48 protein-coding genes (1 of these 48 only partly in view) are annotated in these 56,223 nt (G+C 74.1%); 23 read left to right on the top strand and 25 right to left on the bottom strand.

The genetic code is table 11. The features are described from left to right. The 6 genes from ABEB00_RS06080 to ABEB00_RS06055 all read left to right on the top strand — a co-directional run. Positions 1-188: the 3' portion of a ricin-type beta-trefoil lectin domain protein gene (locus tag ABEB00_RS06080; protein ID WP_345617867.1), read on the top strand. It extends 1,054 nt beyond the left edge of the window; 188 of the gene's 1,242 nt are visible here — the last part of the coding sequence; the start codon falls outside the window, past its left edge; it ends in the stop codon at positions 186-188. 182 nt (positions 189-370) lie between these two features. Further along, the gene (locus ABEB00_RS06075; protein WP_425586443.1) at positions 371-1,432 is read left to right on the top strand and encodes a PHP domain-containing protein; all 1,062 of its coding nucleotides are present in this window, start codon (positions 371-373) and stop codon (positions 1,430-1,432) included. 99 nt (positions 1,433-1,531) lie between these two features. Further along, the gene (locus ABEB00_RS06070; protein WP_345617865.1) at positions 1,532-2,188 is read left to right on the top strand and encodes an HAD family hydrolase; all 657 of its coding nucleotides are present in this window, start codon (positions 1,532-1,534) and stop codon (positions 2,186-2,188) included. Continuing rightward, the gene (locus tag ABEB00_RS06065) at positions 2,185-3,405 is read left to right on the top strand and encodes an FUSC family protein (RefSeq protein WP_425586442.1); all 1,221 of its coding nucleotides are present in this window, start codon (positions 2,185-2,187) and stop codon (positions 3,403-3,405) included. The genes ABEB00_RS06070 and ABEB00_RS06065 overlap by 4 nt, the downstream gene beginning before the upstream one ends. Before the next feature lie 339 nt (positions 3,406-3,744). After that, the gene (locus ABEB00_RS06060) at positions 3,745-4,779 is read left to right on the top strand and encodes an SDR family NAD(P)-dependent oxidoreductase (RefSeq protein WP_345617864.1); all 1,035 of its coding nucleotides are present in this window, start codon (positions 3,745-3,747) and stop codon (positions 4,777-4,779) included. Positions 4,780-4,915: 136 nt separating this feature from the next. Further along, positions 4,916-5,950 (top strand): SDR family oxidoreductase, encoded by a 1,035-nt coding sequence (locus ABEB00_RS06055; RefSeq protein WP_345617863.1) that lies wholly within the window; start codon positions 4,916-4,918, stop codon positions 5,948-5,950. Positions 5,951-6,024: 74 nt separating this feature from the next. Here the strand turns inward: ABEB00_RS06055 and ABEB00_RS06050 are convergent, their stop codons facing one another. Continuing rightward, positions 6,025-6,339 carry a hypothetical protein gene (locus ABEB00_RS06050; RefSeq protein ID WP_345617862.1) on the bottom strand — a complete coding sequence of 105 codons (315 nt, stop codon included), beginning with the start codon at positions 6,337-6,339 and terminating at the stop codon, positions 6,025-6,027. An 89-nt stretch (positions 6,340-6,428) separates the two neighbouring features. Next, positions 6,429-7,718 (bottom strand): ROK family transcriptional regulator, encoded by a 1,290-nt coding sequence (locus ABEB00_RS06045; protein WP_345617861.1) that lies wholly within the window; start codon positions 7,716-7,718, stop codon positions 6,429-6,431. A 335-nt stretch (positions 7,719-8,053) separates the two neighbouring features. Between ABEB00_RS06045 and ABEB00_RS06040 the strand changes: the two genes are divergently transcribed. The 3 genes from ABEB00_RS06040 (at position 8,054) to ABEB00_RS06030 (ending at position 11,887) form a co-directional block, all read left to right on the top strand. Next, the gene (locus tag ABEB00_RS06040) at positions 8,054-9,307 is read left to right on the top strand and encodes an FUSC family protein (RefSeq protein WP_345617860.1); all 1,254 of its coding nucleotides are present in this window, start codon (positions 8,054-8,056) and stop codon (positions 9,305-9,307) included. Between the two features lie 107 nt (positions 9,308-9,414). Continuing rightward, complete coding sequence (locus tag ABEB00_RS06035) at positions 9,415-10,449, top strand: hypothetical protein (RefSeq protein ID WP_345618052.1); 1,035 nt, start codon at positions 9,415-9,417, stop codon at positions 10,447-10,449. Between the two features lie 199 nt (positions 10,450-10,648). Continuing rightward, positions 10,649-11,887, top strand: a complete 1,239-nt coding sequence (locus tag ABEB00_RS06030; protein WP_345617859.1) for a lactonase family protein — start codon at positions 10,649-10,651, stop codon at positions 11,885-11,887. On the opposite strand, the gene ABEB00_RS06025 is transcribed toward ABEB00_RS06030, so the two are convergent. Then, entirely contained in the window at positions 11,855-12,592 is a 738-nt protein-coding gene (locus ABEB00_RS06025; protein ID WP_425586441.1) for a DUF2470 domain-containing protein, read from the bottom strand. The two genes, ABEB00_RS06030 and ABEB00_RS06025, sit on opposite strands and share 33 nt — an antisense overlap. A gap of 84 nt (positions 12,593-12,676) precedes the next feature. Further along, entirely contained in the window at positions 12,677-13,285 is a 609-nt protein-coding gene (locus ABEB00_RS06020) for a TetR/AcrR family transcriptional regulator (protein ID WP_345617858.1), read from the bottom strand. Positions 13,286-13,496: 211 nt separating this feature from the next. Here ABEB00_RS06020 and ABEB00_RS06015 point away from each other — a divergent pair, with 211 nt between their 5' ends. Next, the gene (locus ABEB00_RS06015; RefSeq protein WP_345617857.1) at positions 13,497-15,041 is read left to right on the top strand and encodes a cytochrome P450; all 1,545 of its coding nucleotides are present in this window, start codon (positions 13,497-13,499) and stop codon (positions 15,039-15,041) included. Here ABEB00_RS06015 and ABEB00_RS06010 read toward each other — a convergent pair. From ABEB00_RS06010 to ABEB00_RS05965, 10 genes are all read right to left on the bottom strand, one after another. Then, positions 15,009-15,878: a pentapeptide repeat-containing protein gene (locus ABEB00_RS06010; RefSeq protein ID WP_345618050.1), complete on the bottom strand. Its 870-nt coding sequence runs from the start codon at positions 15,876-15,878 to the stop codon at positions 15,009-15,011. The genes ABEB00_RS06015 and ABEB00_RS06010 overlap by 33 nt on opposite strands. 158 nt (positions 15,879-16,036) lie before the next feature. Further along, positions 16,037-16,954, bottom strand: coding sequence for a sigma-70 family RNA polymerase sigma factor (locus ABEB00_RS06005; protein ID WP_345617856.1), 918 nt, complete (start codon positions 16,952-16,954; stop codon positions 16,037-16,039). Positions 16,955-16,958: 4 nt separating this feature from the next. Further along, complete coding sequence (locus tag ABEB00_RS06000; protein ID WP_345617855.1) at positions 16,959-17,702, bottom strand: PIG-L deacetylase family protein; 744 nt, start codon at positions 17,700-17,702, stop codon at positions 16,959-16,961. A 69-nt stretch (positions 17,703-17,771) separates the two neighbouring features. Continuing rightward, positions 17,772-19,076, bottom strand: coding sequence for an alpha/beta fold hydrolase (locus ABEB00_RS05995; RefSeq protein WP_345617854.1), 1,305 nt, complete (start codon positions 19,074-19,076; stop codon positions 17,772-17,774). Between the two features lie 114 nt (positions 19,077-19,190). Beyond that, entirely contained in the window at positions 19,191-20,219 is a 1,029-nt protein-coding gene (locus ABEB00_RS05990) for a LacI family DNA-binding transcriptional regulator (protein WP_345617853.1), read from the bottom strand. Positions 20,220-20,321: 102 nt separating this feature from the next. Next, entirely contained in the window at positions 20,322-20,642 is a 321-nt protein-coding gene (locus tag ABEB00_RS05985) for an L-rhamnose mutarotase (RefSeq protein ID WP_345617852.1), read from the bottom strand. Positions 20,643-20,730: 88 nt separating this feature from the next. Continuing rightward, positions 20,731-21,813, bottom strand: a complete 1,083-nt coding sequence (rhaS, locus tag ABEB00_RS05980) for a rhamnose ABC transporter substrate-binding protein (protein WP_345617851.1) — start codon at positions 21,811-21,813, stop codon at positions 20,731-20,733. A gap of 42 nt (positions 21,814-21,855) precedes the next feature. After that, positions 21,856-22,872 (bottom strand): ABC transporter permease, encoded by a 1,017-nt coding sequence (locus ABEB00_RS05975; protein ID WP_345617850.1) that lies wholly within the window; start codon positions 22,870-22,872, stop codon positions 21,856-21,858. After that, positions 22,865-23,905: an ABC transporter permease gene (locus ABEB00_RS05970; RefSeq protein WP_345617849.1), complete on the bottom strand. Its 1,041-nt coding sequence runs from the start codon at positions 23,903-23,905 to the stop codon at positions 22,865-22,867. Before ABEB00_RS05970 ends, ABEB00_RS05975 begins: the two co-directional genes overlap by 8 nt. Then, positions 23,902-25,419, bottom strand: coding sequence for a sugar ABC transporter ATP-binding protein (locus ABEB00_RS05965; protein WP_345617848.1), 1,518 nt, complete (start codon positions 25,417-25,419; stop codon positions 23,902-23,904). The genes ABEB00_RS05970 and ABEB00_RS05965 overlap by 4 nt, the downstream gene beginning before the upstream one ends. A gap of 288 nt (positions 25,420-25,707) precedes the next feature. Here ABEB00_RS05965 and rhaI point away from each other — a divergent pair, with 288 nt between their 5' ends. The 8 genes from rhaI to ABEB00_RS05925 all read left to right on the top strand — a co-directional run bounded on the left by rhaI (position 25,708) and on the right by ABEB00_RS05925 (position 35,818). Next, positions 25,708-26,868 (top strand): L-rhamnose isomerase, encoded by a 1,161-nt coding sequence (rhaI, locus tag ABEB00_RS05960; RefSeq protein ID WP_345617847.1) that lies wholly within the window; start codon positions 25,708-25,710, stop codon positions 26,866-26,868. A 154-nt stretch (positions 26,869-27,022) separates the two neighbouring features. Then, positions 27,023-29,062: a bifunctional aldolase/short-chain dehydrogenase gene (locus ABEB00_RS05955; RefSeq protein ID WP_345617846.1), complete on the top strand. Its 2,040-nt coding sequence runs from the start codon at positions 27,023-27,025 to the stop codon at positions 29,060-29,062. Next, entirely contained in the window at positions 29,059-30,504 is a 1,446-nt protein-coding gene (locus ABEB00_RS05950; protein ID WP_345617845.1) for a rhamnulokinase, read from the top strand. Before ABEB00_RS05955 ends, ABEB00_RS05950 begins: the two co-directional genes overlap by 4 nt. A 72-nt stretch (positions 30,505-30,576) precedes the next feature. Continuing rightward, positions 30,577-31,332: a (Fe-S)-binding protein gene (locus ABEB00_RS05945; RefSeq protein ID WP_345617844.1), complete on the top strand. Its 756-nt coding sequence runs from the start codon at positions 30,577-30,579 to the stop codon at positions 31,330-31,332. Then, a complete protein-coding gene (locus ABEB00_RS05940) occupies positions 31,329-32,831 on the top strand; it encodes a LutB/LldF family L-lactate oxidation iron-sulfur protein (protein WP_345617843.1) in 1,503 nt (500 codons plus the stop codon). The genes ABEB00_RS05945 and ABEB00_RS05940 overlap by 4 nt, the downstream gene beginning before the upstream one ends. Continuing rightward, entirely contained in the window at positions 32,828-33,517 is a 690-nt protein-coding gene (locus ABEB00_RS05935; RefSeq protein WP_345617842.1) for a LutC/YkgG family protein, read from the top strand. The genes ABEB00_RS05940 and ABEB00_RS05935 overlap by 4 nt, the downstream gene beginning before the upstream one ends. Positions 33,518-33,715: 198 nt before the next feature. Continuing rightward, complete coding sequence (locus ABEB00_RS05930) at positions 33,716-34,504, top strand: ABC transporter ATP-binding protein (RefSeq protein WP_345618049.1); 789 nt, start codon at positions 33,716-33,718, stop codon at positions 34,502-34,504. Between the two features lie 3 nt (positions 34,505-34,507). Then, positions 34,508-35,818, top strand: coding sequence for an FtsX-like permease family protein (locus ABEB00_RS05925; RefSeq protein ID WP_345617841.1), 1,311 nt, complete (start codon positions 34,508-34,510; stop codon positions 35,816-35,818). Between the two features lie 57 nt (positions 35,819-35,875). Here the strand turns inward: ABEB00_RS05925 and ABEB00_RS05920 are convergent, their stop codons facing one another. Continuing rightward, positions 35,876-36,760: a GNAT family N-acetyltransferase gene (locus ABEB00_RS05920; protein ID WP_345617840.1), complete on the bottom strand. Its 885-nt coding sequence runs from the start codon at positions 36,758-36,760 to the stop codon at positions 35,876-35,878. Between the two features lie 668 nt (positions 36,761-37,428). Here ABEB00_RS05920 and ABEB00_RS05915 point away from each other — a divergent pair. Both ABEB00_RS05915 and ABEB00_RS05910 read left to right on the top strand, forming a co-directional pair. Further along, on the top strand, positions 37,429-39,093 hold the full coding sequence (locus tag ABEB00_RS05915; protein WP_345617839.1) for an alkaline phosphatase D family protein: 1,665 nt from the start codon (positions 37,429-37,431) through the stop codon (positions 39,091-39,093). Between the two features lie 195 nt (positions 39,094-39,288). Further along, positions 39,289-40,668 (top strand): alpha-lytic protease prodomain-containing protein, encoded by a 1,380-nt coding sequence (locus ABEB00_RS05910; RefSeq protein ID WP_345617838.1) that lies wholly within the window; start codon positions 39,289-39,291, stop codon positions 40,666-40,668. A gap of 59 nt (positions 40,669-40,727) precedes the next feature. On the opposite strand, the gene ABEB00_RS05905 is transcribed toward ABEB00_RS05910, so the two are convergent. The 7 genes from ABEB00_RS05905 to ABEB00_RS05875 all read right to left on the bottom strand — a co-directional run bounded on the left by ABEB00_RS05905 (position 40,728) and on the right by ABEB00_RS05875 (position 47,388). Next, entirely contained in the window at positions 40,728-41,888 is a 1,161-nt protein-coding gene (locus ABEB00_RS05905) for a serine hydrolase domain-containing protein (RefSeq protein WP_425586440.1), read from the bottom strand. Continuing rightward, on the bottom strand, positions 41,885-42,805 hold the full coding sequence (locus ABEB00_RS05900; RefSeq protein ID WP_345617837.1) for a DUF6895 family protein: 921 nt from the start codon (positions 42,803-42,805) through the stop codon (positions 41,885-41,887). Before ABEB00_RS05900 ends, ABEB00_RS05905 begins: the two co-directional genes overlap by 4 nt. Then, positions 42,802-43,824, bottom strand: coding sequence for a DUF6895 family protein (locus tag ABEB00_RS05895; RefSeq protein ID WP_345617836.1), 1,023 nt, complete (start codon positions 43,822-43,824; stop codon positions 42,802-42,804). Before ABEB00_RS05895 ends, ABEB00_RS05900 begins: the two co-directional genes overlap by 4 nt. Continuing rightward, positions 43,821-44,537, bottom strand: coding sequence for a hypothetical protein (locus ABEB00_RS05890; RefSeq protein ID WP_345617835.1), 717 nt, complete (start codon positions 44,535-44,537; stop codon positions 43,821-43,823). Before ABEB00_RS05890 ends, ABEB00_RS05895 begins: the two co-directional genes overlap by 4 nt. A gap of 22 nt (positions 44,538-44,559) precedes the next feature. Continuing rightward, the gene (locus ABEB00_RS05885; protein ID WP_345617834.1) at positions 44,560-44,748 is read right to left on the bottom strand and encodes a hypothetical protein; all 189 of its coding nucleotides are present in this window, start codon (positions 44,746-44,748) and stop codon (positions 44,560-44,562) included. Positions 44,749-44,904: 156 nt separating this feature from the next. Further along, positions 44,905-46,602 (bottom strand): RecQ family ATP-dependent DNA helicase, encoded by a 1,698-nt coding sequence (locus ABEB00_RS05880; RefSeq protein WP_345617833.1) that lies wholly within the window; start codon positions 46,600-46,602, stop codon positions 44,905-44,907. A gap of 129 nt (positions 46,603-46,731) precedes the next feature. Continuing rightward, on the bottom strand, positions 46,732-47,388 hold the full coding sequence (locus tag ABEB00_RS05875; protein WP_345617832.1) for a class I SAM-dependent methyltransferase: 657 nt from the start codon (positions 47,386-47,388) through the stop codon (positions 46,732-46,734). Between the two features lie 284 nt (positions 47,389-47,672). On the opposite strand from ABEB00_RS05875, the gene ABEB00_RS05870 reads away from it, so the two are divergent. Together ABEB00_RS05870 and ABEB00_RS05865 are read left to right on the top strand one after the other, a co-directional pair. Continuing rightward, a complete protein-coding gene (locus ABEB00_RS05870; RefSeq protein WP_345617831.1) occupies positions 47,673-48,641 on the top strand; it encodes an oxygenase MpaB family protein in 969 nt (322 codons plus the stop codon). Further along, on the top strand, positions 48,638-50,131 hold the full coding sequence (locus tag ABEB00_RS05865) for an aldehyde dehydrogenase family protein (protein WP_345617830.1): 1,494 nt from the start codon (positions 48,638-48,640) through the stop codon (positions 50,129-50,131). The genes ABEB00_RS05870 and ABEB00_RS05865 overlap by 4 nt, the downstream gene beginning before the upstream one ends. A gap of 60 nt (positions 50,132-50,191) precedes the next feature. On the opposite strand, the gene ABEB00_RS05860 is transcribed toward ABEB00_RS05865, so the two are convergent. Beyond that, on the bottom strand, positions 50,192-50,818 hold the full coding sequence (locus ABEB00_RS05860; RefSeq protein WP_345617829.1) for a TetR/AcrR family transcriptional regulator: 627 nt from the start codon (positions 50,816-50,818) through the stop codon (positions 50,192-50,194). 90 nt (positions 50,819-50,908) lie between these two features. On the opposite strand from ABEB00_RS05860, the gene ABEB00_RS05855 reads away from it, so the two are divergent. Then, positions 50,909-52,048: an acyl-CoA dehydrogenase family protein gene (locus tag ABEB00_RS05855; protein ID WP_345617828.1), complete on the top strand. Its 1,140-nt coding sequence runs from the start codon at positions 50,909-50,911 to the stop codon at positions 52,046-52,048. Positions 52,049-52,110: 62 nt separating this feature from the next. Here the strand turns inward: ABEB00_RS05855 and ABEB00_RS05850 are convergent, their stop codons facing one another. Both ABEB00_RS05850 and ABEB00_RS05845 read right to left on the bottom strand, forming a co-directional pair. Then, a complete protein-coding gene (locus ABEB00_RS05850) occupies positions 52,111-53,976 on the bottom strand; it encodes an AMP-dependent synthetase/ligase (protein ID WP_345617827.1) in 1,866 nt (621 codons plus the stop codon). 32 nt (positions 53,977-54,008) lie between these two features. Then, positions 54,009-56,216 carry a 3-hydroxyacyl-CoA dehydrogenase NAD-binding domain-containing protein gene (locus tag ABEB00_RS05845; RefSeq protein ID WP_345618047.1) on the bottom strand — a complete coding sequence of 736 codons (2,208 nt, stop codon included), beginning with the start codon at positions 56,214-56,216 and terminating at the stop codon, positions 54,009-54,011. Positions 56,217-56,223: the final 7 nt, after the last annotated feature.

Here is a 56,223-nt window from a genome sequence, read left to right as displayed (position 1 = left end):
CGGTCGTGCAGTTGTGGACCTGCAACGGCAGCGCCGCGCAGCAGTGGGTGGTCACCGCGGCCCGCGACATCGTCAACCCGCAGGCGGACAAGTGCCTGGACGCCGCCGGCAACAGCTCGGCCAACGGCACCCGGCTGCAGCTCTGGACCTGCTCGGGCACCGCGAACCAGAAGTGGACGGTGGGCTGAGCGGCACGGGGCGGCCGTGACCTCACCCGCCGTCCCCGGTTCCGCGTCCGGCCGTGCGCCGGACGCGGTCCTGGGGAACCCTGGAGGAACCGGAGAGCCGAGGACACCGGAAGGCCGGCGGAGACCGGACCGCCGGAGGAGACCCCGGACAGCCGGCGGAACCAGGGAGCCGGGAGAAGGAGGTGCCCCAGGTGGCGGAGGAAGCGAGGGGTCCCGTCGCGGCACTGGAGCGGATCGCCTTCCTGCTGGAGCGGTCACGGGAACCCGACTACCGCGTCCGCGCCTTCCGCACCGCGGCACGGGTGCTCTCCGCGCTGCCCGAGGAAGAGGTGCGGCGGCGGGCGGACGCCGGTTCGCTGGAGGCGCTCAAGGGGGTCGGCCCGAAGACGGCGCAGGTGGCCCGGGAGGCGCTGGCCGGACAGGTGCCCGGCTACCTGGAGAAGCTGCTCGGCGCGGCGGACGCCCCGCTCGCCCGGGGCGGGGAGCGGCTGCGGGAGCTGCTGCGCGGCGACTGCCATCTGCACTCCGACTGGTCGGACGGCGGCAGCCCGATCGAGGAGATGGGCCGGACCGCGGCCGGGCTCGGGCACGAGTGGGCGGTGCTGACCGACCACTCACCGCGGCTGACCGTGGCCCGCGGGCTCTCCCCGCAGCGGCTGCGGGAGCAGTTGGACGCGGTGGCCCGGCTCAACGCGACCTGGGCGCCGTTCCGCCTGCTGACCGGCATCGAGTGCGACATCCTGGCGGACGGTTCCCTCGACCAGGAGCCCGAGCTGCTGGAGCGGCTCGATGTGGTGGTCGTCTCCGTCCACTCCAGGCTGCGGATGGACGCCGGCGCGATGACCCGCCGCATGGTGGCCGCCGTCCGTGATCCGCACGCCGATGTCCTGGGTCACTGCACGGGCCGGCTGGTCACCGGGCGGGGGCGGCCCGAGTCGCAGTTCGACCCGGACGAGGTGTTCGCGGCCTGCGCCGCGAGCGGCACGGCGGTGGAGATCAACAGCAGACCGGAGCGGCTCGACCCGCCGCGACGGCTGCTGCGCCGGGCGGTGGCGGCGGGGGTGCTGTTCTCGGTCGACACCGACGCCCACGCGCCCGGCCAGCTCGACTGGCAGGGCTACGGCTGCGCGCGGGCCGAGGAGTGCGGGGTGCCGCCGGAGCGGGTGGTCACCACCTGGTCGCGCGAGGAGCTGCTGGCCTGGACCCGCGAGGGCCGCACACCGGCCGGAGTGGCGAGCCGCTGACGTGGTACCCGCCGGGCGATCCGGAATACGAAGCTCCGGGTCACCGGAGACCGCGGGCACTGGAGTCCGGGGTACCGGAGCGCGAGAGAGGAACGGCGCATGGAACGGGCGGCCGTGTTCGACGTCGACGGGACTCTCGTCGACACCAATCATCTGCACGTGGTGACCTGGTGGGAGGCGTTCCGGCAGGCGGGCCACCGCGTGCCGACGCATGCCATCCACCGGGCGGTGGGGCTCCCCTCCACCGACCTCGTCGCCCACCTGCTGGGCGAGGACCGCGACACCGGTCAGGACGCCGCGCTGAGCGCCGCGCACACCGCCCTGTACGGCCAGTACTTCGACCGGCTGCCCGCGCTGCCGGGCGCCGGGGACCTGCTGCGCGAGCTGGCCGGCAACGGCTGGACGGTGGTCCTGGCCACCTCGGCGGGCGGCGCGGAGCTGGGTGCGCTGCGGCGGGCCATCGGCGCGGACGACGCGATCACCGCGACCGCGAGCGCCGACGACGTCGACTCGGGCAAGCCCTCGCCCGAGCCGGTGCGGCACGCCCTGGAACTGGCCGGGGTGCCCGCCGAACGGGCCGTGTTCGTCGGCGACACCGTCTGGGACATGCGGGCGGGCAGCCGGGCCGGGGTGCGCTGCGTCGGACTGCTCTGCGGCGGTGTCGCGGGCGCCGACCTGCGGGACGCCGGAGCACAGACGCTCTACGACGATCCCGCCGCCCTGCTGGCCGACCTGGCCGGGAGCCCGCTGGCGTGAGCGGACCGTTCACGCGCGACCGGGCGGGCCGTCTCACCGACGCGGTGCGCAGGGAGGTGTACGCCGCCGGACAGGCCGCGCGGGCCGCCGGGAAGGGGCCGGGGCGCGAGCGCGACCTGGTCAAGCAGTCGCTGAAGGCGGCCGCGGCGGGCCTGCTCGCCTGGTCCGTGGCGGGGCTGTGGATGGACGACCCGATGGCGCTGATGGCGCCCTGGGTCGCGGTGGTGCTGGTCCAGGCCACCGTCTACAGCTCGGTACGGCAGGCCGGGCAGCAGTTCGCGGCCATCTGCGCCGGCACCCTGCTGGCCTCGGGGGCGCAGGCGGTCAGCGACGACACCACGGTGGCACTCGCCCTGTCGCTGCCGCCGCTGATGCTGCTCGCCAACTGGCCGCGGCTGGGCGCGCAGGGCATCTACGCGGCCACCACGGCCATCTTCACCCTGACCTCCGGGGCGGTCACGGAGGCCGCGGTCGGGCACCGGCTGGGCCAGGCGGCGCTCGGCGCGGTCGTCGGCGTCGCCGTCAACGCCCTGGTCTTCCCGCCGATCCACCTGCGGGACGTCCGGGAGAACCTGGCCGGGCTCGCCCGGGAGACCGGCGAGGTCCTGCACACGGTCGCCGACGGCCTGCGCGAGGGTGACTGGGACGAGCAGACGACGGCCGACTGGACCAGCGCCACCGTACGGCTGCGGCGCCGGCTCGACGCGCTGGGCGCGGCCCGTTCCTGGAGCCGGGAGAGCCTGCGGCTGACCTACGGTCCGCTGCGCGCCCTGCACCGGGTGCCATCGGCGTCGACGGTGCCGCCCGAGGACGAGGACCGGCGCTGGAGCCGCGTCGTCGGCAACGTCACGGCGCTGGTGCGGACACTGGCGGTCACGGTCGACGAGCGCCGCACGCCGGTCCCGCCCGAGGGAGCGGTGCTGCGTCTGTACGCGCGGCTGCTGGAGCTGATCGGCGACGCCTGCCAGGTGCAGGCCGGCCGTCTGCGGGGCGAGGAGGAGCACGTCCGCGCGGAGCAGCCGGCCCGGCCGGCGCTGGAGGAACTGCACGAGCGGCTCCAGGAGGGGCTGCGGGAGCACGCGCGCCACGGTGCCGGGCCGGCCGCGGTCCTCGGCACGCTGCTGCTCCAGGCCGAGGACATCTGGGCCGAGACGGTGCCGGCCGACGACGGGACGGGTTCCGCCACGGGGGCCGTGCCCGGGGCCGTGCGGCAGTGACTCACCTCACCCCGGCGCGACGGCCGGCCTCGGAACACCTGAGGGGTCTGCTCCGTTGAAGACCGTGTGGGTGCGGATGGGACAGTGTCCCCGGGCCTCACCATCCGCCCACAGGGAAGATCGTTCGGCTGAAGCCCTGTGGAGCCCTTCGCCGAGAGGCGACCGCCATCCGTGCCCACACCCTCAGCCGCCCCGGCCGTGATTCCCCCGTCCCGGTCGGGGCTTCCCGCTGCCCGGCGCCCGCTCGCCGCCCGCTCCCCCGCCCGTCCGGCTCTCCCACTCCCCCGGCCGGCGGTACCGCTTGACTTCGAGAGCACTCCACTTCGTAGCGTGCCGGACATGAGCACTTCCGAGCACCGTTCACCGCACGCCGCACAGCACACCCCGCCGCACATCTCGTCGCACGCCCCGACGCGTACTCCGCAGCAGCGGATCGGCTCGGGTTTCGGGGCCCGCAGCACCGCCGAGGAGGTCCTCGGCGGCCTCGATCTGACCGGGCGGCTCGCCCTCGTCACCGGCGGTTACTCCGGTCTCGGCCTGGAGACGACGCGGGCCCTCGCCGGGGCCGGCGCCCGGGTCGTCGTCCCCGCCCGCCGCGCCGACGCCGCGCGGGAGGCGCTGGCGGGCCTCGACCGGGTCGAGGTGGACGCCCTCGACCTCGGTGACCTGGACAGCGTGCGCGCCTTCGCCGGGCGGTTCCTCGCCTCGGGGCGCACGATCGACATGGTCATCGGCAGCGCCGGCGTCATGGCCTGCCCGCTCACCCGGGTCGGGCCCGGCTGGGAGGCGCAGTTCGCCACCAACCACCTCGGTCACTTCGCGCTGGTCAACCTGTTGTGGCCGGCCATCGAACCCGGCGGGGCCCGGGTGGTGTCGGTGTCCTCCCGAGGGCACCACGCCGGCGGCATCCGCTGGGACGACGTGCAGTGGCGCACCGGCTACGACAAGTGGGCGGCCTACGGGCAGGCGAAGACCGCCAACGCCCTGTTCGCCGTGCATCTGGACCGGCTCGCACGGGACCGGGGCGTACGCGCCTTCTCCCTGCACCCCGGCGGCATCCTCACCCCGCTCCAGCGCCATCTGGCCACGGCGGAGATGGTGGAGCGGGGCTGGATCGACGAGGAGGGGCGCCTGGCGAACCCGGACGCCTTCAAGACACCGCAGCAGGGCGCGGCGACCCAGGTCTGGGCCGCGACCTCGCCGCGGCTGGACGGGCTGGGCGGTGTCTACCTGGAGGACTGCGACATCGCCGAGCCCGCCTCCGACGACGGCGACCGGGCGGGCGTCAAGGAGTGGGCGGCCGACCCGGAGCAGGCGGCCCGCCTGTGGCGGCTGTCGGCGGAGCTGACCGGCGTGGACGCGTTCGCCGGGTAGCCGTCGGCCCTCTTCCGTCCTGGCCGCGCCGGTGGGTCACGGCCCTTCGCCGCGGTCCGGCGGGCATCCCGGCGTGCGGGTCCCGGTGCGGGGTACCCGGGGGATTCCGCCCGGAAAGCGGTGAGAGGAGCGGAAAGTGAGCAGCGCAGCGGGCAGCAGGGTCGTGGTCACCGGTGCCACCGGCAACGTGGGCACCAGTGTGGTGCGTCTTCTCTCGGAGGACCCGGAGGTCGGTTCCGTGCTGGGACTGGCCCGGCGGGTCCCGGAGTGGGCGCCGCCGAAAACGGAATGGGCCGCCGTCGACGTCGCCTCCGACCGGGGCGACCTGGCCGGACACTTCGCGGGGGCCGACGCCGTCATCCATCTGGCCTGGGCGTTCCAGCCGACCCACGATCCGGTCCGGACCTGGCGCACCAACGTGCTCGGCTCCCTGCGGGTCTTCGAGGCGGCCGCCTCGGCGGGGGTGGGTGCCTTGGTGCACGCCTCGTCGGTCGGCGCCTACTCGCCGGGGCCGAAGGAGCGGGCGGTGGACGAGTCGTGGCCGACGCACGGCTGGCCGGACGCCGCCTACTGCCGGGAGAAGGCGTATCTGGAACGCGCCCTGGACACCTTCGAACGCGACCATCCGCGGCTGCGGGTGGTGCGGATGCGGCCGGCGTTCCTGTTCAAGCGCCAGTCGGCCAGCGAGCAGCGGCGGATCTTCGGCGGCCGGTTCCTGCCCGGCCCGCTGGCCCGGCCCGACCTGCTGCCGTTCCTGCCGGACATCCCCGGCCTGCGGATGCAGGCACTGCACACCGACGACGCGGCGAACGCGTACCGGCTCGCGGTGCGCACCGCCGACGCCCGGGGCGCGTACAACCTGGCGGCCGATCCGCCGGTCGACGCCGGGATGCTGGGTGAACTGGTGGGCACACCCCGCCGGGTCCGGCTCCCCCGGTCCGCCGCACGCGCGGCGATCGCCGCGGCCTGGGGGATGCGGCTGCTGCCGGCGTCACCTCATCTGTTCGACGCGGTACTGCGGCTGCCGCTGATGGACTGCACCCGGGCGCGGGCGGAACTGGGCTGGCGTCCGGAGCGCACCGCGACCGAGGTGCTGGAGGAGTTCCTCCAGGGGTTCCAGCAGGGCGCCGGGGCGGCGACGGAGCCGCTGCGGGGCCGCAAGGTCGGCTGACCGCAACACTGACCACGACACCGAGGGCGGCCCGGACAGATGTCCGGGCCGCCCTCGGTGTGCACCGGACCGGCTCAGCCGGAGGACTCCTCGGGCACCGGGTGCTCGGACTGGCCCGCTCCGGACCGCGGCGCGCCCTGCCGCCCCGTCCCCGCCTCGTCGGTGTCGGGTACGTCGTCGGCGGGGCCGACCGACTCCTCGGCCGGCCCGGCGTCCGCGTCGTCGCCGCCGTCGGCGCCGTCGGCCACATCGGGGTCCACGTCGCCGCGGGCCGCGAGACCGGGCGCGACCTCCCAGGGGTCCTCGCCGGCGTCGGCCTGCTGGTCCGGCATGTCCCGGGGAACGGGGGCACCGTTCTCCCCGGGTCCTTCGGCGCGGTGGTCGGTCACGGCGCTCTCCCTCCTGTCGTCCGGCCCGGCGCGGTTCTCCGGGCGAGCGATGTCGGGTACCTGGTACCTCCGCGCCGACCTGCGAAACCTCAGCGCGGGGCGCGCTCCTCCAACGCCGTACGCCAGGCCGGAAGGGGGTATTGCGGGGCCGGTTCGCGGCGCCGGCCGCCGCGGGCGAAGAAGTCGGCGAGCGGCAGGATCGCGGCGCCCACGGTCACCGCGTCGGGCCCGAGCCGCCCCAGCTCCACGGTGACCTTCCCGGCCGGGTGGCGCAGCGCGTACGACATGGCGTGGCGCCGGACGGCCGGCAGGAAGCGGGTGCCGAGCTGGAGGCCGGCCCAGCCGCCGATGAGGATGCGCTCGGGCTGGAAGAGGTTGATCAGGTCGGACAGGCCCGCGCCCAGGTACTCGGCGGTCTCCTCCAGGACGGCGAGCGCGACCGGGTCGGCCTGCTCGTCCCCGGCGGGGTGGGCGGCGGCGAGCATCGCGGTCAGCGCCGTCTCCTCGTCGGTGCCCTCGGGGACCCGGCCGCCCTCCTCGCGCCAGCGCGCCAGCAGCGACTCGGCGCCCGCGTACGCCTCCAGGCAGCCGAGCGCGCCGCAGCGGCACCGGCGGCCCCTGACCCGTACGGTCAGATGCCCCCACTCGACCGCCCGGCCCTGCTCCACCTCCGGGGTGACCAGGCTGGCGCCCACGCCGGAACCGAAGAGGACCACGACCGCGTTGCGGGCGCCGCGTCCGGCGCCGAACCACATCTCGGCCTGGCCGAGGGTCCGCGCGCCGTTGTCGATGAGGTACGGGACCGCGCCGGGGAGCGGGGAGCCGGCCCGCAGCAGCGCCTCCAGCGGGACCGCGTCCCAGCCGATGGTCTGGCCGTGGACGACGGCGCCCCGGTCGGGGGTGTGTTCGATGATGCCGGGGACGCCGATCCCGGCGCCGAGCAGCCGCTCGGGGGCGAGTCCGGTGGCGGCGAGCACCTCGGCGATGCCGTCGCGGATGTGGCCGACGACGACCTCGACGTCGTAGCGCTGCGGGGCGAGGGGGCGTTCGGCGCGGGCCAGTTCGGTGAGGGTGAGGTCGAACAGTTCGACCCGGACCCGGGTCTCGCCGACGTCCACGCCGATCATGTGGCCGCTGCCGGGGACGACCCGCAGCAGGGTGCGGGGCCGGCCGCCGTCGGAGTCGACGCTGCCCGCCTCCTCCACCAGGCCGTCGGCGACCAGGTCGGCGACGACGTTGCTCACCGAACCGGAGCTGAGGCCGGTCGCCGGGCCCAGCTCGAAGCGGCTGAGCGGTCCGTCGAAGTAGAGCCGTTGCAGGACGGCTGTGCGGTTCGCCCTTCTGAGGTCACGCACCGTGCGCCCGTTCTGCCCCGCCATGTGGCTCCTCTCCGAACCGTGCCCGACCCGCAAGATACCTCTGCGGAGGCGCTCGCCGCGACTTTCCCCCGTGCTTAATTCACGTCCTGAACTAAGCGGTGCCGCTCGAAGGGCCGAGCCGGCCCGGCGCCGGCCGGCGCCATGAGGTGGACACCGGCGTCCCCGGACGGGGAGAACCCCCGGGTTATGCGCTGTGGTGTTCGTCACTCCTGGTCGCGCGCATGCCCGCACCCGTCCGGCCCTGCCCGGCGCGTGGCAACGATCTTCCCCGCTCGCTCCGGTTACCGTCCTGTCCGGATACGTTCGATGCGCCTGGGGAAGGGAACAGCCCGAGGATGCTGGATGTACGTGAGAGCACGGCGTGGGCCGTGCGATGGGTGCGGCGGCACCGGGACCCGGTGCTCGCCCAGGCGCTGCGGTCGACGGCCGCGGCGACCATCGCCTATGTCATCGCCGTGCGCCTGAGTCCCGAGGCGGCGCCGCTCACCGCGCCCCTGACCGCCCTGCTGGTCGTCCAGGTCACCCTGTTCGCCACGCTCAAGATGAGCGTCCGCAGGGTGAACGCCGTGGTGGCCGGTGTCCTGGTCGCCATCGGCTTCAGCCAGTTGGTCGGTCTGACCTGGTGGAGCCTCGCACTGGTGATCCTGGTGGCGCTGGCGGTGGGTCATGTGGTGCGGGTCCACGAGTTCGTGGTCGAGGTGGCGATCAGCGCGATGCTGGTGCTGGGCGTCACCACGCACGGGAGCACGGCGTGGGCCCGGGTGGTGGAGACGCTGATCGGCGCGATCGTCGGACTGGCGTTCAACCTCTTCCTGGCTCCCCCGGTGTGGGTGGAACAGGCCGGCGCCTCCATCGAGAACCTGGCCCGGCGGTTGCGGCAGCTCATGCTGCGGGTGGGCGAGGAGGCCGCCGACAGCACCCCGTTCCACGAGGCGGCGGCACGGCTGCACGAGGCGCGGCGGCTGGACCACGAGATCGCCGAGGTGGACGAGGACCTGCGGCAGGCCGAGGACAGCCTGCGGTTCAACCCCCGGGTGCGTGAGGGCCTGCTGCACCGGGTGGTGCTCCGCACCGGTCTGGACACCCTGGAGATCTGCACCGTCGTCCTGCGGGTGCTCGCGCGCACCCTGACAGACCTGGCCAAGGAGCGCGAGCCGGAGCCGCTCTTCCCGGCGGAGACGGGCGCCGCCGTGGAGCGGCTGCTCTCCGAGATGGCGGACGCCGTGGTCAGCTTCGCGGTACTGGTGACGACGAGCGCGAGCGAGAACGCCGAGTCGGCGGAGGAACGTCTCTCCACCGAGCTGCGGCAGGCCGCGGTCACCCGGGACAAGCTCGCCCTGCTGCTCCTGGAGGAGGTGCGGCGCGACCCCCGGCAGTGGCAGCTCCACGGCGCGGTGCTGACCGAGGTCAACCGCATCATCGACGAGATGGACACCGAGCACCGTTCGCGCCGGCTGCTGGAGGAACTGGACCGCCACACCCGCGAGCAGCGCGAACGCCTGCCCCGGCTGACCCGGCTGCGGGACGGGGTGCGGCGGCGCCGGCGGAGGCTGCGGAACCGGGGGACCACCGGTGAACGTTCTTCCTGACGGGACAGGCGTTCCTCCGGAAGGAACGCGTGGTGGAAGCCGGACATGAGCGCGTGGCGGACGACGGACATGAGCGCATGGCGGACTACGGACATGGGGGACCGGCGATGAGCGGGACGGGCGTACGGATCGACGGGAACACCCTGCGGCTGCCGGGTGGCGTGGCGGTGCGGTTCATCCGCACCCTGCGGCTGCCCGAGCAGGGCACGCATCCGCTGCCGCCGGGGCTCGGCGAGTTCCCGGTGCGCCGGGTCGCGGACTTCCCGGACACCGTGCCCGACTCCTGGCGGGCCCGCGGCGGCGTGCTGCTGCCGGTGTACCTGCGCGAGGCGATGTGGCTGAGTTTCGGCGGCAGCGCGGAGCCGGCGGCATTGCAGGTCGGGGCGGGCAAGGTGTGCGCCGTCTCCGGGCGGCCGTGGAGCGACCGGCTCTCCCGCGATCCGCAGAATTACGTGGTGCTCCCCCGCCAGCCCTGGCTGGACGGCATCAACTCCGGGACCGGCACGGTCCGCCAGTTCGTGGCGGTCCCCCTGGGCCTGGGCGCGACCGTGGAGGGGCAGGTGACCGGCGAGGAGGTGTTCGGGGGCGTGCAGCTCCAGTCCTTCCCGCTGACCGAGGCGGCGCTCGGCGAGTGGCGTGCGGCGCGGCGGCGACTGGCGGAGCGGGCCCGCCGGGCGCCCGGCGGCGGGGTGACGCCGGCGATGCCCGCCCCGGGCGCCCTCCCGGCACCGGCGGCCCCGGCGGGTGCTCCCCGGGCCGCGGCGGCCATGGGGCTCGGGGTCGGCGGTTCGATGCGGCAGGAGGTCTACCGCGACGAGCGGCCGGCGGCGGACTGGGCCGGGCGGCCGGCGGGCCGGGTCTTCGTGCACCTGGTGACGCCGCCGCAGTGGCGGCGCATCACCGGGGAGGAACCGCCGCCGTCCCCGGTGGACCGGGCGGCGTACACCCGGGCCGGTCTGCCCTGGTACGACTACTACGACCAGGACGGCGACGACCTCGCCCCGGCGCCGGAGCTGGAGGGCGTCAAGCCGGTCGGCGACTGGCTCGGCGACGACCACGAGTCCTGGCAGCAGCCCGCGCCGCCGCAGGTGCGGCCGCTAGGGGACACGCCCGGGCAGCCGGTGCCGGACGGCGACTGGTGAACCGGCCGTCCTCCCCGCTCCCTCCCGCCCGGTACTCCCCGCACCTCGCCGCGCCCTCCCGCCCGGTGCTCCCCGCACCTCCCCGGGACCGCCCCGTGTGCCCGCCCGGTGGTATGTGCGCCGGGGCGGTGATCCATGTCAGGGTGGGGGCGCCGGAAGGGCCGTCGCCCGGGACGGCGGACGAGTCGGAGGGGCGCGGATGAGCGGGGACGGCTGGAGCCGGCGGCGGTTCGCCGGCATCCTCGCGGGGACGGCCGCCGCCGCGACGCTCCCGGGAGCCTCCGGGTGCGGCGCCGAGCGCCCGGCACCGGCCTCCTCCGCCGGTGCCACGACGGACAGCGGCGCCCCGGACCGGGGTGCGGACACCGGCACGGCCACCGGCACCCCGGGCGGCGGGCGCGCTCCCTCCGGACCCCGCCCGCTGTACATCGGCACGTACACCTCGGTCGACGGCGGGGGCGACGGCGTCACGGTGGCCGAGTACGAGCCCCGGACGGGCCGGGTGTCGGGCCGGGGCACGATCACCGGCGTCGGTGACCCGTCGTACCTCGCCGTCCATCCGGACGGCCGCACGCTGTACGCGGTGGACGAGCGCGAGGACGGTGCGGTGACCGCCGTCCGGCTCGCCGACCGCGAGGTGCTGGGCAGCCGGCCCACCGGCGGCGCGAGCCCCTGCCATCTGTCCGTGCATCCGGGCGGACGGTGGCTGCTGAGCGCCTGTTACGGCTCGGGCGGCGTGGCCGTGCACCCCATCGAGGAGTCGGGGGCCCTCGGCGCCCGCACCGACCTGGTCCCGCACACCGCTCCCCCGCCCGGACCCGGCCGGCGGGAGCCGCACGCCCACCAGGTCCTCACCTCGCCCGACGGCGGCCACGTCCTCGCCGTCGACCTGGGCACGGACACCGTCCACACGTACCGCCTGGACGAACGGGCGGGCACGCTCACCGAGGTCGCGCGGGCGCACACCCGGCCGGGCGCCGGCCCGCGGCACCTCACCTTCCATCCGGGCGGGCGCCACGCCTACCTGGCCAACGAGGCAGACAACACGGTGGCGGTCTGCGGCTACGACCCGGACACCGGCCGCCTGACCGTCGGCGCGGCGCAGCCCACCGGTACCGGCGCGGGCACCAGCTATCCGGCCCAGTTCCTGGTGACGGCCGACGGCCGGTACGCGTTCCTCGCCAACCGCGGCCACAACAGCATCACGCGGTACGCGGTCGAACGCGACGGCGCACGCCTGCGGCTGCTGGGCACGGTGCCGGCGGGCGGGGACTTCCCCCGCCAGATCGCCTTCTCACCGGACGGCGGGCTGCTCTTCGCCGCCCACCAGAGATCCGGCACGGTCAGCGTGTTCCGCGTGGCCGGGGCCGGCGGTGAGCTGGTGCTCGCCGGCAAGCCGTTCCCCTCACCGGTCGCCGTCTGTGCGCTGCCGCTGTAGCGCACGGGGGCGGGCCGCGGCGCTCGCCCGGGTGAGCAGCACATGCATGCGCTCGGTGAGCTGCGCGACGTCGTCGGCGGGCCGGTGGAAGGGCAGGCGTACGTCGCCGTGGGTGCGGGCCCGCTCGATGCGCAGGGTCAGCCCGTGCCGGTCGACGGCGAGCGGCCGGACCCGGACCACCCCGTGCAGGCTGTCGGTGTCGACCAGCCGGGTGAGCCGCTCCACCGCGTCGCCGTGGCAGTCGGCGAGGTGGGTCAGCAGCCGCGCCTCGGCGGTGGCCAGCGGGTCGGGCGCGGCGGCGGCGAACTCGTCGCGGTCGATCACCGCGGCGCCGGCCGGATCCCGCAGCACCACGCGGGTGGTGTGGAAGGCGAGGTGGCCCTCCTCGACGGCGATCCAGCCCGCCATCCAGAGCCGGGAGCGGATTCTGCCGCGGACCGGGACGGGGGCGACGTCGGCGAACTCCAGGACCGCGGACGGCTCCCCCCGGGGTGCGCAGATCGCCGCCGCGAGCAGCGCGCTGTCCTCCGGCACATGCAGGAACACCCGGCCGTCGTCGGTCACGGCGTGCGCGCCGACCAGTTCCTCGCGTCCGCCCTCCGCGGTCACCGCGCACGACCACGCGGCCGCGAGCACCGACCGGGCGCGTTCCGCCGCCGCGGGCGCGGCCGGCCGGCTCCGGCCGTCACCGATGCTGTCACCCATCCGAACCTCCTTAGGTAAGCCTTGCCTAACCTACCGGAGGTCCGGGTGTGCGCCAACCACGACGCCTGATCCGCCCGGGACTTCTCAGCGCGCGATGGCGCCGAGGAGCGCGCGGGCGCACAGGTCGCGCACCTGCTCGCGGGTCATCTCCGCCTCGCGCAGCCACTCCAGGCAGACCGCGGTGGTGAAGGCCAGCCAGCCGCGCACGGCCAGCCGCACGTCGGGCCGCTCACCGAAGTCCGGGCCGAACTCGGGGTCGGCGGCCAGGGCGGCGAGGATCTGCCGCTGCTGGACGGCGAGCGCCTGCCGGTAGGTGCGGCGCACTTCCTTGTCACCGGTCGCGCCGGCCCGGTGGAAGGCGCGGTAGCCGTGCGCGTGCGCCTCGACGTGCCGCAGGTAGGCGTCGAGGCCGGCGGTGAGCTGCTCGCGCACCGGGACGCCGGGCACCGCCGCCGTCATCCGCAGCATCCGCTCGCTCTCGCGCTCCACGACCGCCGCGAAGAAGTCCCGCTTGGTCGGGAAGTAGTGGTACAGCAGCCCCCGGGAGACACCGGCTATCTCGGCGACCTGCTCGATCCAGACCTCGTCGTAGGGGCTCTCGGAGAACAACCGCGCGCCCACCGAGAGCAGTTGCTCCCGGCGCTGGGCGGTGCTGAGCCGGCGGCGCGTGCGCTCGCCCTGGTCGGCAGCCATGTCCCGCACCTTACTTGACGCCGGTTCAGCGGCGGGACGAGACTGAGACGCGCTATTGAATCGACGTACAACAGGCCGCGCGGGACGGGCAGCGCACGGCACCGCGCGTACGCCCCTAACGCGCATCGCACGCCCGCGCACCACACGTCGCGCACCACACGCCACACGCCACACGCCACACGCCACACGCCACCTACTACGGAGATCGCTCATGGCGGAGACGAGGAACGGCCTGCCGAAAGGATTCCGCAGCGCCGAACAGGGCTGGCCCGAACTGCACCGAATACCCCACCCCCCGCACCGGCTGCCGCTGCTCGGGGATGTCCTCGGCGCGAGCCGGCACACCCCGCTCCAGGACTCCCTGCGCCACGCGCGGCAACTCGGGCCGGTCTTCCGCAGGCGGGCCTTCGGCAAGGAGTTCGTCTTCGTGGGGGGCGCCGCGCTCGCCGCCGACCTGGCCGACGAGTCCCGGTTCGCCAAGCATGTCGGGCTGGGCGTCGCCAACCTGCGGCCGGTCGCGGGCGACGGCCTCTTCACGGCGTACAACCACGAGCCCAACTGGCAGCTCGCGCACGAGGTGCTCGCCCCGGGCTTCAGCCGCGAGGCCATGGCGGGGTACCACGTGAAGATGCTGGACGTGGCGGACCGGCTCGTCGCCCACTGGGACCGCGAGGGGGCGGCCGGGCGGGCGGTGGACGTGCCCGGCGACATGACGAAGCTGACGCTGGAGACGATCGCGCGCACCGGGTTCGGGCACGACTTCGGCTCCTTCGAACGCTCCCGGCCGCACCCCTTCGTGACCGCGATGGTCGGCACGCTCGGCTACGCCCAGCGGCTGAACACCGTGCCCGGACCGCTCGCCCCATGGCTGCTGCGCCGCGCGACCCGCCGCAACACCGCCGACATCGCCTACCTCAACCGCACGGTGGACGACCTGGTCGGCGCCCGCCGCACCGCGGGGGGCGGCGACGGGGACCTGCTGGACCGGATGCTGGAGACCGTCCGGCCCGGCACCGGGGAGCGGCTCTCCGCCGAGAACGTCCGCCGCCAGGTCATCACCTTCCTGGTCGCCGGCCACGAGACCACCTCGGGCGCGCTCTCCTTCGCCCTGCACTACCTCGCCCGGCACCCCGAGATCGCGGCCCGCGCCCGCGCCGAGGTGGAGCGGGTCTGGGGCGGCGCGGACCGGCCCGGCTACGAGCAGGTGGCCAGGCTGCGGTACGTGCGCCGGGTCCTGGACGAGTCGCTGCGGCTGTGGCCGACCGCGCCCGCCTTCGCCCGGGAGGCCCGCGCGGACACGGTGCTCGGCGGCACCCACCCGATGCGGCGCGGCGCCTGGGCGCTGGTGCTCACGCCCATGCTGCACCGCGACCCGCGGGTGTGGGGTCCGGACGCCGAACGGTTCGACCCGGACCGCTTCGACGCGGCGGCGGTACGGTCCCGGCCGGCGCACACCTTCAAGCCGTTCGGCACCGGCGCGCGGGCCTGCATCGGACGCCAGTTCGCGCTGCACGAGGCGACGCTCGTCCTCGGACTGCTGCTGCGCCGCTACGACCTGAAGGCGGACCCCGCCTACCGGCTGCGGGTGACGGAACGGCTGACCCTGATGCCGGAGGGACTGCGGCTGCGCCCGGAGCGGCGCCCGGCCACGACGCCCGCCGCACCCGTCACGCCCCCCGCACCCGCCGTCGCCGCGCAGGTCACCGGCGTCCGGGCGGCGGAGTCACGCTGTCCAGTGCGCGGGGCGGGTGACTGACCCCGGCAACCGGGTACCGGCGCTCCCCCGGGCCGCGACGACCTGCGGCTGGGTCAGGAAGAAGGCTCCCGTGAGGTCCGCGTCGGTCAGGTCGGTGTCGCGCAGATCCGCGCCGATCAGGTCCGCGCCACGCAGATCGGCACCGGTCAGGTCGGCGGCGATGAGGTACGCCCCGCGCAGGTCGGCGCCGCGCAGATCGGCGCCCCGCAGCCGGGCGCCCATCAGGTCGGCGTGCCGGCGGTTCCTCCCGCCGCCCCGCCTGCCGCCCCGCTCGCGTCGCCCGTCGCCGCCGGTCCCGGCCCGGGCCAGTTCGCTGGTGCGCAGCAGCAGGGTGTTGACCTCCTGCCGGTGGGCGGCCACGTCCAGCGCGAGCAGCTCGTCGGGGGTGCCGCCGGCCAGCCGCTCGGTCCGCTCGCGCAGGCGGCGCAGATCGGCGTGGAGCGGGCGCGCGGCGGCCAGGCCCAGCGCCTCGGTCAGGTACCACAGCAGCTCGTGCAACTGGCGCACCACCGGGAAGACGTCGACCATGCGCCGGGCGTCCCCGGCCGGGCCGGTGCGCCGGTCCCGGCCACCGAAGGTGACCTGCGAGACGCGCTGCCCGGCGCCGAAGCAGTCGTAGACGGTGCAGCCGTTGAAGCCGCGCTCGCGCAGCCGGGCGTGGATGCCGCACCGATGGTCGTCCCCGAGGTTCGGGCACGGGGTGCCCGCGTCCTTGTCGAGGGCGAAGTCCGCCGAGCGGGCGAACGGCAGGGCGACGCAGCACAGGCCGAAGCACTGTGCGCAGTCGCCGCGCAGGTCCGCCAGAACGGTGCGGCCGGTCCCGTCCGTGAGATCCATGAGATCCGTGCGGTCCGTGCGGTCCGTGCGGTCCGTGCGGTCCGTGCGGTCCGTGCGGTCCGTGCGGTCCGTGCGGTCCGTGCGGTCCGTGCGGTCCGTGCGGTCCTGCGTGTTCTTGCGCATGGCGCCCACGATACGGAACCGCCGTCAAACCCCGCTCAGCCGCCCGGACCGGACAGGTCCAGGCCGGACAGGTCCAGGCCGGCCAGCCGCTCGCGGTCGGCCAGGATGTACATCCCGGTGATCCGCCCCTCGGCGACGGTGACGCTCATGACCGACACCGGCGGCTTCCCCTCGGGCACGGCGAGCGCCCCGATTCCGCCGTTGACCAGCACCAGCCGGGTCCGGCCGGTGAACCGGCGGAAGAGCATCGCCTGTTCGGCCACCTGCCGGGCGCCGCGCACCAGCTTGGAGGCGGTCACGCCGCCGGCCGTGCCCGCGTCGGCCCGCAGCACCACGTCCGGGTGGAGCACCGCCAGCAGGGCGTCGAAGTCCCCGGCGACGCTGGCGGCCCGGAAGGCGTCGAAGACCTCGCGCTGCCGGCCGAGATCGGGGTCGGCCGCCGGGGTCGCCCCGCGCACCCGCCGCCGGGCCCGGCTGGCCAGTTGCCGGGTGGCGGCCGGGGAGCGCTCCACTATCCGCGCGATGTCGTCGAACGGCACGGCGAACATGTCGTGCAGCACGAACGCCAGCCGCTCGGCGGGCTCCAGGGTCTCCAGGACCACCAGCAGGGCGGTGCCCACCGAGTCGGCCCGCAGCACCTCCCGCTCCGGATCGCTCCGCTCCAGCGCCCGCAGCACGGGGTCCGGTACGAAGGTGTCGAAGCCCTCGGTCATCGGCTCCTCGCGGCGCGCGGTGCGCGAGCGCAGCATGTCGAGGCAGATCCGGCCGGTCACGGTGGTCAGCCAGCCGGGCAGGTTGCCGATGTCGTCGGCGCCGGCCCGGTCCAGGCGCAGCCATGCCTCCTGCACCGCGTCCTCCGCCTCGGTCAGTGAGCCGAGCATGCGGTAGGCCAGCGCCCGCAGCCGGTCGCGCTGCTCCTCGAAGCGGTCGGCCAGCCGTTCGGCGACGTCCATGCCGCTACCTGCCGAAGACTTCGAACGCGACGGCCGGCCGGCCGCCGAACCGTTCACCGGCGGCCGCGGTGTACTGCTGGAGGAAGCCGCGGACGTACGTCTCGGGGTCCTCGTCCGTCAGCGCCTCCAGGTACGTGCGGTGTTCGAGCAGCGAGCGGACGGCGCGCTCCAGTCCGTCGGTGGCGTCCACGGCGTGCGTGGGCGAGGAGGAACCGGCGACGGCGACCCAGCGCACCCCGTTCCAGGGTTCGAGGCCCTGGCCGGTCAGCTCCGGGAAGATCCAGCGGTTGCCGGCGTCGGCCGCCGCGTCCAGCGTGGCGCGGCCGACGGCGAGGTGGTCGGGGGTGTTCCAGGCCACCGCGCCCCAGGTGTCCCGGTGGTTGAGGGTGATGACCAGCTCGGGCCGGTGGCGGCGGATCGCGGCGGCGATGTCCCGGCGCAGCGCGGGGCCGTACTCGACGACGCCGTCGCGGTGGTCGAGGAACTCGACCTCCCGCACGCCGACCACGGCGGCGCTCGCCCGCTGCTCCCGCTCGCGCAGCGGAGCGCACTCGGCGGGCGGGAGGGTGTCGATGCCCGCCTCGCCCCGGGTGGCGAGCACATAGGCGATCTCGCGGCCGGCGTCCGTCCAGGCGGCGATCGCCGCCGAGCAGCCGTACTCCAGGTCGTCCGGGTGGGCCACGACGGCGAGCGCCCGCCGCCAGTCCTCCGGCATGGGCTGCAGTGGCGAGGGCGTCGGCTCGGTCATGCCCGCACCCTAACCCGGGCCACCGGCATCACGCCTTGGGGCACCGGGCGGTTCAGGCCCGCGCGCGGTTCACGCCTCGTCGCGGGCGAGGGCGAGCAGCCGGTCCAGGACGCGGGGGCCGCCGACGCGGACGCCGTCGTGCTCGAACTCGTCGGTGACCCAGGTGCGCAAGCCCCGGACGGCCCGCGCGGTGGTCAGCGCGTGGGCGGTGTCGACGTACATGTCGTCGTGGTAGACGGCGGCGGCGACCGGCACCTCGTTGGCCGCGAGGCGGGCGGGGTCGTAGAGCGGGGCCCAGTCGGTGCGGGCGGCGAGCAGTCCGGCGGTCTCCCGCAGGGGGCGCAGCGCCGGGTCGCAGTCGAACATCCAGGGGTGCACGGACTCGCCGGTGAAGAGCAGGGGTTCGTCGCCCGCGAGCGCCTTGGCGGCGTCGAACTGCGGGAACTCGGCGCGGACCCGTTCGGCCGACCAGTTCGTGGGCTGGGTGCCCCGGCCGTAGATCGCCTCGTGGACCAGGGCGTACAGCGGGTGGCCCGCGTACGACAGGAGGCCCTGGACCTGCTCCTGGAAGTCGTCGGACAGCTCCGGGCCGGCCGGGGTGCGCACGAAGGCGTCCTCCAGGAGGTGGTGCAGGCGGTGGCTGCCCTCACCGCCGCCGAGCAGGATGCCGAGGGACTGGAACGCCTCGACGGTGAACCGGTAGCCGTTGGGCAGGACCACGTCGTGGCCGAGCAGGTGGTCGGCGATGCGGCGGGCGCGCTCGACGTCCTGCGGGTAGCGGGCGTAGTGCGCGGCGACCTTGCGCTCGACGCGCGGGTAGGCGGCCCGGTAGACGTCGTCGGCGTGGGCGTCCAGGGCGGGCAGGCCGCCGGTGATCAGTACGGTGCTGAGCCCTTCGGGGGCCTGCGACAGGTAGCTGACCGCGCAGAACCCGCCGAAGCTCTGGCCGAGGACGGTCCAGGGGGCGCCGCCGGTGACCTGCGGACGGATCGCCTCGCAGTCGCGGACGATGGCGTCGGCCCGGAAGTGCGCCAGGTAGTCGGCCTGCGCGGCGGGACCGCCGCGCAGCGGGAGCGTCTGCCGGTTGGCGGGGGTCGAGGCACCGGTGCCGCGCTGGTCGAGCAGGAGCACGCGGTACTCGTCCAGGGCGCGGCCGAGCCAGGCGGGCCGCCGGCCGATGAAACGGTTCGCCCCGAAGCCGGGGCCGCCCTGGAGGTAGAGCAGCCACGGCAGGTCCCGGTCCGCCCTGTCGCTCGCGACGACCTCACGCGCGTACAGCTCGATCGTCTCCCCGTCGGGCGCGCGGTGGTCGAGGGGCACGGTGAAGCGGCGGTCGGTGAGGACGACGCCGGGCTGACGGTAACTGACGCTCAACGGGGCTCCTGGGACGGACGGATCTTTCGGCCGTGTCCCAGTTGAGCACACGGACCTCCGGTGCCGGACCCCGGGACCGCGAGATTCCGCTTGGCGCGCTTCCCGGGCCGCGGCTCAGCGGGCGGCGAGGCTGGAGCGCCGCACGACCAGTTCCGGCTGGAGCACGACCCGCCGGTGCTGGTGGGGCGGGGACGTCGCGCCCTGGGCCTCGGTCTCCTCCAGCAGCAGTTCGGCGGCGAGGGCGCCCATGGTGACGGCGGGCTGCCGTACCGAGGTGAGGGGTACGGCCGCGGCGGCGGCGAACTCGATGTCGTCGTAGCCGACGATGGCGAGGTCGTCGGGGACGCCGACGCCGGCCGCGTACATGGCCTGCAGCACGCCGAGGGCGAGCAGGTCGTTGGCGCAGAACACGGCGGTGGGGCGGTCGGCGAGGCCGAGCAGCCGGGCCCCGGCGTCGCGGCCCGCGGCGACGTCGAGCCGTTCGGTGGGCAGCTCGCGCAGCGCGTCGGGGCCGAGGCCGGCCTCGGCGAGGGCCTGGAGCGCGCCGATGCGGCGGTCGCGCACCTGGTGCAGGCCGGGCGGTCCGCTGACGTAGGCGATGGAGCGGTGTCCGGCGTCGGCGAGATGGCGTACGGCCAGGGCGCCGCCCGCGACGTCGTCGACGGAGACGGAGCACTCGGTGATGCCCTCGGCGACCCGGTCGACGAGGACGAAGGGGATGCCGTGCCGCCGGAAGGTCTCGATGTTCTGGCCGGTGGCGTCGGCCGGGGTGAGCAGCACGCCGCGCACCCGCTGCTCGGCGAAGAGCGAGAGGTACTCGGCCTCCTCACCGGGGTTCTGGGCGCTGTTGCAGACCATCACGCCGAGGCCGGCGTCGCGGGCGGCCCGTTCGGCGCCGCGGGCCACGTCGACGAAGAAGGGGTTGCCCATGTCGAGGACGAGCAGCCCCATGATCCGGCTGCGGCCGGCGCGCAACTGGCGGGCGGACTCGCTGCGGACGTAGCCGAGCCGGTCGATGGCGGAGAGCACGCGGGCGCGGGTCTCGGTGGCGACGGTGTCCGGCCGGTTGATGACGTTGGAGACGGTGCCCACGGAGACTCCGGCGGCGCGGGCGACGTCCTTGATACCCACGGACTGAGCCATCGGGCGGGGACCTCCAGGGTCGGGCTGGGGAGAGGCGGCGAAGCGCTGACGCGGGCGGCCGCAAGACCTCCCCACAGTAGCCTCGCCGCACCGGCGAACCCCTCAGGCGAGGTGGAAGACCTCGGTGAGCGGCTTCATCGCCTCGTCGGGGCGGGTGCCGTCGAGGGACTCGAAGAGCGGGGACATCTCGGCCTGCCAGCGGGCGTTGACCTCGGTGGCCTCCATGCCGGCCCGGGCGGCGGCGAAGTCCTCGGTCTCCAGGTATCCGACGAGCAGACCGTCGTCCCTGAGGAAGAGCGAATAGTTGTGCCAGCCGGTGGCCGAGAGCGCTTCGCACATCTCGGGCCACACGGCGGCATGGCGTTCGCGGTACTCGGCGAGCTTGTCCTGACGGACCTTGAGCAGGAAACAGACGCGCTGCATGGAGTACCGCTCCTCCGGGGTAGAGCTGATCACCGGCCAGGAACGGTCAGTGGGGTGAAACGGGTAGACAGGCCGGCGGCCGCTACGGTCAGAAGTCGAACTGGTCGATGTTCTTCTTGTCGAAGACGGTCGGCTTGCCGAGGTTGATCACACCGTCCTTGCCGATGGTGTACTCGCCCATGTCGCCGGCCTTGAAGGTCTCGCCCTCCTTGCCGGTGATCTGGCCGGAGGCCAGCGCGACGGAGGTGCGGGCGGCCAGCTCGCCGAGCTTCGCCGGGTCCCACAGCTCGAACGCCTCGACGGTGCCGTTCTTGACGTACTTGCGCATGTCGTTCGGGGTGCCCAGGCCGGACAGCTTGACCTTGCCCTTGTACTTCGAGCCGGACAGGTACTGGGCCGCGGCCTTGATGCCGACCGTGGTCGGGGAGATGATCCCCTTCAGCTTCGGGTGCTCCTGGAGCAGGCCCTGGGTCTGCTGGAAGGACTTCTGCGCGTCGTCGTCACCGTAGGCGACCTTGACGAGCTTGATGTCCTTGTACTTGGGGTCCTCCAGCTCGTCCTTCATGATCTCGATCCAGGCGTTCTGGTTCGTCGCCGTCTGCGCGGCGGACAGGATCGCGATCTCGCCCTTGTAGTCGATCTGCTCGGCGAGGAGCTGGACCTCGGTGCGGCCCAGGTCGTCGGCGGACGCCTGGGAGATGAAGGCGTTGCGGCACTCCGGGTTGGCGTCGGAGTCGTAGGTGACGACCTTGATGTCGTTGGTCATCGCCTGCTTGAGCGCGGTGCACAGCGCGCCCGGGTCCTGCGCGGACACGGCGATCGCGTCGACCTGCTGCTGGGTGAGCGTGTTGACGTAGGAGACCTGGCCCGCGGTGTCGGTGCCGCTGCTGGTGCCGACCTCCTTGTAGCTGGAGCCCAGCTCCTTCAGCGCGACCTCGCCGCCCTTGTCCGCGGTGGTGAAGTACGGGTTGTTGACCTGCTTGGGCAGGAACCCGACGGTCAGGCCCTTCTTGGTGGCGGCGTTCGGGTCGGCCTTGCCGGCCGAGGCCGCCGAGCCGCCCTCGTTCTTCACGTCCTCCTTGGTGGTGCCGCCGCAGGCCGTGACGGCCAGGGCGAGGGAGGTGACCGCGGCGAGGGCCGCACAGCTACGGCGGATCGACGACTTGCGCATGGAGGGTTCCTTCGGGAGACGTGACACGAGGAGAAAAGTCGGTTACGAGGTCGGTGCGGGCGTCTTCGGCACCGGTGGCGGCGGTGCGGCCCGCCGTCCGGCCCGGGCGACGGCGACCTGCCGGGCGACCCGGGGGCCGAGCACGGACAGGACGAGCAGGACGCCGGTGAGGACGGTCTGCGACTGGGCGGAGACGTCCTGGAGGCTCATCACGTTCTGCAGCGCGCCGAGCAGGAAGACACCGGCGACGGCGCCGCCGAGCGTGCCCTTGCCGCCGTCGAAGTCGATGCCGCCGAGCAGGACGGCCGCGACGACGGAGAGTTCCAGGCCGGTGGCGTTGTCGTAGCGGGCGCTGGCGTAGTGCAGGGCCCAGAAGACGCCGGTGAGGGAGGACAGCACGCCGGTGAGCGTGAAGAGGATCAGCTTCTGCCGCTTGACCCGGATGCCGGCGAAGCGCGCGGCCTCCTCGCTGGCGCCGATGGCGAACAGCGCCCGCCCGAACGGGGTGGCGTGCAGCGCGACCACCGCGATGGCGAGCAGCACCAGGAAGGGCAGCAGGGCGTACGGGATGAAGGTGTCACCGAGGCGGCCGGCCGCGAAGTCCAGGTACTGGGTGGGGAAGTCGGTGACCGCGTCGGAGCCGAGCACGATCTGCGCGATGCCCCGGTAGGCGGCGAGGGTGCCGATGGTGACGGCGAGCGAGGGCAGCCCGAGCCGGGTCACCAGCAGGCCGTTGACCAGACCGCAGACCACGCCGAGCAGCAGGCAGATCGGGATGATCACCTCGATCGTCATGCCCTGGTTCCACAGCGCGCCCATCACCGCGCCGGACAGGCCGGCGGTGGAGGCGACCGACAGGTCGATCTCGCCGGAGACGACCAGCAGGGTCATCGGCAGCGCGATCAGCGCGATCGGCAGGGTGTTGCCGACCAGGAACGACAGGTTCAGGGCGTTGCCGAAACCGTCCACGAAGCCGAAGGACAGCAGCACCACGACGATGAGGAGGGCGGCGACCACCGTGTCCCAGCGGACGGCGCGCGTGAGCGTCGAGTCAGCCATGGCGGGCGTTCCTCTTCTTCAGTGCGGTGGCCACGCGCAGCGCGACGATCCGGTCGACCGCGATGGCGAGGATGAGCAGGATGCCGTTGATGGCCATCACCCAGACCGAGCTGACGCCGAGGGCGGGCAGCACGCTGTTGATGGAGGTGAGCAGCAGGGCGCCGAGGGCGGCGCCGTAGACGCTGCCGGAGCCGCCGGTGAAGACCACGCCGCCGACCACGACCGCGCTGACCACGGTCAGCTCGTAGCCGTTGCCGGTGGAGGAGTCGACGTTGCCGAACCGGGCCAGGTAGAGGGCGCCGGCCAGGCCCGCGAGGGCGCCGCAGAAGGTGTAGGCGGCCAGGATCCGCTTGCGCACCGGGATGCCGGCGAGCCGGGCGGCCTCGGGGTTGGAGCCGAGCGCGTACAGCTCGCGTCCGCTGCCGAACTGCTTGAGGTAGTACGCCGTGCCCACCACCACGACCAGGGCGATCAGCGCGAGGTACGGCACGGCGGAGAGGCCGCCGGAGCCGAAGTCGACGAAGCCGTCGGGCAGGTCGGCCGCGGTGATCTGCCGGGAGCCGACCCAGATGGAGTCGATGCCGCGGATGATGTAGAGCGTGCCGAGGGTGACGACCAGCGCCGGCACCTGGCCCAGGCTGACCAGCAGGCCGTTGAGCAGGCCGAAGCCGATGCCCAGCAGGACGGCGAGGATGATGGCGACGACGGGGTTGCCGCCGCCCTGGAGGTAGGTGCCGGCGGCGAACGCGCTGATGCCGAGCGTGGAGCCGACCGACAGGTCGACGTTGCGCGTGATGACGACCAGCGACTGGCCGGTGGCGACCAGGACCAGGATGGTCGCGTTGAGCAGCAGGTCCCGGATGCCCTGTTCGGACAGGAACTCGCTGTTGCCGGCCTGGGTGACGGCGATCATCACCAGGAAGACGACCAGGATGGCCAGTTCCCGCATCTTGAAGATGCGGTCGACCAGCCGGGCGGAGCCCGCCTTGGGCGCCTCGGTGGTCGGGGTGGGGTCGGTCGCGGTCACCGTCATGCGGCGGCCCTCCCGGTGGCTGCTGCCATCACGGTTTCCTCGGTGGCGTCGGTGCGGGCGATCTCGGCGGTCAGCCGGCCCTCGTGCATCACGAGCACGCGGTCGGCCATGCCGAGCACCTCGGGCAGGTCGGAGGAGATCATCAGGACGGCCACGCCGTCGGCGGCCAACTGCGACAGCAGCCGGTGCACCTCGGCCTTGGTGCCGACGTCGATCCCGCGGGTCGGCTCGTCGACGATCAGGACCTTGGGCCCGGTGGCGAGCCACTTGGCGAGGACGACCTTCTGCTGGTTGCCGCCGGACAGGGTGGCGACGGCGTCCGCGATCCGGGCGTACTTGACCTGCAGCTTGACGGCCCAGTCCAGGGAGCGGCTGCGCTCGGCGCCGCGGTCCACCAGACCCGCCTTGCGGGTGGTGCGCAGGCCGGTGAGGCCGATGTTCCGCTCGATGGACATGTCCATCACCAGGCCCTGGGCGCGGCGGTCCTCGGGGACGAGGGCGAGGCCCGCGGCCATGGCCGTGGAGGGGGCGCCGTTGACCAGCGGCTTGCCGTCGATCTCGACCTCCCCGGCGTCCCAGCGGTCGATGCCGAAGACGGCACGGGCGACCTCGGTGCGTCCGGCGCCGACCAGTCCGGCCAGGCCGACGATCTCGCCGCACCGTACGTCGAAGGAGACGTCGGTGAAGACGCCCTCGCGGGTGAGCCGGCGCACGCTGAGGGCGATCTCGCCGGGCGTGACGTCCTGCTTGGGGTACAGCTCCTCCAGGTCGCGGCCGACCATGCGGCGCACCAGGTCGTCCTCGGACATGCCCTCCAGCAGCTCGCTGGCGATCCAGGCACCGTCCCGCAGGGTGGTCACCCGGCGGCAGATCTGGAAGATCTCCTCCAGCCGGTGCGAGATGAAGAGCACGGCGGCGCCCTGTTCGCGCAGGGTGCGCACGACGCCGAAGAGGCGGGCGACCTCGCTGCCGGTGAGGGCGGCGGTCGGCTCGTCCATGATGAGGACCCGGGCGTCGAAGGAGAGCGCCTTGGCGATCTCCACGATCTGCTGGTCGGCGATGGACAGACCGCGGGCCGGCTGGTCGGGGTCGAGGTCGACACCGAGGCGGCGCATCAGGTCCGCCGTGGCGGCGTGGGTGGCCTTGTGGTCGATCCGGCCCAGGGCGCGCCGCGGCTGGCGGCCCATGAAGATGTTCTCGGAGATCGACAGGTCTGGGAAGAGGGTGGGCTCCTGGTAGATGACGGCGATACCCGCGTCGCGGGCGTCACCGGGGCCGTGGAAGACGACGGGCGTACCGTCGAGCAGCACCTGGCCCGCGTCGGGGCGGTGCACCCCGGCGAGTGTTTTGATGAGGGTCGACTTGCCCGCGCCGTTCTCTCCGGCGAGGGCATGCACCTCCCCGGGAAAAAGCTCCAGGGAGACGTCCCGCAGGGCGCGGACCGCGCCGAAGGACTTCGACACGTCCTCTAGCGCGAGAACCGGGGCCGTACCCGTAGTGGACGGGTGGGTCATTGGGGGCTCCTCGACGACGCCGGCGGGACGGCCCCCACAGCGTCGTGAAAGGTTTCAACTTGGTGACCGGGACGTTAGGCAAGTGCGGCATGTCACGTCAATGGGTTTGGGTCGAAAAACTTTCGATAATCAAAGGTCACGAAGGGGTCACGCCATAGAGACAGGCAGCGCCTTGTCGGTCGGAAGGGTTGACACCCCCCGCGAGGACTCATAACTTCGCCATCTGAATCGTTTCACCCACGGTCGTACACAAAGGTTGTTGCGACCCGACCGTTCACAGGAGCCGACGTGACCGACCTCGCCGCGGTGAAGGCCGCGCTGAAGACCCAGGCAGTCGAGACGCCCTCGTGGGCGTACGGGAACTCGGGCACCCGTTTCAAGGTGTTCGCGCAGGCGGGTGTGCCCCGCACCCCGTTCGAGAAGATCGACGACGCGGCGAAGGTGCACGAGTTCACGGGCGCGGCGCCGACCGTCGCCCTGCACATCCCGTGGGACAAGGTGGAGGACTACGCCGCGCTGGGCAAGCACGCCGGGGAACGCGGCGTGAAGATCGGCGCGATCAACTCCAACACCTTCCAGGACGACGCCTACAAGCTCGGCAGCGTCTGCGCCCCGGACCCGGCGGTGCGCCGCAAGGCGGTGGACCACCTGCTGGAGTGCGTCGACGTCATGGACGCCACCGGGTCCAGGGATCTGAAGCTGTGGTTCGCCGACGGCACCAACTACCCCGGCCAGGACGACATCCGCGGGCGCCAGGACCGGCTGGCCGAGGCGCTGGCCGAGGTCTACCGGCGGCTCGGCGACGACCAGCGGATGCTCCTGGAGTACAAGTTCTTCGAGCCCGCCTTCTACCACACCGACGTGCCGGACTGGGGCACGGCCTACGCGCACTGCCTGAAGCTGGGTGAGAAGGCGCAGGTCGTGGTCGACACCGGGCACCACGCGCCGGGCACCAACATCGAGTTCATCGTGGCGACGCTGCTGCGCGAGGGGAAGCTCGGCGCGTTCGACTTCAACTCCCGCTTCTACGCGGACGACGACCTGATGGTCGGCGCGGCCGACCCGTTCCAGCTCTTCCGGATCATGTACGAGGTGATCCGCGGCGGCGGCTTCACCGCCGAGACCGCGTTCATGCTGGACCAGTGCCACAACATCGAGGCGAAGATCCCGGCGATCATCCGTTCGGTGCTCAACGTCCAGGAGGCCACGGCCAAGGCGCTGCTGGTGGACCGGGACGCGCTGGCCGCCGCGCAGGCCGACGGGGACGTGCTGGAGGCCAACGCGGTGGTGATGGACGCCTACAACACGGACGTGCGGCCGCTGCTGCGCGAGGTGCGCGAGGAGATGGGGCTCGACCCCGAGCCGCTCAAGGCGTACAAGGCGTCCGGGTGGGGCGAGAAGATCGTCGCCGAGCGGGTGGGCGGCGAGCAGGCCGGGTGGGGCGCGTAAGCGTCCGCCGGGCAGCGACCGGCCGCGGACCGTACGCGGCCGGCCGTGCCCACGCGGCGAGGCCGCACACCGACACCGTCTCCTCCCCGCGCCCCTGAGGGGCGCCTCCCCTCCCCCGCCCTCGTACACCCCCGTTCGAAAAGGACTGCACACCATGGCTCCCCACCCCGAGGCCGAGGCCCTGCTCGCCCGTTCGCGGCGGCTCGGTTCCGATCCCCGCAACACCAACTACGCCGGCGGCAACACCTCCGCCAAGGGCACCGAGACCGACCCCGTCACCGGTGGTGACGTGGAGCTGATGTGGGTCAAGGGGTCCGGTGGCGACCTCGGCACGCTCACCGGGGCGGGACTCGCCGTGCTGCGGCTGGACCGGATGCGCGCGCTCCAGGACGTCTACCCCGGCGTCGAGCGCGAGGACGAGATGGTCGCCGCGTTCGACTACTGCCTGCACGGCAAGGGCGGCGCCGCCCCTTCCATCGACACCGCGATGCACGGTCTGGTGGAGGCCGCGCACGTCGACCACCTGCACCCCGACTCCGGCATCGCCCTGGCCTGCGCGGCCGACGGCGAGAAGCTGACCGCCGAGTGTTTCGGCGACTCGGTGGTCTGGGTGCCGTGGCGGCGGCCCGGCTTCCAGCTCGGCCTGGACATCGCGGCCGTGAAGAAGGCCAACCCGCGGGCGATCGGCTGCATCCTCGGCGGCCACGGCATCACCGCCTGGGGTGACACCTCCGAGGAGTGCGAGCGCAACTCGCTGCACATCATCCGCACCGCGGAGACGTTCCTCGCCGAGCGCGGCAAGGCCGAGCCGTTCGGCGGCCCGCTGGAGGGTTACGCGCCGCTGGCCGAGGCCGAGCGCCGGGACCGGGCGGCGGCGCTGGCGCCGTACGTGCGCGCCCTCGCCTCCCAGGACCGGCCGCAGGTCGGGCACTTCACCGACGCCGACGTGGTGCTGGACTTCCTCGCCCGCGCCGAGCACCCGAGGCTGGCGGCGCTGGGCACCTCCTGCCCCGACCACTTCCTGCGCACCAAGGTCCGCCCGCTGGTCCTGGACCTGCCGGCGACCGCGTCCCTGGAGGAGTCGGTCGCACGCCTCAAGGAACTGCACACCGAGTACCGCGCGGAGTACGCCGCCTACTACCAGCGGCACGCCGAGCCCGGCTCCCCCGCGATGCGCGGCGCCGACCCGGCGATCGTGCTGGTCCCGGGCGTGGGCATGTTCAGCTTCGGCAAGGACAAGCAGACCGCGCGGGTGGCGGGCGAGTTCTACGTCAACGCGGTCAACGTGATGTGCGGGGCCGAGGCGGTCTCCACGTACGCGCCGATCGAGGAGTCGGAGAAGTTCCGCATCGAGTACTGGGCGCTGGAGGAGGCCAAGCTCCAGCGGATGCCGAAGCCGAAGGCGCTGGCGACCCGGGTGGCGCTGGTGACCGGCGCGGGCAGCGGCATCGGCAAGGCGATCGCGCACCGGCTGGTCGCCGAGGGCGCCTGCGTGGTGATCGCGGACCTCGACGGCGCCAACGCCGCCGCGGTCGCCGAGGAGCTGGGCGGCGCGGACAAGGCCGTCGCGGTGACGGTCGACGTCACCTCCGAGGAGCAGATCGCCGCGGCGTTCAAGGCGGCGGCGCTGGCCTTCGGCGGTGTGGACCTGGTCGTGAACAACGCCGGCATCTCCATCTCCAAGCCGCTCCTGGAGACGTCCGCGAAGGACTGGGACCTCCAGCACGACATCATGGCCCGCGGTTCCTTCCTCGTCTCGCGCGAGGCGGCCCGGGTGATGATCGCGCAGGAACTGGGCGGCGACATCGTCTACATCGCCTCCAAGAACGCCGTCTTCGCCGGCCCGAACAACATCGCCTACTCCGCCACCAAGGCCGACCAGGCCCACCAGGTGCGGCTGCTCGCGGCCGAGCTGGGCGAGCACGGCATCCGGGTCAACGGGGTCAACCCCGACGGCGTGGTGCGCGGTTCGGGCATCTTCGCGGGCGGCTGGGGCGCCAAGCGTGCCGCCGTCTACGGCGTCGAGGAGGACAAGCTGGGCGAGTTCTACGCGCAGCGGACCATCCTCAAGCGCGAGGTGCTGCCCGAGCACGTGGCCAACGCCGTGTTCGCGCTGACCGGTGGCGAGCTGACCCACACCACCGGTCTGCACGTCCCGGTGGACGCCGGCGTCGCCGCCGCGTTCCTGCGATGAGCACCGTGAAGTCCTACGCCGCGGTCGACCTGGGCGCCTCCAGCGGGCGTGTCATGGTCGGCCGCGTCGGCCCCGGCTCGCTGGAGCTGTCCGAGGCGCACCGCTTCCCCAACCGGCCGGTACGGGTGCCCGAGGGGCTGCGGTGGGACGTGCTCGGGCTGTACCGGGGAGTGCTGGACGGCCTGCGGGCGGCCGGGCAGGTCGCCTCCGTCGGCGTGGACAGCTGGGCCGTGGACTACGGCCTGCTGGACGCCGACGGGGCGCTGCTCGGCAACCCGGTGCACTACCGCGACGCCCGCACCGAGGGCGTCGCGGAGAAGGTGTGGGCGACGCTGCCGGCCGAGGAGCTGTACGCGGCGACCGGCCTGCAGTACGCGCCGTTCAACACGCTGTACCAGTTGGCCGCCGCCCGTGACACGGCCCAACTGGCCGCGGCGCGCCGGCTGCTGCTGGTGCCGGACCTGCTGACGTACTGGCTCACCGGTGAGCTGGGCACGGAGCTGACCAACGCCTCCACCACCCAGCTCGTCGACCCGCGCACCCGCGACTGGGCGCACGGCGTCGCCGGCCGGCTCGGCATCGACCTCGGTCTCTTCCCGCCGCTGCGCCTGCCCGGCGACCCGGCGGGCGTACTGCGGCCCGAGGTGCTCCAGGAGACCGGGCTGACCGGTCCGGTACCGGTGACCGCGGTCGGCTCGCACGACACCGCCTCCGCGGTGGCCGCCGTCCCCGCCACGGACGGGCGGTTCGCCTACATCTGCACCGGCACCTGGTCGCTGGCCGGCCTGGAGCTGTCCGCGCCGGTGCTGACCGAGGAGAGCCGCGCCGCCAACTTCACCAACGAGCTGGGGCTGGACGGCACCGTCCGGTACCTGCGCAACATCATGGGCCTGTGGCTGCTCCAGGAGTGCGTGCGCGCCTGGGGCGACCCGGACCTCGGTGAGCTGCTGCGCGCGGCGGCCGAGGTGCCGGCGCTGCGGTCGGTGGTGGACGCGGGCGACGCGGCGTTCCTCGCGCCGGGCCGGATGCCGGAGCGGATCGCCGAGGCGTGCCGCGCCTCGGGGCAGCCGGTGCCGTCCTCCCCCGCCGAGACCACCCGGTGCATCCTGGACTCCCTGGCGCTCGCCCACCACGCGGCGGTCGAGGAGGCCCAGCGCCTCGCCGACCACCCGGTCGACGTCGTGCACATCGTGGGCGGCGGCACCCGCAACACGCTGCTGTGCCAGCTCACCGCGGACGCCTGCGGGCTGCCGGTGGTGGCGGGGCCGACGGAGGCCGCGGCCCTCGGCAACGTCCTGGTGCAGGCGCGGGCGGACGGTCTGGTCGGCGATCTCGCCGGCATGCGCGACCTGCTGGCGCGCACCCAGGCCCCGACCCGCTACGAGCCGCGCGGGGACACCGCGCGCTGGCGTCAGGCCGCGGCCCGGCTCACCGGCCGGTGACCGGGGTCTGCCCCGTCGCCCGCCCCGCGCACTACCCTTTTTCCGTCCGATGATCAACACCTAGGAGCCGCGATGCGTGTCGCTCTGTTCCTGACCTGCGTCAACGACACGCTCTACCCGGACACCGGCCGGGCCGTGGTGAAGCTGTTGACCAGGCTGGGCGTCGAGGTCGACTTCCCCATGGGCCAGACCTGCTGCGGGCAGGCGCACTACAACACCGGCTACCGCCACGAGGCGGAGCCGCTGGCCCGGCACTACTCCGAGGTCTTCAAGGACTACGAGGCGATCGTGACGCCGTCGGGGTCGTGCGGGGCGATGGTGCGGGAGCTGTACCCGAGGATGGGCGAACGGGCGCGGGCGGAGGGCCGCGGGGACACCCTCGCGGCCACCCTGGCGCCCGTGGTGCCGCGTACGTACGAGCTGACCGAGTTCCTGGTGGACGTGCTCGGTGTGACGGACGTCGGCGCCTACTACCCGCACACGGTGACCTACCACCCCACCTGCCACGGGCTGCGCTCCCTCGGCCTCGGGGAACGGCCGCTCGATCTGCTGCGGGCGGTGCGGGGGCTGGACCTGGTGGAGCTGCCGGGCGCCGAGGAGTGCTGCGGGTTCGGCGGCACCTTCGCCGTCAAGAACAGCGACGTCTCCACCGCGATGGGCCGGGACAAGGTGCGCAACGCCGAGTCGACGGGCGCCGAGGTGCTCTGCGCGGCCGACAACTCGTGTCTGATGCACATCGGCGGCACCATGACGCGGCTGCGCACCGGCATGCGGTCGGTGCACATCGCCGAGATCCTGGCGAGCACGGAGGAGGAACCGGCGGCATGAGCGGCACGTTCGTAGGAATGCCCGGATTTCCCCCGCCCGCCCACCCGGCCTTCCCGAAGGCGGCGCGCGAGGCGGTCCACAACAAGACGCTGCGCGGGAATCTCCGCCACGCCACGCACACCATCCGCGCCAAGCGGGCGGCGGCCGTCGCGGAGGTCTCCGACTGGGCGGAGCTGCGCGAGGCCGGCAAGCGGATCAAGGACCACACGCTGCGCCACCTCGACACCTATCTGGTGCGGGTCGAGGAGGCGGTCACGGCGGCCGGCGGCACCGTGCACTGGGCGGCCGACGCCGACGAGGCCAACGCCATCGTGACCCGCCTGGTGCGGGAGACCGGCGAGCGCGAGGTCGTCAAGGTCAAGTCGATGGCCACCCAGGAGATCGGGCTCAACGAGGCCTTGGAGGCGGCGGGCATCGCCGCCTACGAGACCGATCTGGCCGAACTGATCGTGCAGTTGGGCAAGGACCGGCCCTCGCACATCCTGGTGCCGGCCATCCACCGCAACCGCGGCGAGATCCGGGACATCTTCGCCCGCGAGATGAGCGAGTGGGGCCGGCCGGCCCCCGAGGGCCTCACCGACACGCCCGCCGAACTCGCCGAGGCCGCCCGGCTGCACCTGCGGGAGAAGTTCCTGCGCGCCAAGGTGGGCGTCTCCGGCGCCAACTTCGTGGTCGCCGAGACCGGCACGCTGGTGGTGGTCGAGTCCGAGGGCAACGGCCGGATGTGCCTGACCCTGCCCGAGACGCTGATCTCGGTCGTCGGCATCGAGAAGATCGTGCCGACCTGGCAGGACCTGGAGGTCTTCCTCCAGACCCTGCCCCGTTCCTCCACGGCCGAGCGGATGAACCCGTACACCTCGACCTGGACCGGCACCACCGACGGGGACGGGCCGAGCACCTTCCATCTGGTGCTCCTCGACAACGGCCGCACCGACACCCTCGCCGACGAGGTCGGCCGCCAGGCGCTGCGCTGCATCCGCTGCTCGGCCTGCCTGAACGTCTGCCCGGTGTACGAGCGGGCGGGCGGCCACGCCTACGGGTCGGTGTACCCGGGCCCGATCGGCGCCATCCTCAGCCCGCAACTGCGTGGCACGGGCAGCGAGATCGACGCCTCCCTGCCGTACGCGTCCTCGCTGTGCGGCGCCTGCTACGAGGTCTGCCCGGTCGCCATCGACATCCCCGAGGTGCTGGTGCATCTGCGGGAGCGGGTGGTGCAGGGCGGGGAGGCGACCCGGCAGGGCAGCAAGGTGGTCCTGAAGCCGGCCAAGGGACACGCCGCGGAGCGGGCGGCGATGCGGGCCGCGCAGTGGGCGTTCGGGCATCCGGGCGTCCTGCGCACCGGCCAGCGGCTGGCCTCGCGCACCCGCCGGTTCCATCCGCGCACCCTGCCCGGTCCGGGCCGGGCGTGGACGGGGACCAGGGAGCTGCCGCAGGTGCCCGCGGAGCCGTTCCGGGACTGGTGGCAGCGCACGCGGGGTGGGAAGGACACGGTCAAGTGAGCAGCAGGGAACGGATTCTGGGCCGGGTGCGGCGCGCCCTGGCGGACGTGGAGCGGGACGAGGTGCCGTACGCCCAGGCGGTCCCCCGGGACTATCTGCGGGAGCACGGCACGGGCGGTGCGCGGGAGACGGTGGAGCTGCTGGCCGAGAACCTGGCGGACTACCGGGCGCTCGTGCACCGCTGCACCGCTGACGAGCTGGCGTCGGTGATCGCCGGGCTGCTGGCCGGGCACGGCTCGAAGTCGGTGGCCGTGCCGCCGGGCCTGGACGCCACCTGGCTCGCGGCGACCGGGATCACCCGGGTCGCGGACCGGGCCGACGGCACCGCCCAGGAGCTGGACGGCGTCGACAGTGTGGTCACGGCCTGCGCGGTGGCGATCGCCGAGACCGGCACGATCGTGCTGGACGGCTCGCCCGACCAGGGCCGCCGCCGCCTCACGCTCGTACCCGACCACCACATCTGTGTGGTGCGGGTGCCGGAGCAGGTCGTCTCCTCCGTCCCGCAGGGCCTCGAACGCCTCGACCCGGCCCGTCCGCTGACCTGGATCTCCGGTCCGTCGGCGACCAGCGACATAGAGCTGGACCGGGTCGAGGGGGTGCACGGCCCGCGCACCCTGGAGGTGGTGCTGGTGGGCGCTCGGCCCGGCGGCGAGGTCACCTCGTCGCGTCCGGAGGGCAGCCGGTAGCAGGCGGGGCCGTCCGCGAAGCCCGGGGACGTCACCGGCCCTGCACTCCTGCCTCCGCTCCCGAGGCCGGTGCGGCCCGCGCCGGGGTGGCGCTGGGTACACCCCGTGATACGGGTACTGCGCCCCGTGTGCCCCGGCCGCCGTCTCCGTAGCTTCTTGGCACGGGGCACAGGGCGTGCCGCGGGGAGGGTGATGACGATGTTCCGTACCGGTTCGCACAGGAGGCGCGAGACGGGACCCGCCGCCCCTGAGGCGCTGCGTCTGGTCGAGGTCACCAAGAGATACGGGACCGGCGGCGGCGCGGTGACCGCGCTGGACGGTGTGACGCTCGGCCTGGAACGCGGCACCTTCACGGCGGTGATGGGGCCGTCCGGCTCGGGCAAGTCCACGCTGCTGCAGTGCGCGGCGGGTCTCGACCGGCCGGACAGCGGCGTCGTGCGGGTGGACGGCACCGAGCTGACCGGTGGCAGCGAGACGGAGCTGACCAGGTTCCGGCGCGGCCGGGTGGGGTTCGTCTTCCAGCAGTACAACCTGCTGGAGACGCTGACCGTCGCGCAGAACACGGTGCTGCCGCTGAAGCTGGCCGGGCGGCGCGTCGAGCGGGGGCGGGCCCGGGAGGTGCTGACCTCGGTGGGGCTCGGCGACCGGCTCGGCCACCGCCCCGACCAGCTCTCCGGCGGTCAGCGGCAACGGGTGGCGATCGCGCGGGCGCTGGTCACCGAGCCCCGGGTGCTCTTCGCGGACGAGCCGACGGGCGCGCTGGACACCCGCAGCGCCCGGCAGGTGCTGCGGCTGCTCCAGGACGTGGTGCGGGTGCACGGCCGGACCGTGGTGATGGTGACGCACGACCCGGTCGCCGCCGGTTACGCCGACTCGGTCGTCTTCCTGGCGGACGGCCGGCTCGCCGGGCGGACGGACGCGCCGACACCGGACGCGGTCGCCGAGCGGCTGGCGCACCTGGGCGACGAGACGACGGCGGGGGTGTGAGCGATGTTCGTCCTGTCCCTGCGGTCGGTCCGGCACCGGCCCGGACGGTTCCTCGCGACCCTGCTGTCCGCGTTCCTCGGCGCGGTGGTCGTGATGGCGTTCAACTCGATGCACGACACCGCGGCCGGCGAGGGCGTCGATCCGGTGAGCGCGCGGACGCTCGGCCTGTCGGCCGGGGTCGTGGGAGGTTACGGGAGCCTGCTGGTGTTCTTCGCGGTCGCCTCGACACTGACCGTCAACGTGCGTCAGCGCGCCCGTGAACTGGAGCTGCTGCGCTGCTCGGGGGCGACCCCGGCGCAGCTCCGGTGGCTGGTCGTGGGCGAGGCGGCGCTGATGGCGCTGGCGGGCGCCGCGCTGGCGGTCGGCCCGGCGGTGCTCGGCGGGCGGGCGCTGCTGTCGGTGTTCCAGGACAGCGGCCAGGTCGCGGAGTCGGTGGAGTTCGTCTTCGGTCCGGTCGCGCTGGCCTCCGGTGCGGGCAGCACGCTGCTCGCGGCGGCGGGCGCCGCGTTCCTCGCGGTGCGGCGGGCGGCCCGGCGCGGTGGGCGGCCGGCCCGGGCGCGGCGGTTCCTGGTCCCGGCGGCGCTGGTGGCCGGCGCGGCGTCCGTGTGCTCCACGTTCGCCTTCTCCGCGACGGACGAGGCGCTGATGGCGCCGGCGGTGTACGGGGCGATCCTGCTGTCGGTGGGGTTCGCGCTGCTGGCGCGGCGGCTGCTGACGGCGGTGGCCGACCGGCTGCCGCTGCGCGGGGCGAGCGGCTGGCTGGCCGTGCGCAATCTGCGCGAGCGCGCCGAGCACCTGGCCGGGATCCTGATGTCGCTGATCCTGTTCACGGCCGTGTCCACGGCGACGCTCACCATGCAGGGCGTGGAGAGCGACGCCGTCGCGGCCTCGGGCCTGGTGAAGTCGGTCGACGCCAAGAACCTGGAGACGCTCAACCTCACGGTGGTCGGCGTCATCGCGGTCTTCGTCTGCGTCATGCTGGTCAACTCGCTGTACGCGGCGACGACGTACCGGGCCCGCGAGTTCGGGCAGCAGCGGCTCGCGGGCGCGACGCCGGGGCAGGTGCTGGGCACGGTCGGGGTCGAGGGGGTGCTGCTGACGGTGACGGGCGTGCTGTGCGGCACGGTGGCCGCGCTGGCGGGGATCGTGCCGTTCACGCTGGTCCGGGGCGACGCGGTGCTGCCGGACGGGTTCCTCGGCATCTGGCTCACCATGGCGGGGGTCGCGGCGGCGGTGACGCTGGGGACCAGTCTGGCGACGGCCCGGCGAGTGCTGCGCACCCCGGCGGTGGACGCGGTCACCCTGGCGGCGTGAGGACGGCCCGGCGGGGACCGCGGCGGGCCGTCCGGCCGTGCTCGTCAGGCTCCGGGCTCAGCGGGCCGGCTCGGCCCGGGTGAACCGGTAGCCGGTGAAGTCGCGGAGGCGGACGTATCCGAGGCGCTGGTAGAGGGCGTTGCTGGTGGGGTTGGCCGGGTCGGCGTACAGGACGACGTCCGTCGCGCCCGCGTCCAGCGCGGCCCGGCTCACCGCGGCGGTCACGGCGCCCGCGTAGCCGCGGCCCCGGAAGGGCGCCGCGGTGGAGACCGGGTCCACCCGGACCATGCCGCCGACCATCGGCGTCGCGCCCGCCATGGCGACGGGGGTGCCGTCCGGGGTCTCCCAGAAGGTGAAGTGCTTGTCCGCGAAACGCGTGTCGGCCCAGCGGCCGGCGTCGAGGGCGTCGAGGGAGACCCGCTCGTCGACGTCGGCGCAGAACGCACGGCACCAGCGCACCACTTGTTCATGGTCCCGCCCGCCCGCGACCCGGCCCCGGCCGTCCGGGTGCGGCCGGGGCGGGGTGAGGGTGCCCAGGCGGTAGAGGTGCGTCCGCCAGAAGGGAACCGGCGCCGCGCCCGTGTGCCGCTGCCATGCCCCGGCGAAGGCGGTGGCGGTGTCGTGGTCGGCGATGACGCCGCGGGGCTGGTGGCCGAGGCCGGTCAGGTGGGCGGCGAGGGTGGCGGCCCGCTCGGCCGCAAGGGGCGTGAGGCTCAGGTAGCCGCGTCGGGTGCGGTAGCAGACGGCGCGGATGACGCCGTCCGCCTCCAGCCGGCCGAAGGCGCCGGCTTCGGGGCCGGACGGCTCCGGACCGCGGCCGCGCGGTCTTTCGAGGTCCGTCAGCAGCGTGTTGTGCAGGGCGGGGCGCGAGCGCAGGAAGTCTCCGGCTCGGGCGTGGAAGTCGTCGAGGTCTTCGGTGAGGTGCCACTCGTCGGGACGCATGCCGCATGATCCCCGACGCGGCCCGGCGCGGGTGCCCGTCCGGTCGGAGTCCGGCCACCGCGCCGTGACCCGCACACCCCCGTCGGCCGCGGGGATGCGCGGGTCCGTGCGCGGTGGTGCCCGGTTCGGTGCGCGGCGGTACTCAGTCGGCCCTGGCGTACTCCTGCGCCATGCTCCCCGCGAAGTCGTGCATGATCACCTGTTCGTCGCCTGTCGGTGCCCGCGAGCGGAGCGACCGACTCCGACCAGCGCCAGCCCGGTTCCCGGTCCCCACGGGACGCCACGAGCGTCCCGGTGGCCGCACGAGCATCACGGGGCGGCACGAGCGTCACGGGGCGGCACGAGCGTCACGGGGCGGCACGAGCGTCACGGGGCGGCACGGGCGAGCGTCCGGCCCCGCCTGTCCATCGTCCGCCCGTCGAGCGGGTACCGCCATCCGGGTGAGATTCCCGGGCGGGACGCGCCGGGCCGGAGGTACGGCGTTTCCCCCGGTGACCACGAAGGCGTACCGCCTCCTGTGTGATCACCCCGCAAGCCCTGACCGTTTCACGCGTTTTGTCTGCTTAGCATGCATGGTCCGCGTGCGCGAGCCGGCGTCGGCGCCGGCGGCTCCCCGTGCCGTCCGCCTTCCACCGCCCGCGCCGCCCGTCCCGTACGAGAGGACCCACATGGCGTTCCCGGGCCGTCCCCGCGCACTGGCCGAGCATGCCTTCTCCCCGCACGACGCCGTGCTGGGCGCCGCCGCCCGGCAGCTCGGCCGCCGGCGCTTCCTCACGGTCACCGCGGCCGCCGCCGCCCTCGCCTTCTCCACCAACCTGCCGGCCCGCGGTGCCGCCGCCGCGAGCGAGATGGACTCCGCACGGATCACCGACGACCCGTTCACGCTCGGCGTCGCCTCCGGGGACCCGCTGCCGGACTCGGTCCTGCTGTGGACCCGGCTCGCGCCGGAGCCGTTCACCGAGGGCGGCGGGCTCGGCCAGCAGCGCGTGGCGGTGGAGTGGGAGGTGTCCCTCGACGAGTACTTCGCCGCCGTCGTCCGGCGCGGCACCGCCCTGGCCTATCCGGAGTACAGCCACAGCGTGCACGTCGACGTCAAGGGACTGGACCCGGACAGCGTCTACCACTACCGGTTCCGGGCGGGGGCCTACCTCAGCCCCGCGGGCCGTACCCGCACCGCGCCCGAGCCGGGCGCCGCCCCCGCCTCGCTGCGGCTGGCCGCCGTCGCCTGCCAGGCGTACCAGGACGGCTACTACACCGTGCACCGGCACCTCGCCGAGACCGACGTCGACGTGGTGTTCCACCTCGGCGACTACCTGTACGAGTACGCGGTGAACTCGGCGGGCGGCGAACGCCGGTACACCGACATCACGCTGCCCGACGTCTTCAACCGCGAGACCATGACCCTGGCCGACTACCGCTTGCGCTACGCCCTGTACAAGAGCGACGCCGACCTGCGGGCGGCCCACGCCGCCCACCCGTTCGTCGTCACCTGGGACGATCACGAGACGGAGAACAACTACGCCGGGGCCGTCCCCGAGAACGACGTGCCGCCGGACCAGTTCCTGGTCCGCCGCGCCGCCGCCTACCGCGCCTACTGGGAGCACCAGCCGCTGCGCGCCGCCCAGCTCCCCCAGGGCCCCGACGCCCTGCTGTACCGGCGGCTGCACTGGGGCACGCTCGCCCAGTTCGACATTCTCGACACCCGCCAGTACCGCTCCGACCAGGCGTACGACGACCGGCCGCACGCCCCGGGCGCCGAGTCCGACGACCCGGCGCGCACCCTGACCGGCGCCGCCCAGGAACGCTGGCTGCTCGACGGCTGGAACGCCTCCGGCGCGCTGTGGAACGTGATGCCGCAGCAGGTGACGTTCTCCCAGCGGAAGTTCGACCTGACCGCCGACGCCCGCGTGTCGATGGACGCCTGGGACGGCTACCGCGCCTCCCGGGGCCGGCTCGTCGCCGGCGCCAGGGCCGCCGGCGTCGACAACTGGATGATCCTCACCGGTGACGTGCACGTCTCCTACGCCTTCGACGTCAAGGAGAACTTCGACGACCCGGACTCCGCGACCGTCGGCACGGAGCTGACCTGCACCTCCGTCGCCAGCGGCAAGGACGGCGAGGACCGGCCCGACGTGTGGGACACCTACATGAAGGCCAACCCGCACATGAAGTTCTTCAACGCCCGGCGCGGCATGGCCGTGGTGGAGATGGGCCGTCAGTCGGCCAAGGTGGACTTCAGGACGGTCGCCGCCATCTCCACCCCCGGCGCCGCCCTCACCACCGCGGCCTCCTTCGTCACCGAGGCCGGCGCGCCGGGCCTGAAACCGGCGTGAACCGCCCGGCACCCCTCGACCCGCACCCCTCGGCCCGCGCCCCTCGGCCCGCGCCCCTCGGCCCGCGCCCCTCGGCCGGCCGCCGTCACCCGTTCGCCGTCCCCCAAAGCGCGAACCTCGCGGGCACCGCGCATCAAGGGGGTGAAATCCGGCAAGGGTTAGGACTTTCGCATTCCTCTCAAGGAGGCACATCGCATGGTCGGCAGACATGCCACGGCCCGCCGCCGCGCCGCGTTCACCGCGCTCGGCGCCCTCGTCCTGACCGCCGCCGTCCCCTCGGCCGCGTCGGCGGGGCCGCCGCCCGCACCGGGGCCGCTGCCCACCGCCGCCCAGACGCTCGGCGCCGACCGCCCCTCGGCCCAGGTGCTGCGCGCGCTCGAACGCGACCTGGGGCTGACCTCGGACCAGGCGGCGGCCCGGCTGGTCAACGAGGCCGAGGCGGGCACCCGCGCCGGCCGGCTCCGCAACACCCTGGGGACGCGCTTCGCGGGTGCCTGGGTGAGCGGCGCGACCTCGGGGCAGCTCACCGTCGCCACCACCGACGCCTCCCAGGTGGCCGCCGTCCGGGCGCAGGGCGCGCACGCGACGGTCGTCCGCAGGTCCCTCACCGACCTGGGGGCCGTCAAGGCGAAGCTGGACGCCGCGGCCCGGCGGTCGGCCGGCCCGGACACCCCGGTCCGGTACGTCGACGTGGCGGCCAACCGGGTCGTCGTCCAGGCCACCAGCGAGTCGGCCGGCCGGGCCTTCGTCAGGGCGGCCGGGGTCGCGGCGGGCGACGTGGGCGTGCGGGTCTCGGCCAACCGGCCGCGGCTGCTGGCCGACATCGTCGGCGGTGATCCGTACTACGTCGACGGCGAGGCCCGCTGTTCCGTCGGCTTCTCCATCACCAGGGACCAGGAACAGGGGTTCGTCTCGGCCGGTCACTGCGGCGGGCCGGGGTCCGTGACGACCGGCGTGGACAGAAGCGCGCAGGGCGTGTTCAGGGCGTCCACGTTCCCCGGCAGGGACATGTCGTGGGTGGCGGTCAACGCCGAGTGGACGGCGACCCCGTCGGTGAAGGGTGAGGGCGAGGAGAAGGTGCAGGTCGCCGGTTCGGTGCAGGCGCTGGTGGGCGCGTCGGTGTGCCGCTCCGGGTCCACCACGGGCTGGCACTGCGGCACCATCGAGCAGTTCGACGCGAGCGTCGACTACGCCGAGGGCACCGTCGACGGCCTGACCCGGACCACGGTGTGCGCCGAACCCGGTGACTCCGGCGGTCCGTTCGTCGCCGGGGCCCAGGCCCAGGGCGTCACCTCCGGTGGTTCCGGCGACTGCGCGAGCGGCGGAACGACGTTCTTCCAGCCGGTCAACCCGGTCCTGGCGGACTACGGTCTCACCCTGAGGACGAACGCGGCGCCGGCCACCCTGCCCGCCCCGGCGGACGAGAACGCGGCCGAGGGCTGGACGCCGGGGCGGGTCTATCCGGCCGGGGCCGCGGTGACCCACGCCGGCGGGCGCTACCAGAGCCTGCGGGACCACCAGGCGCAGAACTCCTGGGCGCCGGAGAGCACGCCCGCGCTGTGGCAGCGGATGTGACGGGCGGCTGACGGTCCGCCGACGGCCCGCCGCCACGGGCCGTCGGCCGGAGCGGGTGGTCAGCCTTCGAGGAGGAGGGCGTAGGCGCCGGCGACGAACGGGTCGCGGGCGCGGAAGCGACGGGTGCACACCGCCGCCAGGGCCGTCCCGGTGTCCGGGCGGAAGCCGAGGAACGCCTGCTGGCCGAAGGTGGCGCCGCTGTGGAAGTACATCGGCCCGCCGTCGGTGGGGTGCCGGAACCACGCCACGGTGTGCACATGGCGGTGCCCCAGCCCCCGGCGCAGTACGGGCACCCGGACGGCCCGCAGGGCGTCCGCGACCGGTGACGTCCCCGGGTCGAGGTGGGCTTCGAGGAACGTGAGCAGGTCGTGCGGGGTGGCACGGACGGCGCCGGCGGCCGTGAAGCCGCCCACGTCGAGAGCGGGCACCGGGGTACGGCCGTCCTTGCCGTGGCCGGTGGCGTCCGTCCCGGGGCCCACCGGGCGCAGACCGGTGGCGCCGAGGCCGAGCGGGCGCAGTACGTGCGCGTCGAGCAGGTCCTCCCAGGCGGTGCCGGTGACCGCGGCGACGGCGTGGCCGAGCACCGAGACGCCGAAGTTGGAGTAGCGCCACCGGGTGCCGGGCCGCCGGCGCGGGCGGTGGCGCAGGAACGCCTCGGTCACCAGGGCGGCGGGATACCGGCCGTAGGGATTGGTGTGCCAGGCGGACCCGGCACGGGCGCGGAGGCCCGGCGGCAGGGCGGGCAGTCCGGAGGTGTGCGTGATGAGGTGGGCGAGCGTCACCGGGTCGGGACCGGGGTGGCTGCCGGGGTCCAGGCAGGCGGCGGCGGGTTCGCCGCCGGTCAGCACGCCCTGCCGGATCAGTCGGGCGAAGAGCAGTCCGGTGAACGTCTTGGACGCCGACCCCAGCTCGTGACGCAGATCCTCGCGCGGGACGCCGGGGGGCGGTGCGGTACCGCCGGTACGGACCGTGCGGCGGCCGTGGCGGGAGAGGGCGAAGACGGCGTCGGGCGCGTCGGCCGCGTCGACGGCGGCCGCCAGCCGCTCCGCCAGGTCCCGGTGCTGTCGTTCCTCCAGGTCGCGGTCCGGTCGTTCTTCCAGGTCGCGGTCCGGTCGTCGGGCCGGGTGCCCCGCGGCGCCCTCGTGGCGCGCCGCGGGCGGGCCGCCGGAGTCCTCCGCGTCGGCGGGTGTGCCCGGCCAGGGTGCGACGGCGGCGGTCACGCGGTGCTCCGCGACAGTTCGGTGAGGGTGCGGGAGGTGGCCAGCGCGGAGGCGAAGGCGGCGACCAGCGTCGAGTGGTAGACGACGTCGAAGACCTCCTCCGGGTCGCCCTCGGGCATGGTGCGGATGGCGGGCATGGCGCCGTCGGGCCGCTGGACCGCGGCGAACGCCTCCCAGGCCCGCTCGTCGAAGGTGGGCGCGGGCAGGCAGGCGTCGACCACGAGGAGTTCGCCGAGCAGGTCCCAGCGCTCCAGGTCCAGCCAGTCGTCGATCCAGACCGGCAGCCAGGTCGCGAGGTAGTCGGCGATGCGGGGCGGCAGCCCGCCCGGCTTCTCGCCCCAGTCGGTGAGGTGGAAGACCACATGGGTGATGTCGTAGGCGATGTGGCCCTCGACGGTCCAGGGTTCGGGGGTGTGGGCCAGCCAGGTACCGGCGAGCGCCTCGGCCTCGGGCGGGCGGGGGGTGAGGCCGTAGCGGCGCTGGAACGCGCAGAGGCCGAGTTTGCGGGTGGGGGTCGTCTCGAACGCCGCCCAACTGTCCAGCCGGTGGTTGACGGCGGCGGCCCGTTCCACCTCGGGCTGGCTGTGACCCAGTTCCTTGAAGGCCACGTAGACCTCGAAGGGGATCGGCGAGATCGGTTCCGTGCGCTGGCCGCGCACCAGCATGGTGCCGCCGTCCAGGGTCTCCCGCCAGGCGTGGTCGAGGAGTTGCCGGGCGAGCGTGGCCTGGTGGGAGCCGGCCACCCCCTCCCGGAAGATCACCTTGCAGATCAGGGCCAGTTCACCGAGCGGCTTGAACCGCTCCAGGAACCCCACCTCGGGGTCGACGTCGGTCTCCAGCCGGAAACCCTCGCGGTGCGCCCACAGCCATTCCAGGGCCCGGACTCCGACGGTGTGCATCAGACGCGTGTCGGTCATCCGAGCGCTCCTTGTCCGCTGCTTCGGTGGTCCGGGTCCACGCCGGGCCCGGCCGGGCGGGCCGGTGCCGCCGCCGGGGCCGGCGTCGCGGTGGCCGGGGTCGCGGTGGCCAGGGTCGCGGCGAAGGCGGCCATCAGCGTGGAGTGGTAACAGTGGGTGAAGTCCTCGCCCGGATCCAGGTGCTCGGTCTCGAACGCCCCCTCCTCGGCGACGGCGCCCGAGGGGTGCTGGGCGGCGGCGATCCGGCTCCACGCCTCCCGGAGCACGGCGGACCCGGTGGACTCGGCGAGGCCGGGCACGCTCGCCGCGACGGCGAGGAGTTCGCAGCTCAGGTCCCACATCCGGGCTTCGAGGCAGGTGTCGAGCCAGGGCGGGAGCCAGTGCGTGAGGTAGTCGGCGAGGGCGGGCGGGGCGCCGCCCTGAGCGGCGCGGCCCCAGTCGGTCAGGTGGAAGACGACGTGGGTGAGCGCGTAGCCGGCGGACCGCTCGAAGGTCCAGGGTTCGGGCAGGCCGCCCAGCCAGGTGGTGTCCAGTACCGCTTCGGGCGGGCCGGGCCGGTGGATGCGGGTGTGCCGTTCGGCGCTGAGCAGGCCGAGCCTGCGGGTGGGGTGCTGCTCGGTGCGGCGCCAGCCCCGGGTGCGGGCCACGGTGGCGGCCGCCGCCTCGTAGCCGGGGTGCCGCAGGCCCGCGGCGGCGAAGGCCGCGTAGACCTCCAGCGGATAGGTGGCGAACGGTTCCTGCCGTTGCAGGGCCAGGAACAGTTCGCCGTGGCCGGTCTGCCGCCAGGCGAAGTCGAGCAGGTCGCGGGCGAGGAGGTGCGACGGATCCTCGGGGGCGGTGCGCCGGCGCACGGTGGCGCACACCTGAGTGAGTTCGCCGAGCGGTTTCCAGGTGCGGTCGACCTGGCCGTCCGGGGCGAGCGCGGCGGCGCCGAGCGCGAACTCGCCGCGGTGCGCGCGGACCCAGCCGAGGGCCGCGTCGGCCACGTCCCGGACGCTCCGGGCCGCCACGGCGGTCACACGAGCGCCCCGAGCAGCATCAGCCGGGCCGCCCGCACCTGGAGGTCGATCTGCGGATCGCCGCCGGCCATCAGTTCCACGAAGTCCAGTCCGGCGTCGAGGCCGAGGGTGTCGGGGACGCCCTCGATCACGGTCAGCCAGCGGCCCGCGCCGGCCGCCTGCGTCCAGTCCCGGCGGCGCACCGCCCGGACGAAACCGCGGGCGACGTCGACGGGGCGGCCGCGGGCCGCGCGGCTCACGGCGTTCTCCTCGCCGGGCACGGCGAGCGGGGCGAGTACCGCCAGTTGATGGGTCAGCGCCCGCCAGTCGGCGGCGTCGAGCCAGTCGGCGCCGGGCTCCGGGGCGGTTGTGGTCTCGGAGTCGGTCGTGGAGCCGGGTCCGGGGGGCGTCAGCCGGCTCAGGGTCCGGGTCATGGCCCAGTGGCTCCACAGCACGGCGGGGGCGGAGTCGGCGCGTGGCGGATACGCCTCGACGGCCTGCCGGAACAGGGTCAGCTCCGTGGGCGTGGGCCGGGTGCCGAGCAGAGTGTGCGGCAGCAGGAAGTCCGCTCCGAGGACGCGTACGGCCGCGGGCGCGAGCCCGTCCGCCGCGGCGAGGGCCGGTGCGTCGCCGGACACCTGACCGTGGCCTCCGCTCCGAAGAGCGGAGGCCACGCCGGTGGCCAGATCCCGCACCGCGTCCTTCAGCAGGGACGAAGTGCCTGACTGGTCCATTCAGCTACTCCTGTCGATCCGGTCAACCCTTCTTGGGCCGCGGGGTCGGCGGCGAGAGCAGCACGCCGCCCTGTCCGCCCGCGAGTGCCAGTGCCGCACACTCCCGGCTGTCGCGGAAGACACCGTCCGCCTCGACGGGGTCGAGCGCCGCGTCGACGTCGATGCTCTGGATTCGGGTGGTCTCTTCGATCACCTTGTCCGTGGAAGGCATGTCACCATCTCCCTTGGTTGGCCGAAAGCCTTCACACCACAGGTGTCCGCTACGCCACAAATCATGCCTCTTGCCGCAAAATTCCCAGAAGTTACTTCTTTCAACAAGTCGGACATCGGGGAGTCGAGCCCGGCTTCCGGGCCGTGCCGGGCCCGCTCACGCCCCGCCCTCGGGCACCACGGTGAGCAGGCCGTCCTGGCCGGCCACCGCGGCCAGGGAGAGTGTGCGGTAGCCCGTCCGGTCGAAGAGGACCGTGATGCGGTCGCCGTCCTCGCTCAGCACCGTGCCCCGGCCCCATTCGCCGTGCCGCACCCGGGACCCCACCGGATAGTCGACGGCGGCGGGGTGGGCCCGCTCGGGCGGCGGCTCCTCGGTGCCGCCCGCCTCGCACCGGTCGCAGGTGCCGCAGGGCGGCTCGTAGCGCTCACCGAAGTAGCCGAGCAGGAACCGCCGTCGACAGCCGGTGGTCTCGGCGTAGGCACGGGCCATGTCGACCCGGGAGTGGTCGGTGCGGCGGTGCGCCTCGGCGGCCTCCTCGGCCCGCTCGGCGGCGACCGAGGGCGGGGTCGCCGGGTCCGGGAGGATCTCGCCCTCCTCCCCCGTCCGCACGGCGCCGGCCTCCTGGAGGAGGTTGACCGCCGCGGTGACGCGGCGGCGGGCCAGGCCGGTCTCCCGGTGCAGCCGGTCCAGGTCGGCCGGGTCGTCGCCGTGCTCGTGGACGGCGTCCGCCACCTCGGTCAGAACCTCCCGGCCGGGGGCGCGGCCGGCGAAGAACCGGCGCATGCCGGTGTCCTCGGTCCGGTGGTGCAGCACCGCGAGCGCCGGCTTGCCGTCGCGGCCGCAGCGGCCGACCTCCTGGTAGTAGGCGTCCAGTGAGCCGGGGAGCGAGGCGTGCAGGACGAACCGTACGTCCTCCTTGTCGATGCCCATCCCGAACGCGGTGGTCGCCACCACCACATCGGTCTCCCCGGCGAGGAACGCGTCGTGGACCCGGGCGCGTTCGGCGGCGGGCAGCCCCGCGTGGAACGGCACGGCCGTCAGTCCGAGGTCGGCGAGTTCCGCGGCGTACGCCTCGCTCTCCTTGCGCGTCCCGGCGTAGACGATGCCCGGTTTCGGTTCGGCGGCGGCCCGTTCCACCACGGCCCGGCGGCGCGCGTCGTCGTCGAGGAAGCGGACAGCCTCCAGCCTGATGTTCGGGCGGTCGAAGCTCGCCATGGTCAGCACGGGCCGGTCCATGCCGAGGCGTTCGGCTATCTCCGTGCGCACCGGCGGGGCCGCGGTGGCCGTGAGGGCGAGCAGGGGCGGCCGGCCCATCCGCCGCGCGGCCTGTTCCAGACGCAGGTAGTCGGGCCGGAAGTCGTGCCCCCACAAGGAGACGCACTGGGCCTCGTCCACGACGAAGAGGGAGGGTCTGGCCTCGGCCAGCCGCGTCACCACCTCGTCCTTGGCCAGTTGCTCCGGCGACAGGTACACGAACCGCGCCTCGCCCCGCCGCACCGCCTCCCAGGCGGCCTGCGCACCGGCGGCCGTGAGGTCGGAGTTGAGGGCCACGGCTCCGGGGGCGCCGTCACCGTCGGGCAGGCCGGCCATCTGGTCCCGCTGGAGCGCGAGGAGCGGCGAGACCACGACCACCGGGCCGTCCAGCAGGACCCCGGGCACCTGGTAGACGGCGGACTTGCCGGCCCCGGTCGGCATGACCACGAGGCCGTCCCGGCCGTCCAGTACCGCTCCCATGGCCCGCGTCTGCTCGTCCGAGAGGCTCTCCCAGCCGAACACCTCGGCGGCTGCCCGGCGCAGGCGCGCGGCGGGCGGTTCCTGCTCGTGCCGCCCCGGCCGGTACCGCTCCTCGGTCATGCCCACTCCTTCGCTCGCACCCTGCACTGACCCGGCCTAGTACCCGGAGGGCCGGGCCGGCAGTCGCCGTACGGAGCGTTCGGAGCGGATCACCGCCGGTCAGGGCCGCTCACCGCCGGTCAGGGCCGGTCAGGAACCCTTCGGGCGGTTTCCGTGCCGCCGCAGCCGCCACACGTTGTCGTCGCGGTGGCCCGCGACGCCGTCCGGGGAGGTGCTCGGGCGCCGGACCGCCTCCCGGGTCACGACGCTCCACCCGTCCTCGGGCAGGGCCAGTTCGGCGAGGACGCCGTCCAGGGTGGGGAACTCCGCGTCGAAGGGCGGTTCGGCCTGCCAGGACGGCCAGGCGGCGTGCATGACGACCAGCAGCGTGCCGCCCTCGGCGACGGCGCCGGCCGCGCTCCGCAGCACGCCCCGCTGGTCGAGGGCGACGGGCGACTGGAGGTACTGGGCGCTCACCAGGTCGAAGGAGCCCTCGGGGAACGACCTGCCCAACTCGTGGCGTTCGAACGAGATCCGGTCGCCGACGCCCGCCTCGGCGGCGTGGTCCGCGCCGCGCGCCAGTGCGGTGGCGGAGATGTCCGCGGCGGTGACCCGCCAGCCGCGCGCGGCCAGCCACACCGCGTCGCCGCCCTCCCCGCAGCCCAGGTCCAGCGCCCGGCCCGGGGTGAGGCCCGCCGCCTCACGGACGAGCAGTTCGTTGGGCCGGCCGCTCCAGACGCGGCCGGAGTTGCGGTACCGGGCCTCCCAGAACCGGTCGGGCTCGGCCGGCGAGGGTGTACGGGTCATGGTGGGCCTCCTGGCATCGGACGCGACGGCCGGCGCCGCGGAAGTACGACGCCTCGCCGACGAGCCTGCACCGGCAGGCGCCCCGCGGCCGAACGGTGTTGCCGGACCGGCAAAAGCCGCCGTCGGCGGCCCAGGAGTCGCGTACGTCGCGTCCGGAGTCTTGACGCACCTCGTGAAACAAGTCGATAGTTTTTGTAACTTCGACTCCTTCGATGCTTCGCTCCGGCCCAGCGCCCCGGATCCCGCTCGCGCGCGCGGCCGGCGGCGAGAGGAGGCATCAGCACATGGGCCGTTACAGCCGGCTCCACGAGATCGAGCGACTGGACCCGAGGAAGGACTACGAGCGGATCTTCTGGCTGCTCACCCAGTACGAGTTCCCCTGGGACTACCTCCAGGGCGTCTCGGTGGCGTTCCTGCGCGACTACGGCGTCCCGCGCATCTCCCGGCTCCTGGACCGCACCCAGGAGTTCGAACGGGCCGGGCAGAAGCGGTACGACGACACCGTGCTGATCGCGTACGAGATGGTCCGCGAGGGAATGGATTCCGACCATGGGAAGGCCACCGCCCGGCACCTCAACCGCATCCACGGCCGCTACCGCATCCCCAACGAGGACTTCCTGTACGTCCTGGCGACGACCGTGGTCGGTCCGAAGCGGTGGATCGACCGGTACGGCTGGCGGCCGCTGTCACCGCACGAGAGCGAGAGCCTCGCGCTGGTGGGCCGGCGCATGGGCGAGCTGATGGGCATCACCGGCCTGCCCGGCGACTACGCCGGGTTCGAACGGCTCCACGACTCCTTCGAGCAGGAGATGTTCGCCTACGACCCCGCCAACCGCAGGGTGGCCGCGGCCACCCTGCGGGTCACCACCGGCTGGTACCCGCGCCCGCTGCGTCCGCTGGTCGCGCGCGTCTCGCTGGCCGTGCTGGACGAACCGCTGCTGACCGCCCTGGGGTTCCGGCCGCAGCCCCGCCCGCTGCGGACGGCGGCTCACCGCGCGCTGCGGGCCCGCGCCGCGGTGGTGCGCCGGATGCCGGCCCGGCCCCACTGGTGGCGGCACCGGAAGAAACCCCGCAGCTATCCGTTCGGTTGGACACTCGACGACCTCGGGCCGCACTGGGCCCACACCAGGCCCGCGGCCCCGCTCGCCGAAGAGACGCGGGCATCTCGGTCAACACAGTCACCACCGGCAACACAGTCACCACCGGCATCACAGCAACCACACGAGCCACAAGAACCACAGGAGCGGCAATGACCCACACCACCGAAGGTCCCGGCACCTTCACCTCCCGGGACCCGGCCACCGGCACCCCGCTCACCGAGCACCCGGCGCACGGGCCGCGGGAGGTCGGCGAGGCGGTGGCGCGGGCCCGGGAGGCCGGCGCCCGCTGGGCCGCGCTCCCGGCGTCCGGGCGCCGTACCCGCCTGCTGCGGTGGAAGCGGGAACTGGCGGAGCGGCTGGACGCGGTGGCGGCCACGGTGGCGGCGGAGACGGGCAAGCCGCGCCAGGACGCCGAGCTGGAGGTGCTGCTCGCCCTCGGCCACCTGGACTGGGCGGCGCGCCGTGCGGGGCGGGTGCTGCGCCGGCGCCGGGTGCGTACCGGGCTGGTCGCCGCGCACCAGACGGCGACGCTGGTGCACCGCCCGCTCGGTGTGGTCGGTGTGCTCGGCCCGTGGAACTACCCCGTGTACACGCCGATGGGCTCCGTCGGCTACGCGCTGGCGGCGGGCAACGCCGTGGTGTTCAAACCGTCGGAGTACACCCCGGGCACGGGCGTCCTGCTCGCCGAGCTGTTCGACGCGGCCGTGCCCGAGTACGCCGGACTGCTCGGCGTCGTCACCGGGCCCGGCTCGACGGGTGAGGCGCTGGCCCGCTCCGGGGTCGACAAGGTCGCCTTCACCGGCTCGCCGGGCACCGCGCGCAAGGTGATGGCGGTCTGCGCCGAGACGCTCACGCCGTTCCTGGCCGAGTGCGGCGGCAAGGACGCGGTGATCGTCACCGCGGACGCGGACCTGGACGCCGCCGCCGACGCGATCGTGTGGGGGGCGATGGCCAACGCCGGGCAGACCTGCGCCGGTGTGGAACGGGTCTACGCCGTGCGCGAGGTGCACGAGGAGCTGTGCCGGCGGATCGTGGCGCGGGCCGGGGCGCTGCGGCCGGGCTCCGGGGCGGACGCCTCCTACGGTCCGATGACCATGCCGGGCCAGAAGGACGTGGTGGAGCGCCATGTCCGGGACGCGCTGGCGAAGGGGGCGCGGGCCGCGCTCGGCGGCGAGGAGGGGTCCCCGGGGCCGTTCGTGGCGCCGGTCGTCCTGGTCGACGTACCGGAGGAGTCGGCCGCGATGAGCGAGGAGACGTTCGGGCCGGTCGTCGCGGTGAACGCGGTGCCGGACGCGGCCGAGGCGGTGCGCCGCGCCAACGCCTCCCGGTACGCGCTCGGCGCCGCGGTGTTCTGCGGCGGCGGCCGCGCCGGGGCGGCGCTCGCCGCCCGGCTGCGGGCGGGCGCGGTCTCCGTCAACGCGGTGCTGGGCTTCGCCACCGTACCGGCGCTGCCGTTCGGCGGGTCGGGCGACTCCGGTTTCGGCCGCATCCACGGGGAGGAGGGGCTGCGGGCCTTCACCGCGCCGCAGTCGGTCACGGTCCGGCGGTTCGCCGCTCCGGTGGACCTGACCTCGTTCGGCACGCCGGCCGCCGCGAAGGCCCGCGCGGCCTCCCTGGTACGGGCGCTGCACCGGCGCCGGTGAGCGGGCGGCCGGGCCGCCGCCGGGTGGGGCGGGGGTCCGGCCGGCCCGGCCGGGCGCCGGTCAGGCGGCGATCAGCGGGGCGAGGTAGCGGCGGGCGAAGGCGCGGGCCTGCTCCTCGTCGTCGAGTTCGATGCAACCGGCCGGGTTGAGGAGGAAGGAGACGGCGACGCGGACCATCAGCTCGGCCACCGGGCGCGGGTCGGAGTCGGGGCGGCCCTCGGCCTGCTGGGCCCGGCGCAGATGCGCCGTCAGATAGTCGGTGGTCGCGGTGAGGGACGGGCCGCCCTGCACGGTGAAGTAGGGCAGCACCAGTTCGGGCTCCAGCCGGAGCAGCCCGCCGAACAGCGGGTGCTCGCGGGTGTGCCGCAGGGCGGCCACGAACCCCTCGACGATCCGGTCCTCCATGGTGGGCAGCGCCGCGACGGCCGCGTCCAGTTGCTGGAAGAAGCGGCTGCCCTCGCGCAGCAGACACGCCTCGACCAGCCCGTCCTTGGTGCGGAAACGGCGGTACACCGTCACCCGCGAGACCCCGGCCCGCTTGGCCACGTCGTCCATGGAGGAGCGGCGCAGACCGAACGTCGTGAACTGTTCCAGCGCGGCGTCGAGGATCTGCCGGGCCACCTTCTCCTCGGTCTCCGGCCGGGCGATGGCCCGGGCGAGCAGGGAGTCGTCTCCAGATGTCTTCATGGTGCCTTTCACGGTACCGGCACGCGCCCTGTGTGTAACACTGATACAGGTCTCATACATATGTATCACGAGCGGGTCCGGAGGACTGTCATGGGAAGTCGTCTCACCGAGCAGCAGGCAGATTTCGCCGCCGCCGTCCGTGACTTCGCCAAGCGCGAGTGCGGCACGCGGGAGCAGCGGGAGGCCCTGACCGACGGCGGCCGGGAACCGCACCACCAAGGGATCTACGACAAGCTCGCCGACCTCGGCTGGCTCGGGGTCTGTCTGCCCGAGGAGTACGGCGGCGCGGGCGGCGGCCTCGCCGACGCCTGCGTCTTCCTGGAGGAGACCGCGTACGGCCTGGTGCCCGCCGGCGGCTTCGTCACCACCGTCATCACCGCCAAGGCGTACGAGCGGTTCGGCACCGAAGCCCAGCGGCGCGAGGTGCTCGGCGGCGCGGTGCGCGGCACGGTCCTCTCGGTCGCCATGTCGGAACCGGCGGCCGGTTCGGACGTGGGCGCGCTGCGCTGCCGCGCCGGACGGCAGGCGGACGGCGGCTGGCTGGTCGAGGGGCAGAAGACCTGGATCTCCAACGCCCACCTCGCCCGGAGCATGCTGCTGGTCGCCCGCACCGGCGGGGACAAGCACAAGGGGCTCACGATGTTCCACGTCCCGATGGACACGCCCGGCGTCGAGGTCCGGTCCATCGAGACCATGGGGGGCCGCGAGGTCAACGACGTCTTCCTCACCCAGGTGCGGCTGCCCGCCGACGCGGTGGTCGGTGAGGCCGACGCGGGCTGGGGCCAGCTCATGGCCGGGCTCAACTACGAGCGGCTCTTCCTCGCCGCCAACATGCTGGGGCTGGCCCGGCGGGCCTTCGACGACGCGGTGGCCTACGTCCGCGAGCGCGAGCAGTTCGGCCGGCCGGTCGGTTCCTTCCAGGCGCTGCGGCACCGCGTGGCCGACCTGGCCACGGAGATCGAGTGCGCCCGCCTGCTGGTGCGGGAGGTGGCGGCGGACTGCGACGCCGCGCCGGAGCGGCTCTTCCCGCGCGAGGCGTCGATGGCCAAGCTGAAGGCGACCGAGACCGCCAAGCGGGTCGCCCTGGAGTGCATGCAGATGATGGGCGGCTACGGCTACGCCACCGAGTACGGCATGGAACGCCACCTGCGGGCGGCCGTCGTCTCCACCGTGTACGGCGGCACCAGCGAGATCCAGCGGGACATCATCGGCAAGAGCTACGGCCTGTAGTACGGGTAGGGGGCCGCCCCACCCGGCGAGGTGGGGCGGCCCCGTGGGTCCGGCGCGGCGCGTCAGCCCTCGTAGAGGTCCGCGAGGTCACCGGCGTACCGGTCGCGGATGACGCGGCGGCGCATCTTCAGCGAGGGGGTGAGTTCGCCCGTGGCGGGGCCCCATTCCCGGGCCAGCAGCCGGTGGCGCTTGACCTGTTCGGTGCGGTTGAGCCGGGTGTTGGCGGCGGCGACCGCCCGGTCCACCTCCTCGCGTACGGCCGGGTGCGCGGCCAGCGCGGCGAGGTCGCCGCCGGTGTCCACGCCGTGCGCGGCGGCCCAGGCCGGCGCGGCCTCGGCGTCCAGGACCAGCAGGGCGACCAGGTAGGAGCGGTTGTCGCCGTGGACCAGGGCCTGGCCGATCAGGGGGTGTTCCTTCAGGGCGTTCTCCACCAGGGCCGGAGAGACGTTCTTGCCGGTCGAGGTGATGATCATCTCCTTCTTGCGGTCGGTGATCCAGACGTAGCCGTCCTCGTCGATCCGCCCGATGTCGCCGGTGCGCAGCCACCCTTCCGCGTCCAGCGCCGGTTCCACCGAGCCGTCCGGCCGGAGATAGCCGGAGAAGACGGAGGCGCCCCGGACCTCGATCTCGCCGTCCTCGGCGGTGCGCACCTCGACCGAGGAGACCGGACGTCCGACCGAGCCCAGCCGGAAGCCGGTGCGCGGGCTGTTGGCGGTCGCCACGCCCGTCGTCTCGGTCAGGCCCCAGGCGTCCATGACCGGAACCCCGAAGCCGGCCCAGAACCGCACCACGTCCATCGGCATGGGCGCCGAGGCGCTGGCGGCCCAGGTGACCCGGTCCAGTCCGCCGGCCCGCAGCAGCGGCAGCAGCACCCGCTCCCGGCACTGGGCGTACGCCGTCTCCAGTTCGGCGGACGGCCGCTCACCGCGCTCCTGGCAGGCGATGTACGCGCGGGCCACCTCCGCGGCGTCGTCCACCGCCTCGCGCTGCTCCTCGGGCAGGAGGGAGAGCACGGCGCGCACGGCGGCGGCGAGCTTCTCCCAGATCCTCGGCACGCCGAAGAACTGCCGCGGCCGCACCTCGCGCACGGTGGCGGCGACGGCGGCCGGGTCGGCGCACAGATGGACGTGGGAGGCGCGGTGGCAGGGCAGGTAGACGCCCAGCATGCGCTCCGCGATGTGCGCGAACGGCAGGTAGCAGACGTGCTCGACGTGCGGCGGCAGTTCCACCACCTCGTCCAGCGCCCGCGCGTTGGCCAGCACCTGCGCGTGGGTGAGGACGACGCCCTTGGGTTCCCCGGTGGTGCCGGAGGTGTAGACGACGGTGAGCGCGTCCTCGGGGCGGGCGGCGTCCAGCACCTTGCCGAACTCCTCCGGGACCGGCTCCCGCAGCAGCGCGGCGTACGGGAAGTGACCGCCTTCCTGCCCCTCGGCCATGACCACCAGCCGGGCGAGCGGGATTTCGGCGTCGGCCAGCAGGGGCTCCCACACCTCGGTCTGCGCGGACCCCTCCACGACGGCCAGCGCCGCCCGGCAGTTGCGGGCGATGTGCGCGATCTGCGGGGGCGCCGAGGTGCCGTAGACACTGACCGGCACGGCTCCCAGGCGGACCAGGGCGAGGTCGGTCAGCCAGTGTTCGGCCCGGTTGGACGCCATCAGCAGCACATGGTCGCCGCGGCCGACCCCGAGCGCCGCGTAACCCGCCGCGAGGCGGGTGGTGTGGTCCCGGACCCCGGCCCAGGTGAGCGTGGTCCAGCCGTCGGTGCCCGGCTCCCGCCAGGACAGGGCGGGCAGGTCGGGGTGGTGGCGGGCGTTGCGCTGCACGAGCTGCGGCAGGGTGGTGGCCGCGGCGGCCGGCGTCGCGGTCTGTGTCGCCGCCGCTTCCGTGGCTGTGGTGCGTTCCCCCTCGGTGCGCGGGGCTGGTGCCATGACGGCCTCCTGGCGGGATGGGAAGGGGTGGTTCAGCGGTCGGTGCGGGGCTGGGCGGTGGCGGGTCCGTCGGTGAACCGCTCGCCCCGCTCGGCCTTGCGGACGAGGAGTCCGGGCGGGGCGAAGCGCTCGCCGTGCGCGTCGCGCAGTTCGCGGGCACGGGTCAGGAAGGCGGGCAGGCCGCCGGGATAGCCGTCGACGTAGTTCAGGACACCGCCCGTCCACGCGGGGAAGCCGATGCCGAGGAGCGAGCCGACGTTGGCGTCGGCCACCGAGGTCAGGACGCCCTCCTCCAGGCAGCGCACCGCGTCGAGTGCCTCGACGAAGAGCATCCGCTCCCCCAGTTGCGCCAGGTCGGCGCCGCGCAGCGCCGGGTCGGCGAAGTGCTCGCGCAGGCCGGGCCAGAGGCCGGCACGGCGGCCGTCGGCGTAGTCGTAGAAACCGGCCCCGCCGCTGCGGCCGGGGCGCCCGAACTCGTCGATCATGCGGTCGACGAGGGCGTCGGCGGGGTGCGGCTGCCAGGTCCCGCCCGCCTCCTCGGTGGCCCGGCGGGTCTCCTCACGGATCTTGCGGGGGAGGGTGAGGGTCAGTTCGTCCATCAGGGCGAGCACCTTGGCCGGGTAACCGGCCTGCGCGGCGGCCTGTTCGACGCTCGCCGGGTCGTGGCCCTCGGCGACCAGGGCGACGCCCTCGTCGATGAAGCGGCCGATGACGCGGGAGGTGAAGAAGCCGCGGCTGTCGTTGACGACGATCGGCGTCTTCTGGATCTGCCGGACCAGGTCGAAGGCGCGGGCGAGCGCCTCGTCACCGGTCCGCTCCCCCTTGATGATCTCCACCAGCCGCATCTTGTCGACGGGTGAGAAGAAGTGCAGCCCGATGAAGTCCGCGGGCCGCTGGACGGCCTCGGCGAGCGCGGTGACGGGCAGTGTCGAGGTGTTGGAGCAGAGCAGCGCGTCGGCGGCGACGTACTTCTCGGCCTCCCGGAACACCTCGGCCTTCAGCCGCGGGTCCTCGAAGACCGCCTCGATCACCGCGTCGCAGCCCGCGAGGTCCGCCGTGTCGCCGGTGGGGGTGATACGGCCGAGGACCGCCTCCCGTTCGGCCCCGGTGGTGCGGCCCTTGGCCACGGCACGGTCCAGCAGCCGGACCGAGTACTCCTTCCCGCGCGCGGCGGCCTGCGCGCTCACGTCCTTCAGGACGACCTCGATGCCCGCCATCGCGCAGGCGTAGGCGATGCCGGCGCCCATCATCCCGGCGCCGAGCACGGCGGCCCTGCGGACCGGGCGGGGCCCGATCCCCTGCGGGCGGCTGACGCCGGAGTTGACGGCCTGGAGGTCGAAGAAGAACCCCTGGATCATGTTCTTCGAGGTCTGGCCGGTGACGAGTTCGGTGAGGTGGCGGGCCTCGATCACGAAGGCGGTGTCGAGGTCGACCTGGCTGCCCTCCACGGCCGCCGCGAGGATGTGGCGCGGCGCCGGGTAGGGGGCACCGGCCAGCTTCTTGCGCAGGTTGGCGGGGAAGGCGGGGAGCTGGGCGGCGAGCTTCGGGGTGCTGGGCGTGCCGCCGGGGATGCGGTGGCCGGGGCGGTCCCAGGGCTGGGCGGACTCGGGGTGGGCGTCGATGAACGCCCGGGCCCGGTCCAGGAGTTCGCCTGGGCCGGGGGCGATCTCGTCCACCAGTCCCGCCGCGAGCGCGTCCGCCGGGCCGTACTGCCGGCCCTCCAGGAGCACCTTGAGCAGGGCGTCGGCGATCCCGAACATCCGTACCGTGCGGGTGACCCCGCCTCCGCCGGGCAGCAGGCCGAAGGTCACCTCGGGCAGGCCGACGCGGGCCGCGGGCCGGTCCAGCAGGACGCGGTGGTGGCAGGCGAGGGCGATCTCGTAACCGCCGCCGAGCGCCGCGCCGTTGATCGCGGCGACGACGGGCGCGCCCAGCGTCTCCAGCCTGCGCAGGGCGCGCTTGACGCGCATGCCCGCCTCGAAGGCCTGCCCGGCCGTCTCGGGGGTGGCGGCGATCAGGTCACGCAGGTCGCCGCCGGCGAAGAAGGTCTTCTTCGCGGAGGCGACGACGACGCCGCGGAGGGTGTCCCTGGCCGCCTCCAGCCGGTCGACGGTGGCGTCGAGCGAGTCGATGAACGCGGCGTTCATGGTGTTGGCGGACTGGTCGGGGTCGTCCAGGACCAGGGTGACGACGTGGTCGGCGTCCTCTTCCCAGCGGATGGTGGTGGACTCGGTGCTCATGACGGTG

Origin of the sequence: Streptomyces ziwulingensis, from assembly GCF_039542605.1 — a bacterium.
GTDB lineage: Bacteria > Actinomycetota > Actinomycetes > Streptomycetales > Streptomycetaceae > Streptomyces > Streptomyces ziwulingensis.
This window is presented reverse-complemented; position numbering and strand designations above follow the sequence as displayed.

What these genes read in the sequence shown, in the direction of transcription:
- ABEB00_RS06015 (WP_345617857.1), top strand. Translation starts at nt 13,497, where the DNA reads ATGGCGGAGACGAGGAACGGCCTGCCGAAAGGATTCCGCAGCGCCGAA.
- ABEB00_RS05850 (WP_345617827.1), bottom strand. Translation starts at nt 53,976, where the DNA reads ATGGCACCAGCCCCGCGCACCGAGGGGGAACGCACCACAGCCACGGAA.
- ABEB00_RS05875 (WP_345617832.1), bottom strand. Translation starts at nt 47,388, where the DNA reads ATGACCCGTACACCCTCGCCGGCCGAGCCCGACCGGTTCTGGGAGGCC.
- ABEB00_RS05910 (WP_345617838.1), top strand. Translation starts at nt 39,289, where the DNA reads ATGGTCGGCAGACATGCCACGGCCCGCCGCCGCGCCGCGTTCACCGCG.
- ABEB00_RS06005 (WP_345617856.1), bottom strand. Translation starts at nt 16,954, where the DNA reads ATGGACGTCGCCGAACGGCTGGCCGACCGCTTCGAGGAGCAGCGCGAC.
- ABEB00_RS05945 (WP_345617844.1), top strand. Translation starts at nt 30,577, where the DNA reads ATGCGTGTCGCTCTGTTCCTGACCTGCGTCAACGACACGCTCTACCCG.
- ABEB00_RS05860 (WP_345617829.1), bottom strand. Translation starts at nt 50,818, where the DNA reads ATGAAGACATCTGGAGACGACTCCCTGCTCGCCCGGGCCATCGCCCGG.
- ABEB00_RS05970 (WP_345617849.1), bottom strand. Translation starts at nt 23,905, where the DNA reads ATGACGGTGACCGCGACCGACCCCACCCCGACCACCGAGGCGCCCAAG.
- ABEB00_RS06040 (WP_345617860.1), top strand. Translation starts at nt 8,054, where the DNA reads ATGCTGGATGTACGTGAGAGCACGGCGTGGGCCGTGCGATGGGTGCGG.
- ABEB00_RS05900 (WP_345617837.1), bottom strand. Translation starts at nt 42,805, where the DNA reads ATGACCGACACGCGTCTGATGCACACCGTCGGAGTCCGGGCCCTGGAA.
- ABEB00_RS06025 (WP_425586441.1), bottom strand. Translation starts at nt 12,592, where the DNA reads ATGGGTGACAGCATCGGTGACGGCCGGAGCCGGCCGGCCGCGCCCGCG.
- ABEB00_RS06035 (WP_345618052.1), top strand. Translation starts at nt 9,415, where the DNA reads ATGAGCGGGACGGGCGTACGGATCGACGGGAACACCCTGCGGCTGCCG.
- ABEB00_RS05940 (WP_345617843.1), top strand. Translation starts at nt 31,329, where the DNA reads ATGAGCGGCACGTTCGTAGGAATGCCCGGATTTCCCCCGCCCGCCCAC.
- ABEB00_RS06030 (WP_345617859.1), top strand. Translation starts at nt 10,649, where the DNA reads ATGAGCGGGGACGGCTGGAGCCGGCGGCGGTTCGCCGGCATCCTCGCG.
- ABEB00_RS06070 (WP_345617865.1), top strand. Translation starts at nt 1,532, where the DNA reads ATGGAACGGGCGGCCGTGTTCGACGTCGACGGGACTCTCGTCGACACC.
- ABEB00_RS05965 (WP_345617848.1), bottom strand. Translation starts at nt 25,419, where the DNA reads ATGACCCACCCGTCCACTACGGGTACGGCCCCGGTTCTCGCGCTAGAG.
- ABEB00_RS05955 (WP_345617846.1), top strand. Translation starts at nt 27,023, where the DNA reads ATGGCTCCCCACCCCGAGGCCGAGGCCCTGCTCGCCCGTTCGCGGCGG.
- rhaS (WP_345617851.1), bottom strand. Translation starts at nt 21,813, where the DNA reads ATGCGCAAGTCGTCGATCCGCCGTAGCTGTGCGGCCCTCGCCGCGGTC.
- ABEB00_RS05915 (WP_345617839.1), top strand. Translation starts at nt 37,429, where the DNA reads ATGGCGTTCCCGGGCCGTCCCCGCGCACTGGCCGAGCATGCCTTCTCC.
- ABEB00_RS06045 (WP_345617861.1), bottom strand. Translation starts at nt 7,718, where the DNA reads ATGGCGGGGCAGAACGGGCGCACGGTGCGTGACCTCAGAAGGGCGAAC.
- ABEB00_RS06020 (WP_345617858.1), bottom strand. Translation starts at nt 13,285, where the DNA reads ATGGCTGCCGACCAGGGCGAGCGCACGCGCCGCCGGCTCAGCACCGCC.
- ABEB00_RS06060 (WP_345617864.1), top strand. Translation starts at nt 3,745, where the DNA reads ATGAGCACTTCCGAGCACCGTTCACCGCACGCCGCACAGCACACCCCG.
- ABEB00_RS05885 (WP_345617834.1), bottom strand. Translation starts at nt 44,748, where the DNA reads ATGCCTTCCACGGACAAGGTGATCGAAGAGACCACCCGAATCCAGAGC.
- ABEB00_RS05855 (WP_345617828.1), top strand. Translation starts at nt 50,909, where the DNA reads ATGGGAAGTCGTCTCACCGAGCAGCAGGCAGATTTCGCCGCCGCCGTC.
- ABEB00_RS05870 (WP_345617831.1), top strand. Translation starts at nt 47,673, where the DNA reads ATGGGCCGTTACAGCCGGCTCCACGAGATCGAGCGACTGGACCCGAGG.
- ABEB00_RS05950 (WP_345617845.1), top strand. Translation starts at nt 29,059, where the DNA reads ATGAGCACCGTGAAGTCCTACGCCGCGGTCGACCTGGGCGCCTCCAGC.
- ABEB00_RS05845 (WP_345618047.1), bottom strand. Translation starts at nt 56,216, where the DNA reads ATGAGCACCGAGTCCACCACCATCCGCTGGGAAGAGGACGCCGACCAC.
- ABEB00_RS05930 (WP_345618049.1), top strand. Translation starts at nt 33,716, where the DNA reads ATGTTCCGTACCGGTTCGCACAGGAGGCGCGAGACGGGACCCGCCGCC.
- ABEB00_RS05880 (WP_345617833.1), bottom strand. Translation starts at nt 46,602, where the DNA reads ATGACCGAGGAGCGGTACCGGCCGGGGCGGCACGAGCAGGAACCGCCC.
- ABEB00_RS06010 (WP_345618050.1), bottom strand. Translation starts at nt 15,878, where the DNA reads ATGGATCTCACGGACGGGACCGGCCGCACCGTTCTGGCGGACCTGCGC.
- ABEB00_RS06000 (WP_345617855.1), bottom strand. Translation starts at nt 17,702, where the DNA reads ATGACCGAGCCGACGCCCTCGCCACTGCAGCCCATGCCGGAGGACTGG.
- ABEB00_RS05975 (WP_345617850.1), bottom strand. Translation starts at nt 22,872, where the DNA reads ATGGCTGACTCGACGCTCACGCGCGCCGTCCGCTGGGACACGGTGGTC.
- ABEB00_RS05990 (WP_345617853.1), bottom strand. Translation starts at nt 20,219, where the DNA reads ATGGCTCAGTCCGTGGGTATCAAGGACGTCGCCCGCGCCGCCGGAGTC.
- ABEB00_RS05865 (WP_345617830.1), top strand. Translation starts at nt 48,638, where the DNA reads ATGACCCACACCACCGAAGGTCCCGGCACCTTCACCTCCCGGGACCCG.
- ABEB00_RS05890 (WP_345617835.1), bottom strand. Translation starts at nt 44,537, where the DNA reads ATGGACCAGTCAGGCACTTCGTCCCTGCTGAAGGACGCGGTGCGGGAT.
- ABEB00_RS05985 (WP_345617852.1), bottom strand. Translation starts at nt 20,642, where the DNA reads ATGCAGCGCGTCTGTTTCCTGCTCAAGGTCCGTCAGGACAAGCTCGCC.
- ABEB00_RS05920 (WP_345617840.1), bottom strand. Translation starts at nt 36,760, where the DNA reads ATGCGTCCCGACGAGTGGCACCTCACCGAAGACCTCGACGACTTCCAC.
- ABEB00_RS05925 (WP_345617841.1), top strand. Translation starts at nt 34,508, where the DNA reads ATGTTCGTCCTGTCCCTGCGGTCGGTCCGGCACCGGCCCGGACGGTTC.